General features: G+C 44.2%; 42 protein-coding genes, 5 tRNA genes, 1 pseudogene, 3 riboswitches and 1 other annotated feature. Of the genes and pseudogenes, 3 read left to right on the plus strand and 45 right to left on the minus strand.

What is annotated here, in order from left to right; genetic code table 11:
* Positions 1 to 409: 409 nt before the first annotated feature.
* The 12 genes from A3KS_RS0113725 to A3KS_RS0113785 all read right to left on the minus strand — a co-directional run bounded on the left by A3KS_RS0113725 (position 410) and on the right by A3KS_RS0113785 (position 15,993).
* Positions 410 to 979, minus strand: coding sequence for an ECF transporter S component (locus A3KS_RS0113725; RefSeq protein WP_026395389.1), 570 nt, complete (start codon positions 977 to 979; stop codon positions 410 to 412).
* Between the two features lie 82 nt (positions 980 to 1,061).
* Positions 1,062 to 1,190: riboswitch (FMN riboswitch) on the minus strand.
* 57 nt (positions 1,191 to 1,247) lie between these two features.
* The gene (locus A3KS_RS0113730; RefSeq protein ID WP_026395390.1) at positions 1,248 to 2,177 is read right to left on the minus strand and encodes a magnesium transporter CorA family protein; all 930 of its coding nucleotides are present in this window, start codon (positions 2,175 to 2,177) and stop codon (positions 1,248 to 1,250) included.
* A 237-nt stretch (positions 2,178 to 2,414) separates the two neighbouring features.
* Positions 2,415 to 2,578: riboswitch (M-box (ykoK) riboswitch) on the minus strand.
* 116 nt (positions 2,579 to 2,694) lie between these two features.
* A complete protein-coding gene (locus A3KS_RS0113740) occupies positions 2,695 to 4,089 on the minus strand; it encodes a hypothetical protein (protein ID WP_026395391.1) in 1,395 nt (464 codons plus the stop codon).
* 54 nt (positions 4,090 to 4,143) lie between these two features.
* Positions 4,144 to 5,700, minus strand: a complete 1,557-nt coding sequence (locus A3KS_RS0113745; protein ID WP_026395392.1) for a hypothetical protein — start codon at positions 5,698 to 5,700, stop codon at positions 4,144 to 4,146.
* Positions 5,701 to 5,897: 197 nt separating this feature from the next.
* A complete protein-coding gene (locus A3KS_RS0113750; RefSeq protein WP_026395393.1) occupies positions 5,898 to 7,334 on the minus strand; it encodes an MBG domain-containing protein in 1,437 nt (478 codons plus the stop codon).
* A 193-nt stretch (positions 7,335 to 7,527) separates the two neighbouring features.
* Positions 7,528 to 9,435, minus strand: coding sequence for a PTS fructose transporter subunit IIABC (locus A3KS_RS0113755; protein WP_026395394.1), 1,908 nt, complete (start codon positions 9,433 to 9,435; stop codon positions 7,528 to 7,530).
* Positions 9,436 to 9,448: 13 nt separating this feature from the next.
* On the minus strand, positions 9,449 to 10,366 hold the full coding sequence (gene pfkB, locus A3KS_RS0113760; protein ID WP_026395395.1) for a 1-phosphofructokinase: 918 nt from the start codon (positions 10,364 to 10,366) through the stop codon (positions 9,449 to 9,451).
* Between the two features lie 166 nt (positions 10,367 to 10,532).
* Positions 10,533 to 12,641 (minus strand): sensor histidine kinase, encoded by a 2,109-nt coding sequence (locus tag A3KS_RS21375; RefSeq protein ID WP_051355892.1) that lies wholly within the window; start codon positions 12,639 to 12,641, stop codon positions 10,533 to 10,535.
* Entirely contained in the window at positions 12,610 to 13,302 is a 693-nt protein-coding gene (locus tag A3KS_RS0113770) for a response regulator transcription factor (RefSeq protein WP_026395396.1), read from the minus strand. The genes A3KS_RS21375 and A3KS_RS0113770 overlap by 32 nt, the downstream gene beginning before the upstream one ends.
* A 168-nt stretch (positions 13,303 to 13,470) precedes the next feature.
* Positions 13,471 to 14,118 (minus strand): TetR/AcrR family transcriptional regulator, encoded by a 648-nt coding sequence (locus tag A3KS_RS0113775; protein ID WP_026395397.1) that lies wholly within the window; start codon positions 14,116 to 14,118, stop codon positions 13,471 to 13,473.
* A 127-nt stretch (positions 14,119 to 14,245) separates the two neighbouring features.
* On the minus strand, positions 14,246 to 14,683 hold the full coding sequence (locus tag A3KS_RS0113780) for an amino acid-binding protein (protein ID WP_026395398.1): 438 nt from the start codon (positions 14,681 to 14,683) through the stop codon (positions 14,246 to 14,248).
* A gap of 11 nt (positions 14,684 to 14,694) precedes the next feature.
* On the minus strand, positions 14,695 to 15,993 hold the full coding sequence (locus tag A3KS_RS0113785; protein ID WP_026395399.1) for a phenylacetate--CoA ligase family protein: 1,299 nt from the start codon (positions 15,991 to 15,993) through the stop codon (positions 14,695 to 14,697).
* Positions 15,994 to 16,046: 53 nt separating this feature from the next.
* Positions 16,047 to 16,321 (minus strand) — a binding site (T-box leader).
* A gap of 198 nt (positions 16,322 to 16,519) precedes the next feature.
* Here A3KS_RS0113785 and A3KS_RS21380 point away from each other — a divergent pair.
* Together A3KS_RS21380 and A3KS_RS0113795 are read left to right on the plus strand one after the other, a co-directional pair.
* Positions 16,520 to 17,356: an ATP-binding cassette domain-containing protein gene (locus A3KS_RS21380; RefSeq protein WP_051355893.1), complete on the plus strand. Its 837-nt coding sequence runs from the start codon at positions 16,520 to 16,522 to the stop codon at positions 17,354 to 17,356.
* Positions 17,353 to 18,072, plus strand: coding sequence for a hypothetical protein (locus tag A3KS_RS0113795; protein WP_026395400.1), 720 nt, complete (start codon positions 17,353 to 17,355; stop codon positions 18,070 to 18,072). The genes A3KS_RS21380 and A3KS_RS0113795 overlap by 4 nt, the downstream gene beginning before the upstream one ends.
* Positions 18,073 to 18,185: 113 nt before the next feature.
* Here the strand turns inward: A3KS_RS0113795 and cobT are convergent, their stop codons facing one another.
* The 3 genes from cobT to A3KS_RS0113810 all read right to left on the minus strand — a co-directional run bounded on the left by cobT (position 18,186) and on the right by A3KS_RS0113810 (position 21,616).
* Positions 18,186 to 19,238, minus strand: coding sequence for a nicotinate-nucleotide--dimethylbenzimidazole phosphoribosyltransferase (gene cobT / locus A3KS_RS0113800; RefSeq protein ID WP_026395401.1), 1,053 nt, complete (start codon positions 19,236 to 19,238; stop codon positions 18,186 to 18,188).
* A 69-nt stretch (positions 19,239 to 19,307) separates the two neighbouring features.
* Positions 19,308 to 20,948, minus strand: a complete 1,641-nt coding sequence (locus tag A3KS_RS0113805) for a sensor histidine kinase (RefSeq protein WP_084505012.1) — start codon at positions 20,946 to 20,948, stop codon at positions 19,308 to 19,310.
* Positions 20,945 to 21,616, minus strand: a complete 672-nt coding sequence (locus A3KS_RS0113810; protein WP_026395403.1) for a response regulator transcription factor — start codon at positions 21,614 to 21,616, stop codon at positions 20,945 to 20,947. Before A3KS_RS0113810 ends, A3KS_RS0113805 begins: the two co-directional genes overlap by 4 nt.
* 222 nt (positions 21,617 to 21,838) lie before the next feature.
* Between A3KS_RS0113810 and A3KS_RS0113815 the strand changes: the two genes are divergently transcribed.
* Positions 21,839 to 22,147 carry a hypothetical protein gene (locus A3KS_RS0113815; RefSeq protein ID WP_026395404.1) on the plus strand — a complete coding sequence of 103 codons (309 nt, stop codon included), beginning with the start codon at positions 21,839 to 21,841 and terminating at the stop codon, positions 22,145 to 22,147.
* 176 nt (positions 22,148 to 22,323) lie between these two features.
* On the opposite strand, the gene A3KS_RS0113825 is transcribed toward A3KS_RS0113815, so the two are convergent.
* From A3KS_RS0113825 to A3KS_RS23565, 30 genes and pseudogenes are all read right to left on the minus strand, one after another.
* Entirely contained in the window at positions 22,324 to 23,931 is a 1,608-nt protein-coding gene (locus tag A3KS_RS0113825; protein WP_026395405.1) for an IS1182 family transposase, read from the minus strand.
* Positions 23,932 to 24,050: 119 nt separating this feature from the next.
* The gene (locus A3KS_RS0113830) at positions 24,051 to 25,466 is read right to left on the minus strand and encodes an alanine/glycine:cation symporter family protein (RefSeq protein WP_026395406.1); all 1,416 of its coding nucleotides are present in this window, start codon (positions 25,464 to 25,466) and stop codon (positions 24,051 to 24,053) included.
* A 44-nt stretch (positions 25,467 to 25,510) separates the two neighbouring features.
* Positions 25,511 to 25,628, minus strand: a riboswitch (glycine riboswitch).
* 132 nt (positions 25,629 to 25,760) lie between these two features.
* On the minus strand, positions 25,761 to 26,573 hold the full coding sequence (locus A3KS_RS0113840; RefSeq protein ID WP_026395407.1) for a MetQ/NlpA family ABC transporter substrate-binding protein: 813 nt from the start codon (positions 26,571 to 26,573) through the stop codon (positions 25,761 to 25,763).
* A 119-nt stretch (positions 26,574 to 26,692) separates the two neighbouring features.
* Complete coding sequence (locus A3KS_RS0113845) at positions 26,693 to 27,352, minus strand: methionine ABC transporter permease (protein ID WP_026395408.1); 660 nt, start codon at positions 27,350 to 27,352, stop codon at positions 26,693 to 26,695.
* The gene (locus A3KS_RS0113850) at positions 27,342 to 28,229 is read right to left on the minus strand and encodes a methionine ABC transporter ATP-binding protein (RefSeq protein ID WP_242834772.1); all 888 of its coding nucleotides are present in this window, start codon (positions 28,227 to 28,229) and stop codon (positions 27,342 to 27,344) included. The genes A3KS_RS0113845 and A3KS_RS0113850 overlap by 11 nt, the downstream gene beginning before the upstream one ends.
* Before the next feature lie 269 nt (positions 28,230 to 28,498).
* Entirely contained in the window at positions 28,499 to 28,867 is a 369-nt protein-coding gene (locus A3KS_RS0113855) for a YccF domain-containing protein (protein WP_026395410.1), read from the minus strand.
* Positions 28,868 to 28,952: 85 nt separating this feature from the next.
* Complete coding sequence (gene msrA, locus A3KS_RS0113860; protein WP_051355894.1) at positions 28,953 to 29,495, minus strand: peptide-methionine (S)-S-oxide reductase MsrA; 543 nt, start codon at positions 29,493 to 29,495, stop codon at positions 28,953 to 28,955.
* Position 29,496: 1 nt separating this feature from the next.
* Positions 29,497 to 30,237 (minus strand): alpha/beta fold hydrolase, encoded by a 741-nt coding sequence (locus A3KS_RS0113865; RefSeq protein ID WP_026395412.1) that lies wholly within the window; start codon positions 30,235 to 30,237, stop codon positions 29,497 to 29,499.
* A gap of 143 nt (positions 30,238 to 30,380) precedes the next feature.
* Positions 30,381 to 30,456, minus strand: a tRNA-Lys gene (locus tag A3KS_RS0113870).
* 304 nt (positions 30,457 to 30,760) lie between these two features.
* Positions 30,761 to 30,837 (minus strand) — tRNA-Gln (locus A3KS_RS0113875).
* Positions 30,838 to 30,861: 24 nt separating this feature from the next.
* A tRNA-His gene (locus A3KS_RS0113880) sits at positions 30,862 to 30,938 on the minus strand.
* 26 nt (positions 30,939 to 30,964) lie between these two features.
* Positions 30,965 to 31,041 (minus strand) — tRNA-Arg (locus A3KS_RS0113885).
* A gap of 19 nt (positions 31,042 to 31,060) precedes the next feature.
* A tRNA-Gly gene (locus A3KS_RS0113890) sits at positions 31,061 to 31,134 on the minus strand.
* 126 nt (positions 31,135 to 31,260) lie between these two features.
* On the minus strand, positions 31,261 to 32,043 hold the full coding sequence (locus A3KS_RS0113895) for an ABC transporter permease (RefSeq protein ID WP_026395413.1): 783 nt from the start codon (positions 32,041 to 32,043) through the stop codon (positions 31,261 to 31,263).
* An 8-nt stretch (positions 32,044 to 32,051) separates the two neighbouring features.
* Positions 32,052 to 32,957, minus strand: coding sequence for an ABC transporter ATP-binding protein (locus A3KS_RS0113900; RefSeq protein WP_026395414.1), 906 nt, complete (start codon positions 32,955 to 32,957; stop codon positions 32,052 to 32,054).
* A gap of 27 nt (positions 32,958 to 32,984) precedes the next feature.
* Positions 32,985 to 33,470, minus strand: coding sequence for a metallophosphoesterase family protein (locus tag A3KS_RS21385; protein WP_035356357.1), 486 nt, complete (start codon positions 33,468 to 33,470; stop codon positions 32,985 to 32,987).
* Positions 33,471 to 33,529: 59 nt separating this feature from the next.
* Positions 33,530 to 34,129 carry an RdgB/HAM1 family non-canonical purine NTP pyrophosphatase gene (rdgB, locus tag A3KS_RS0113910; RefSeq protein ID WP_026395415.1) on the minus strand — a complete coding sequence of 200 codons (600 nt, stop codon included), beginning with the start codon at positions 34,127 to 34,129 and terminating at the stop codon, positions 33,530 to 33,532.
* A 13-nt stretch (positions 34,130 to 34,142) separates the two neighbouring features.
* A complete protein-coding gene (gene rph, locus A3KS_RS0113915) occupies positions 34,143 to 34,886 on the minus strand; it encodes a ribonuclease PH (protein ID WP_026395416.1) in 744 nt (247 codons plus the stop codon).
* A 112-nt stretch (positions 34,887 to 34,998) separates the two neighbouring features.
* Positions 34,999 to 36,435, minus strand: a complete 1,437-nt coding sequence (gene gatB, locus A3KS_RS0113920) for an Asp-tRNA(Asn)/Glu-tRNA(Gln) amidotransferase subunit GatB (protein ID WP_026395417.1) — start codon at positions 36,433 to 36,435, stop codon at positions 34,999 to 35,001.
* 3 nt (positions 36,436 to 36,438) lie between these two features.
* Positions 36,439 to 37,911: an Asp-tRNA(Asn)/Glu-tRNA(Gln) amidotransferase subunit GatA gene (gatA, locus tag A3KS_RS0113925; RefSeq protein ID WP_026395418.1), complete on the minus strand. Its 1,473-nt coding sequence runs from the start codon at positions 37,909 to 37,911 to the stop codon at positions 36,439 to 36,441.
* A gap of 9 nt (positions 37,912 to 37,920) precedes the next feature.
* Positions 37,921 to 38,208: an Asp-tRNA(Asn)/Glu-tRNA(Gln) amidotransferase subunit GatC gene (gene gatC, locus A3KS_RS0113930; protein WP_026395419.1), complete on the minus strand. Its 288-nt coding sequence runs from the start codon at positions 38,206 to 38,208 to the stop codon at positions 37,921 to 37,923.
* Between the two features lie 113 nt (positions 38,209 to 38,321).
* Positions 38,322 to 40,313, minus strand: a complete 1,992-nt coding sequence (gene ligA, locus A3KS_RS0113935; RefSeq protein WP_414149992.1) for an NAD-dependent DNA ligase LigA — start codon at positions 40,311 to 40,313, stop codon at positions 38,322 to 38,324.
* A 53-nt stretch (positions 40,314 to 40,366) separates the two neighbouring features.
* Positions 40,367 to 42,574 carry an ATP-dependent helicase gene (locus A3KS_RS0113940; protein WP_026395421.1) on the minus strand — a complete coding sequence of 736 codons (2,208 nt, stop codon included), beginning with the start codon at positions 42,572 to 42,574 and terminating at the stop codon, positions 40,367 to 40,369.
* 89 nt (positions 42,575 to 42,663) lie between these two features.
* Positions 42,664 to 43,803, minus strand: coding sequence for an iron-containing alcohol dehydrogenase (locus A3KS_RS0113945; protein ID WP_026395422.1), 1,140 nt, complete (start codon positions 43,801 to 43,803; stop codon positions 42,664 to 42,666).
* Positions 43,775 to 45,112 carry a sensor histidine kinase gene (locus A3KS_RS0113950; protein ID WP_026395423.1) on the minus strand — a complete coding sequence of 446 codons (1,338 nt, stop codon included), beginning with the start codon at positions 45,110 to 45,112 and terminating at the stop codon, positions 43,775 to 43,777. Before A3KS_RS0113950 ends, A3KS_RS0113945 begins: the two co-directional genes overlap by 29 nt.
* On the minus strand, positions 45,099 to 45,782 hold the full coding sequence (locus A3KS_RS0113955) for a response regulator transcription factor (protein ID WP_026395424.1): 684 nt from the start codon (positions 45,780 to 45,782) through the stop codon (positions 45,099 to 45,101). Before A3KS_RS0113955 ends, A3KS_RS0113950 begins: the two co-directional genes overlap by 14 nt.
* Positions 45,783 to 45,794: 12 nt before the next feature.
* A complete protein-coding gene (locus A3KS_RS0113960; RefSeq protein WP_026395425.1) occupies positions 45,795 to 47,858 on the minus strand; it encodes a hypothetical protein in 2,064 nt (687 codons plus the stop codon).
* 193 nt (positions 47,859 to 48,051) lie between these two features.
* Complete coding sequence (gene mnmA / locus A3KS_RS0113965) at positions 48,052 to 49,128, minus strand: tRNA 2-thiouridine(34) synthase MnmA (RefSeq protein WP_026395426.1); 1,077 nt, start codon at positions 49,126 to 49,128, stop codon at positions 48,052 to 48,054.
* A gap of 44 nt (positions 49,129 to 49,172) precedes the next feature.
* Positions 49,173 to 50,363 carry an FprA family A-type flavoprotein gene (locus A3KS_RS0113970; RefSeq protein ID WP_026395427.1) on the minus strand — a complete coding sequence of 397 codons (1,191 nt, stop codon included), beginning with the start codon at positions 50,361 to 50,363 and terminating at the stop codon, positions 49,173 to 49,175.
* A gap of 546 nt (positions 50,364 to 50,909) precedes the next feature.
* Positions 50,910 to 51,064: pseudogene (locus A3KS_RS23565) on the minus strand (IS110 family transposase); the annotation flags it as partial.

Below are 51,064 nucleotides of genomic sequence, written 5' to 3' on the forward strand. Positions count from 1 at the left end.
TCTGTTTCTATTTTAGCCGCATTCACCCTCGCGGATGTTTCGGCTGTTTTACAGGTTTTATGGTACTATTCTCTTTTCTATGACCGCCGCTTCTTACTTAAGAAGCTTTTCTATTATATCGTTGTTTCTTCATGTTGTCAAGCTGTTTTTTGAAATTCTTTTAAGTTCATTTCAATGTTTCAGCTGTGTCCGCTGCCTCACTCGAGACAACTTCATTAGTATACGCTCTTTCACCCCTCCTGTCAACGCTTTTTTGAAAGTTTTTTCAAAGTTTTTTGATTTCTTTCGCATAGCACTGAATATATGCCTCATTCACCGTTATTCGGACATTTCATCCGACAATTCGTTCTTTTAAAAAAGAACCTGGAATCAAATGATTCCAGGTTCTCTATATTAATGAAAATATTAACTATTTGCTTTCTGCAATCTTTGTTTCTTGTATTTCCAAACCCAGCACCTTGCTGACGGATTTGTAAACAACAAAGGTAATGACTGAATTTATTCCTGCTTTAATCAGATTAAAGGGAACAATAATCGGAAGGATCATCGGCAGAACCGCTTCAACCGGAATTCCTAAAAAGAATGGTGTGATTGCAATGTTCCATAACGCCATGGTGATTGTCATTGTTACTGCACCAAGTGCCAAACCAATGACCGCACCTTTTCTGGTTCTGTTTCTTTTGTAAACATTCCCGGCAACAAGCACAAAAGATCCGGTAGCGAAGAAATGCATTAAGATACCAATAATCCCACTGGCCGAGCTAACGGTTACGCCCTGTAACACACAAACAACAGCTGTCAGGATTAAGCCGCCTAATGGGCCAAACATAAACGCACCAATGAAAATGGGAATATCCGCTGGGTCATACTCTAAAAATGGAGCAGCCGGGAATATTGGAAAATGGATTAAATAAACCAATAGTATGGACATTGCTGCCAACACCGCCATTTGGGTCAGTTGTTTTGTCTTGATTTTCATAAAAATCCTCCTTCAATTGTCTGTCCAGTAAACTAAAAAGCCCTTGAAAATTTCTTTTCAAGGGCTTTGCGTGCAAAATTGTACGCCATTTCTTTCATCCGGACTATACCGTCGGTTCTGGATTCCAACCAGATCGGCCTTTCGGCTCGTGGACTTATCACTTTCGCGCATCACCACCGGTGAGGACTTACACCTCGCCCTGAAACAGACTATTCATTTATTATATACCCGGTTGAATTTCTTTGTCAATGATAATTTTTAGTCATCTCTAACTAAACATTTTTTTCTTAAATAGCACAAAGGCAGCCACGCCGGTACAGGCAACCGAAATCAATACCACACTCCAAAAATTAGGAATCGGTAACCCTTCGACGTTCATTCCGAAAAAACTGGCAATCATCGTTGGTATCGCCATTAAGATGGTTAAGGATGTCAGGATCTTCATCACAATATTTAAGTTGTTTGAGATAATCGATGCGAATGCGTCCATGGTTCCGCTGAGAATGTTGGCATAAATATTAGACATCTCAATGGCCTGTTGGACTTCAATCAGCACATCTTCCAATAATTCCTTATCCTCTTCATAGAGTTTGATAATACGGCCACGCTCCAGCTTTTCCAAAACGCCCTGGTTAGCTTTCAGGGATGTCGAGAAAAACACCAGACTCTTTTCCAGGTCAAGCAACTGGATCAGTTCCTTGTTTTTCATGGATATATGAAGTTGCCGTTCAATATCGGTACTCATCCGGTTAATATGACGCAGATAAATTAAAAATCGACTGGCCACCCGGTATAAGATTTGAAATATAAAACGGGTTTTTAAATTTGTATAGACATTTTTAACGCGTCCTTTTGCAAAATCGTCGATGAGGGTATTGCCCCTTAAACAGACGGTAATAATATTCTCTTCGGTTTGAATGATCCCAACTGGTATGGTTGTATAAAGTACCATCTTGGTATCTTTTTCAATCACTGGAACGTCGATGGTGATAAGCGCCTGGTTATTGTCTTCCAGTTCCACCCGGGAAATTTCTTCTTCATCCAGTGCGGCTCTCAGGAAATCCGGCTCCACCTCTAATTCTCTGGTGATAAACTGCAATTCTTCTTCCGTTGGATTAACCATGTTGATCCAGCTGTTTTTTTCAATGGTTTCAATTTCTTGAATCTTGCCATCAACGGTTTTATAGATTTTGATCATTGCTTTCCTCCTTTATTAAGAGCAGCCGATGATCTGTAAGATAATTTGGCCGCTCAGTTTTTGTTCATTTTGTTCAATACGCTTCTCTCCAGGGTCTGCGTCCATCCTATCTCACTCCTTTTTTTGAATTTGTACTAAAGAAAACCATTTTGCAGATTTGCCCATGGTTCTTCCCTTTAATATAGAAAATAAAAAATCTCCACTTTAACAGAGGAGATTTTCGCACAGCAAAAATAATGATTCCTCCATTCGTTGAGTTTTGGCACTATACAGCATAGGGCAATGCCCAACTGCATTAAGTAAAACCTTAATTCGATAGTACCTGTTGACCCATTGGCATCTTTCGATGTTTCCGGGCAGCAGCCATATCTGTATAGGAGCCTCACCTAACAAAAGAAACATTTAATTTCTTATCATTCTAATTAACTATATCTTTTTATCTCCCGGTTGTCAATGCTTTTTAGGTTAACCGCAGATAAATGAACCCATCAATTTTTGCCATAAAACAAGACTTTTCTTACTCTCCTGATTCCTCGTTTTTTGGTTCTTCCGTTTCCTCATTATCTAACTCTTCCCCATCGTTACTTTCCAATTCTTCAATCACTTTGCTTTCCAGCGCCGCTTTCTCCCGGCGTTTTTTTCGGTAAATGACAACACCGAGGATTCCACTGACAACAATAATTGCTCCAAAAATTGCTGCCACCCCGGCGATTACCCAGGGATTGGTTACCGGAGGCTTAACAATATTAACCCGTACTGTAGCCACTGCACTTTTATAGGTATTATTGCCTTTGTACTTAACAAGCACCTCCTGCTCGCCAACTTCCCGGTCATATTCCAACTCAATATCATCTCTGTCATATTCGATTTTGTTATTATCCTCATCGACGAGATCAAGTTCCAGATCGTCATAAATAGCATCATCCAGATTCTCATCATTGTCATCATACTCCACTTCACCAGGATAATCGTTAATAATCAGTGAGCAATCGTCTTTTTCGTAAATGGTTACTGTTTGGGTGGCCATGCTGTAATTAAATTTTTCATTCCCTTTATACTTAACAGTAACCGGTTGATCTCCCGCTACCCGATTATAGCTTAATTCGATGTCGGTTGTTGTAAAATTCACGGGATTATTCTTGCTGTCGACCACTTTAATCTCCAGCGCCGCATAAACGGCGGCATCCAACTTCCCCGGATCTGATTGATATTCTACTAAACCGGGGGATTTTGCCAGACTAACACTGGTATTTTCCTTGGTCGGGGCCGGTGGATCAACATTTCCTTTGATCTCAACAAAGGCTGTCCCCAAGCTTGGCAGAAACTGATTATTGCCCTTGTACTTTACGGTTACATCCTGCTTACCTGGGGCACGATTGTAGCTTAATTCAATATCGGCCGCGGTAAAGCCCACCGGGTTATTGCCAGCATCAACCACTACAACCCCCAGGGACTGGTATACTGACAGATCCAGTTGGGCCGAATCCCCGGTGTAGGTGACTGCCGGAGGATTGGCACTTAAGACCACCCGGGTTTCTGTTCTCGGCACCTCTGTTATGGTAATCCCTCCCGACGCTGAACTGCTTAGATACTGATCATTCCCTTTATAGGTTACATCCACTCTTTGCGTGCCAACCTGGCGGCTATAATTGAGATTAATCTCATCTTGAGAAAAATCAATCTTATTTGAGTTTCCATCAAGAACAACAATACTTAGTGCCTGAAATACGGCCTGATCCATCGCCGACTGGGATGGGTTAATGATCACCGCCGGCGGAGAACTGGCCATAGATATGGCGGTTTCCATTTTTTCCCCAACCGCAGCCCAAATAGCGCCGGGCAACATAAGCAAAGTCAGAGATATCATTAAAATGATTTTCAATAAAGATTTGTCAGACTTTCCATCCTTCATTTTCCTTCTCCTTATACCATTGCTGGATATTCCGTCAGTACCGCTTGACCGCTATTAATTACTCTGCGAATGTTTTTTACGATAAATCACCACTCCAATAATTCCCAAAACAATGACAATGGCACCAATAATTCCAGCCACTCCGGCAATCAGCCAGGGATTATTGGGATTCGGTTGGACAATGTTTACCCGCACTGTCGCCACCGCACTTTTAAAATAATTGTTGCCTTTGTATTTGACAATAACCTCCTGCTCGCCCACTGCTCTTGTATAATCAAGCTCGATATCGTCCCGATTGAATTGAATTTTATTGTTGTTTTCATCCACTACTGTAACGCATAGATCCTGATAAACCGCCTCATCAAGATTTGTCGTGTTATCATCATAGTCGACACTCGGCGGATTTTGCGAAATAATCAGCGAACTGTCACCCTTATTGGTAATGGTCACTGTTTGGGTAGCGGTGCTGCCGTTAAATTGATCAGTTCCCTTATATTTCACCGTCACCGGCTGATCGCCCGGTTCCCGGTTGTAGCTTAGTTCGATATCGGTGGTTGTAAAATTGATGGCCTTATTCTTGCTGTCAACTACCTGAATGCCCAATACCTGATAAACGGCGGCATCCAGCTTTCCTGAATCGGTGGTGTAGGCTGCTTCAATAGGTGGCTTGGCCAGATTCACGGATGTATTTTCTTTAGTTGGCGCCGGTGGATCAACTTTCCCGGTGATTTCGACATTTCCGGTGGCCGTACTTGGCGAAAACTGGTCATTTCCCTTATATTTTACGGTGACATCCTGTTTCCCCGGGGCACGATTATAGCTCAAGTCAATATCAGCTGCAGTAAAACTGATTTTGTTGTTGCCCGCATCGACGACGACAATGCTCAATGCCTGATAAACGGCCAGATCAAGTTTTGCTGAATCACTGGTATAGGCCACAGCCGGAGGTTTAGCCGCAATTGATACCTTGGTATCCTGCTTGCCGGTTATTTGAACCGTGGCATTTACCTGGCTTGGGTTATACTGGGAATTCCCCTTATAAGCGACAACAACATTTTGCGTTCCCACGGCATGATTATAGGTCAGGACCATGTCGCTTGGTGCAAAATTGACCTTATTGGAATCACCATCTACCACTTGAATAACCAGATCATCATAAACTGCTTTATCCAGTGTTGCCGTATCGGCAGAATATCCCACCGATGGGGGATTGGCTTTCAGCACCAGTCGGGTATCTTTTTTGGGAACATCATTAATGATAATCGTTCCGGTCGCGGTACTGACTTCATACTGATCATTTCCCTTAAAAGTGACCGTTATTTTTTGTGTCCCCACCTGGCGGTTATAGTCGAGGGTAATGTCGTCTGAAGTAAAGTCAATTTTATTGTAGTCGCTATCCACAACTACGATGTTCAACGCTTTATACACTGCCTTATCCAGCTCGGCGGCCGACGCATTAAAGGTTACCGACGATGGCGCGCTGGCAATCGATATTGTCGTTGCCATTTTTCCATCGACTTCCGCCCAAATGCTCATCGGCAGCATCAGCAAAATTAATGCCGCCATCAATCCTGTTTGCCACAATCGTCCACTTAATTTTTCATTCTTCATTCTCGTTTCCTTTCCAACTGGTCATAATTCGTTTGTACTGATTATTATCTTATTTACCGACTATTTTAACATATAATCACTGAAAAAGTTTCTTTTTTTATGTTAGATTCACTCCTACATCTATTTTATTTAATCCCAGGCACTAAAAAAGACCTGCCCCTAAAAACAGATCTTCTTTCTTTAAATTTTATTTTGAACTAATCCATTTTTGTTAACCGATTCTTACCAAAGAAGATCGCTCCGGCAATCAGCAACAGTAGCAGTAGCGCAATTCCCATATAGGGTACCGGTGACTCTGCTTCTTTTTCTGTTGCGCCATTTCCGCCATTGCTGTAATCATTCCCGCCATAGACAGCGACAGCATCTTCTTTCTTAACAATTTCAAATTTATCGGTTCCGTCAGCCAGGATAATACGGTAATTAGCATTATTTAAGCTCCCTAAAAAAATGTCGTAGCTGCCCACCGCTTCACCGGCTTCGCGTTCTAAGGAGCCAAACATTACATCATCAGCATACAGCCCCTTATTAAAGCCATCGCCAGAATCATCCTGCCAGACCGTGTAGGTTAATGCCGGGTCTGCTTCGCCCTGAACTTTCGAAACATAAGCCGGGATAACCGTTACCGCAGCCGGGGTAATATCATATTTTTTCTTTGAAACGATTGTTTGATTATTAATTGTATAATTGTCGGCGTTTGTCCCGTTGATTCCATATAAATAGAATCCGCCTGTTGCCCATACATAATAACTCCCCACATCTTTTTGCTGGATATTAATTTCTCCGTAATAGGGATAAAAATTCTCAGCGCCAAAAGCGCCTAATTCTTCACCCTGGATCAGATCCGTTTTAATGACCGATAGTTGGTAGTCATGAAGGTTTGGTGTTCCATCATATACCTTATCTTGACCGGCAAGAAGAACTTCCACCGGTTTGGGCAAAATATTCGCGCCCAGTGAGATGTCGATACTCACTAATGGTTTCGTCACTTTATTTTCATCAACAATGATATAGTTTTTTCCTTTTTCTCCTGAAATTGTCATTTCTTTGAGGATAATCAGGTTAGGATTGACCGGTCTTACATCTTTAAATAAAAAATTGGCAGATTTGTAGTTAAATACCACCACATTTATATCTGCATCGATAACACCGGTGTTCCCCAATCCCTTTAAGACATTTTCGGGCACACTGGTATTACCATCATATATTTTAGCAATTGGCTTTTCAGTGAAGAATTCTGTTGTTTTGAGTTCGACGGGCATAATTTTAATTTCTTTTTTATCATCAATGCTCTGATAGGCTTCATCACCCCGATATCCTGCAAACACCATATAGGTTCCTGCCGCCGAAGGCGGAATCGCCGATAATGGGTACGCTTCTCCATTTGCCTGAATCCCTTTATAGGTGATCTCGATCAGGTCAGGATTAAGATCAGGGCCATCAACAGCTGGATTTACGGTCGCCAAAACGTGAGGATTTCCATTATAAACGGGATCGGAAGAGAAGACAATAAGCGGGATTAATGTTCCCTGTTCAGCTTCGTTTTCTGCTAAAACGCCGATTGGAAAGCATGCCACATTCAAAACGATCGTCAAGACTAGGCCTAAAAACAGCCTGATACCTTTGGTCTTTTTCATTGGTTACTTCCTTGTAATATGAATTGTCACTATATTCTGTAGTTTTCTCCAATTATACCGATTTATCCCCTGGTGTACAATCAAACCAGACCATTGTTCGTTTAGAATTTACTTTGTTGTTATTTGTTTACAATCATTACATAAAAAGAACAAATAAAACCCACCTTTACGGCGGGTTTTTGGAGTCGATTATTTAGATAATTTCCAATTCATCACTTTCACTGGTTTTTGGTTTTTTCAATATGCTGAGCATCAGCATGCTGGCCACTGAACCGGCCAACAAGGCAATCACGTAACCAAAAGGACTTCCCACCAGTGGAAATACGAAAATCCCACCGTGAGGAGCCATCAGTGTACAGCCAAAGAACATTGATAATCCACCGGCTAGAGCCGAACCAACGATACAGGAAGGAATCACCCGGAGCGGATCTTCTGAGGCAAAGGGAATTGCCCCTTCAGTAATAAAGGAGAGGCCCATCACGTAATTGGCAATCCCGGCTTCCCGCTCTTTTTTGGTAAAGCGGTTCTTAAAAATAGTGGTGGCCAGGGCAATGCCCAGCGGCGGAACCATTCCCCCTACCATCACTGCCGCCATAATATCATACTGACCGGTGGCCAGTGATGCCAGACCAAAGGTATAGGACGCCTTATTGACTGGCCCGCCCATATCCACCGCCATCATGCCGCCAAGGACAATGCCTAGAATGACCTTGCTGGATGTCCCCATACTATTCAACCCGGCACTTAAGGCCGCATTGAGTGCTGCAACAGGAGGATTAATGATAAATACCATCAAGGCGCCAATCAGCAGAATCCCAAAGAAGGGATAAATCAAGATCGGCTTAATGCCTTCCAGACTGGCCGGCAATTTGGCGAAGACTTTTTTTAGTCCCAGTACCAGATAGCCGGCGGCAAAACCAGCCAACAATGCGCCGAGAAAACCGGCGCCACCAGTGTTGGCCAGCATCCCCCCGACAAAGCCAACGGCCAGCGCCGGCCGATCGCCAATACTCATGGCGATATAACCCGCCAATACCGGCAACATAAAGGCAAAGGCAGTCCCGCCGACTTTCATCAGGAACGCTGCGAATGGGGTATTGCTTCCAAAGTTGGCCGGGTCAATGCTATAGTCGTCGAACAAAAACGCCAGCGCAATCAGAATTCCGCCGCCAATAACGAAGGGCAGCATATGAGAAACACCGTTCATCAGATCTTTATAAATTTTACGGCCGACACTTTCTTTTTCCCCGCCATCGGTTTCTGCAATGGTTTGGTCTCCAGCAGAATACACCGGCACCTTTCCGGCCAGAGCTTCTTCAATGAGTTCCTGCGGTTTATGAATCCCTCGGGCCACATTGGTTTGAATAACGGGTTTCCCATTAAAACGGCCCATTTCCACATTGGTGTCGGCCGCAATAATAATGCCGTCGGCCGCTTTGATTTCAGCTGCTGTCAATCGGTTCTTAACCCCACCGGAACCATTCGTTTCCACCTTGATGGTTATGCCCATTTGTTTAGCCTTACTTTCCAGACTTTCGGCTGCCATGTAGGTATGGGCGATACCCGTGGGGCAGGCAGTAACGGCCAGGAGCTGATAATATCTGGTCGGATCCGGAGTTTCTACCGCTTTCGCGTCTCCAAATTTTTCCTGTTCCTTTTCATCGATGAGTTTCAAAAACGTTTGGGGATCGGTTGAGGCAATAAGCCTGGCCCTGAATGCTTCATCCATCAAAATAGTGGATAGCCGGCTGAGCATTTCCAGATGGAGATTGTTTGCTGCTTCAGGGGCAGCTATTAAAAAGAACAGATAGGCCGGCTCTCCGTCCAATGCTTCAAAGTCAGTACCTTCTCTAATCACCATGGCGGCCAATCCGGCATCCGTAACTACCGGCGATTTACCATGAGGAATGGCCACCCCTTCACCGATACCAGTGGTTCCTTCTTCTTCCCGGGCCATTACCGCTTTTTTGAAGACCTCTTGATCCGCGATTTTTCCACTTTCGGCCATCAACGCCACTAGTTGTTCAATAATCACTTCCTTGGCTGCCGGTTTTCCTGCAAGATCAATGCCCTTTTCGTTTAACAAATCAATAATCCGCATTTTTTCTTCCCCCTTATCTTTCGCTTTCTTCGATTTTTTCCAACAGCTTCAAAACCTCTTCCCTGGTGGCCAATGTTTCCGAAAAGGCCGATGCGCTTCCCGTTGCTACTCCCATCTTAAAAGCCTCCCGATAATTCTGATTTTTAAGATAGCCGGCAATAAATCCCGCTACCATCGAATCTCCTGCGCCGACAGAGTTTATAACCACCCCTACTGGCGGTTTCATTTCATCGATATTTCCGTTTTCATCAACAAGAATGGCACCATCCCCGGCCATCGAAACCAACACATTTCGAGCACCCATTTCCTGCAATCGTTTAGCGTAAATAATAATATCCTCCCGACCATTTAATGTAACCCCAAACATCTCCCCCAACTCATGGTTATTGGGTTTAATCAGAAAGGGTCGGTACTTAACGACTCTGAGTAAAAGTTCCCCAGTGGCATCCACGACGATTTTGACGCTGCGGTTTTCCAGAAATTTCATAATATTTTCGTAGCTGTCTTCGGGCAATGCGGTTGGGATACTACCAGCCAAAACCAGCATATCTCCAGATTCAATGGATTCCAGTTTTTTAAACAGCTGACCAAGTTCTTTCTTGCTGATATCGGGACCCTGCCCATTGATTTCACTTTCTTTAGCAGCTTTTATTTTGATATTAATTCTGGAATTTCCCGATTTAAGTTTAACAAAATCAGTGTAGCATCCAAAATCTTTGACGCGTCGTTGAATTTCCTTTCCAGTAAAACCGCCTACAAAACCCAGGGCGATATTTCTAATCTCCAGATTTTTTAGGACCATCGACACATTGATACCCTTTCCACCCGGGTAGATTTGCTCCCATTCACTACGGTTAACCGCCCCCTCCCGAAAGGAGTCCAGCCCCACAACATAATCCAACGACGGATTAAAGGTTACCGTAAAAATCATATGACATCCACCTCCCAAACCTTCGCGTATTTTGCAACCATCACTTCTTATCTTTGTATTTATGTTTATTTTATCTTTTGGTTACTTATTACCCACTTTTTCTTCATAGATACAAAAAAAGATAGGATCACCTGGATCCTATCTCATAAAACTTTTCATTTCTTGTCTATTCTGCCAAAGGAAGGATGATTGCCGCTTTGAAGAGATCCCCATCAATTTCCAGTTTCAGCTCACCTTGCTGGATCGTCATCAGATCTTTGGCAATGGCCAAGCCCAAACCGCTGCCTTCACTGTTTCTGGTTTCATCACCCCGTTTAAACCGTTCCATCAGTTCATCGGGCGAAATGTTCAGGGGCTGGGCCGAGATATTTTTAAATATCACCATTCCGCTTTTATCTTCCTCACATTTTGAAAATTCAATGTATACCCGGGATTCCTTCTGGGCATATTTCAAAATATTGAAAAGCAGATTCTCAATGACCCGCCAGATCAGACGACCGTCGGCGGTGACGACAAAAAGATCCTTGGGGTATTGGGTGATAAACTCCAGCTGCGAATTTTGCAGTTCTTCTTCCATCTCACCGAGGCCCTGGGTCATCAACATTTCCATGTCGACAGCCTGAAACTCCACTTCAATATTTCCTGATGAAGCTTTGGCAGCTTCAAATAAATCGTCGGTCAGCACTTTCAGGCGGTGAGCCTTATTTTCCAGAATATCTAAATATTTCTGTTTTTCCTCGGAATTCAAATTTCCATTTTTCAACAGATCGATGGAGGTGATAATCGACGTCAGCGGAGTTCTGATATCATGGGATACATTGGTCAGCAGCTCAGTTTTTAACCGCTGGCTTTTTACTTCTTCGGATACTGCCAGTGAAATGCCATCACCAATAGCATTAATACCTTCAGCCAGCTCGCCCAGGGCGCCATCAAAGCCAGTCAGTTTGTAATCAACCTCGCCATTTTTTATACGTTCCAATCCTTCTAAAATCCCATCATACTTCTTCGCTTTTCTGCCACCCCAATAGAGCAGATAAATAATGCAGATGAACGAGCAGATACCGAGAATCGGTACCTGTACCGACAAGGCCAGAACAACCAGCAGCATGGCCCAGAACATAAATCGTTTCACGGTCGATGATCCCTTCATGACATCATTGTAATAACTGGCAATTTTCTTGAACTGGGCTTTAATAAATCTCCATGTCATTCTGATCAGTTTGAGAAACAATAGCCGTTCTCCGAAACTGCCTTCTTTTAAAATTCGTACCACTGACAGTAAAAAGTTCAATCCCAAAGCCGCACCCACGGCAAAAAGCATCAGCATATCGACCCGGGGGAAATTCTGATCATAAAAAAATACAATCGCGGCAACGACCAGGGTTTCCACCATCAGCAACAATAAAAAGTGAGCATCAATCCAGAACGCGTCAATTGGTAAAAGCTGAACGCCTTCGCTTTCTTTTTTTCGCCCGGCCGCTATGCATGCTAGTAGCGCACAAATGGCCGCCAGAATAAAAGACACAATAAAGATACTCATCAGCCACAGAAATTGTAATCGTTCAGCCTGATACATCACTTCCCGTTGGGCGATATAGGCGTCGTCAAATCCAATAATTACCTGAAAATCCGGGTCAACGGAGTAGTCTAATGGTTCGAATTGATCAATATTGGACAGACTGGACGAAATCGCCCCCTTGTTGTAGGTGAAAGTCACCCGTCGATTAAGCAGATCATCCTGGTTGACTTCTTTGGGCTGACTGTTTTTAACACCTTTGCTATCAATAATATAAGATAATCCCTGGGTTTGCTCCAGCTCTTTTTTCAATCGTTCATACTGAAACAGCCCCTCATTGATCAGCTGTTTTTTTTGCGCCTCCAGTTCATCGGCGTATGGTTCCCAGAAACTTGCATTATTGAGCATCTCCTGTTCCGTTGAGAGTCCCATATCCTCTGGATCAACAATGTCCAAACCTACTAGTATATTCAATTTGTACCGCTTAATCGCTTCGGGATCAATAGCATTCCCCGCGCGAATATTTTCTTCACTCTGATAGAAATTATAAACCTGATCGATATTTTCGTAGACAGTCAGTACTTTATTCTCAAGCTCAATACTCTCGAGATAATTATTGGTATTTGCCCTGTAATCCCAATTGAACCAGTAGACTTCAAATAAAGCCCCAAAGCTGATGGTGATCAAGGCCACTGCCAAAAGTGAACAGGCAATTTTAAATTTTTTATCAGTCCATATAGTTTTCAATTTTGTAGCCAATGCCCCACACCACCTTTAAATATTTTGGTTCTTTTGGATTAATTTCGATTTTTTCCCGGATCCGGCGAATATGTACGGCGACTGTGTTGTCCGAATTATAGGCTGGTTCTTCCCAGGCGTTCTCATAAATCTGATCAATGGAAAATACCTTCCCTTTTTCCGACATCAAGAAATGCATGATCTTGTATTCTACCGGCGTCAGTTTCACCTCTTCACCATCCACCGTCAGTCGTTTATAGTCATCTTCCAGAACCAGTCCGCCAGTGCGGTAGGTTCCCACTTTTTCCGGACAGCCACCGAGGGTATTGTAGCGCCGTAATTGCGACTTCACCCGGGCAATGACTTCCATCGGATTAAAGGGTTTGGTAATATAATCATCACCCCCCATGGTCAAACCCATGATTTTGTCGTTATCCTCAGTTTTAGCTGATAAAAAGATAATTGGGATATTTTTTGTCTCTCTAATTTTCATGGTTGCCCGAAGTCCATCCATCTCTGGCATCATCACATCCATAATGATCAATTGAACCTCTTCTTTTTCCACCAGTGCGATGGCTTCTTTTCCAGTATAGGCTTTTAAAATCGTATAGCCTTCGTTTTTTAAATAAAGCTCCAGTGCTTCAACGATTTCTTTTTCATCATCACATATTAAAATACTCATTTCCTAAGCTTCCGCCTTTCCATTTCATCTTGGTTTAACTTTAACACAAACTTCTGTCAAAACAATGCTGAATTTCCTTACGAAATTCTTACAACCAATTATCTACCACGCCCACAATCCAAACCGCAAAAAAGGCAGCATCCACTGGATTGCTGCCCTTAAAAATTTTTAAATTAGAAATTTAATACCGTCCGGCTTGTTTTTATTTGAGAATTCAAAGCCCTGTTGAATCGTGTTTTCGATCATTTCACCATCCAGGTTCATCAGTCTGAATAAATTGCGGATAAAGAAATAAATCATTGCCCGGCTGGTAAACTTGATGTTCTTTTCATAGAAATCGATGAATAGCTCTTTTCGAGCCCCATATTCCGAACGGGCGATGACTTCCAGATCGGCCTCAATGTAGTTTTTGTTGAGAAAATCCAGACAGGAGCGGTTCAGCGTATTGGTGATGTTGGTTCGTCCGTGGGGGTTTACATTTTTAACCAGCACCTCATAATACAAGGTTTTGTTATGCTCATCATTTAATATCGCTTCATAATACAGCACCAGCGAATAACAATACTTGGTATAAAGATTAAGATTCTCAGACACCGACGAGACATAGTCATACAATGCCAAAAAGAAGACATTGTAGATATCAGTGATCATATCGTCTTTCTTTTTATAATAATAAGTAATGGTCCCCAGCTTAACATCAGCACGATCTGCAATGTCCTGAATGCCGGTTTTGTTATAACCATTCTCATAAAATAAAACCTTTGCTGTTGTTATTATATTGCTCTTTGTTTGGGTTCCTTTTCTTGACGTTGCCATGGTTTGCCTTTCCTGTATAAATCATTTTATTAGTTACATTTAATTCATACCTTTGATCTTACGAAAAGTTTTGCCGAATGTCAATAGGAATTTTATGAATATTTTTAATTTACCCTAAGAGGTTAAATTATTTCAGTAATAGTGTTTCTCTATCCAATAGATTTATCTCAACTACCTTTTCTAGGGTGTCAATGGCTTTCTGCTGAACATCATCATCAACCCGAATAATAATGATGGCATTATCGGTTTTTTTCGGCAGAAAAGAATAGGCATAGACAATATTTATTTTCGCCTGGGTCAGCGCATCTACCAAAGTGCTTAATCCACCGGGATCATCGGAAATCTCTGCCGCTAAAACCGGCGTCACCGTGGTAATGATATCATTTTCCTTAAGAACCTCAATCCCTTTTTCGGTTTCCTGCAAAATCAGACGCACGATCCCAAAATCAGTGGCATCGGCAATGTTCAGCGAGCGAATATTGATCTTATTATCGGCCAGAATTTTCAAAACATTATTCAGTCGACCTTCGTGGTTTTCGATGAAAATGGAAACTTGTCGTATCATTTTTTCTTCTCCTAAATCTTTCTTAAATCGACAACCCGTTGGCTTTTTCCTTCACTTCGGGGCAGGCTTTTGGGTTCCACCAGGGCTACCTTGGCATTGACGCCAATGGTTGATTGGATCCGATCTCTGATCCGTTTTTCCAGGTTCTCCAGATTGCTGATCCGATCCGAGAACAAGGCTTCACTGAGTTCAACCTTTATTTCCAGGGTATCCAGTGAGCCGTCTCGTCTGACTACCAATTGATAATGGGGTTCGACTTCGCCGATTTCCAGCAGTACACTTTCAATTTGGGTTGGGAAAACATTAACGCCACGAATAATCAGCATATCGTCGGTTCGTCCCTGAAGCCGGCTGATTCGTAAATGGGTTCGACCACAGGCACAAGGTTCCGCTTTGATAGTGGTAATATCCCGAGTCCGGTAACGCAGAATCGGAATCCCCTCTTTGGTAATGGTGGTAATCACCAATTCGCCCTGTTCACCATATGGCAGCACCTTCAATGTCACTGGATCAATAATTTCAGGAATAAAATGATCTTCCCAGACATGAAGACCATCCTGACATTCACACTCGATGGCAACGCCCGGTCCCATGATTTCCGATAAACCATAAATGTCATAAGCTTTGATTTTCAGTTTTTTCTCGATATCTTTGCGAATATTTTCCGACCAGGGTTCAGCTCCAAAAATACCAGCCCGAATCTTTAAGCTGGCGGGATCAATGCCGGACTCCGCCAACACCTCTGCTAAATAAATAGCATAAGAGGGGGTACATGTCAATACCGTTGAGCCGAAATCCTGCATAATCATGATCTGCTTGGCGGTATTCCCCCCCGAAATGGGGATGATCGAAGCGCCCAGTCGCTCAGCCCCGTAGTGAACTCCCAAGCCGCCGGTAAATAAACCATAACCATAGGCATTTTGGATCACTGAGTGAGGACCAGCACCGGCTGCGACCAGGCACCGGGCCATCAGTTCCGACCACATCGAGATATCATTCCGGGTATATCCCACCACCGTCGGCTTGCCGGTGGTGCCAGATGATGCGTGGATTCGAACGATCTGTTCCAGCGGCACGGTAAAAAGACCATAGGGATAATTATCCCGCAAATCAACCTTGGTGGTAAAGGGCAGATTCTGAAGGTCTTCCAGTGACTTAACATCCTCTGGCAGCAAACCTTTTTCCTGAAATTTATTGCGGTAGAAGGGAACATCGTGATAAATCCGATTGACCATTCGTTTTAATCGTTCCAATTGCAGTTCCTGCAATTTTTCTCTTGGCATGCATTCGTAGCTCTTATTCCAGTACATTTTTTCCTCCAAAATTTTCTTATTGATTCTAAATAAAAAGACCCGTCCTTATTGAAAAGGACGAGTCTGACTCGCGGTACCACCTAATTTGATTATTAACTAATCCACCTTTATAGAACGCAATCCACAAGGATTCTGTTCTTACTTTTGTTAACGGTGAGTGACACCGGACTTGCCTAGTAAACCGGTAAATAAACGAATTTATTCACGCTTGTTCAGCCAATCAGCTCCTGAGGGAACTTCACTCACGTCATCGTCATTGGCTTCCAGCCTTACCAACTCTCTGTCGACTCCAACGAAAATTACTTTCCTCATTCACAGCTTTTAATTATTTCAATTATTATATTACTAACCGCAAAATAATGTCAAGATTTTTTTAGACCAGCCTGCTCAAAGTCTTCGTTTCCACCAATAGTACACCTGCTTGATCACTTATAAATTTGCTGTTTAAAAAAAGATATGATAGGATTAATGTGATCGATTATAATTATTTTAATCTTTTCCAATGATCAATAAGGAGTAAATGATGGACCGTGTTCTTATTTCACTTAACGCCATTTCCAAATATTTTGGCCGAAAATTAATCCTGAAAGATATCAATCTTGAGATCACTCCCCAAAAAGCCATTGCTTTCCTGGGCCCCAACGGCAGCGGTAAAAGCACCCTGCTGAAAATCATCGCTGGTCTGACAACAATTTCTTCCGGCGCTGTCAACTATACGCCGCAGCTTAAAATTGCTTACATCCCCGAGAATTTCCCCAAAATTGATTTGACCCCGGCAGAATTTATTAAAGCCCTGGGTCTGATTGGCGGTTTACCCCCGGAGCAAGTCAGCACTGGCATGACACGCTTGTTTGAGACCTTTCAGATGGACGACATGTGCGATGTTCCGATCAAACATCTGTCCAAAGGTACCATTCAAAAGGTGGCGGTGATCCAGGCCTTGCTCGATACTCCTGATGTCTTGCTGCTGGACGAACCATTATCCGGCCAGGACAGCCAATCCCAACAATTGTTTATCCAGATGGTTCAGGAACTGCAGCAACAAGGGATGGCGACGGTGATGTCCTGTCACGAGCGTTTTCTCGTCAAACAACTGGCTAACACCGCTTACGAAATATCAGACCATCAGTTAAAACCCGTGGATTTATCCGGTATCAAGGCAATCGAGTATGATGTGATGATTTTTGAAGCGCCAGCTAAACCAACTCTTAATTCCGAACTGAGCAGTTTGATCGAAAAAGCAACCTGGGATCATAATCGTTTAAAACTGATCGTTTCCAGAGAACACAGCGATGAGGTTTTAATAACGCTGTTAAAAGATAAATTCAAGCTGCGGACCATGGAAGGAATGGATCAATGAAAAATCTGTTAATTTATCACTTTAAATCCTATCTTAAATCTTATAAATTATTGCTGCCTTTTTTAATCTACCTGATCTATTTATTTGCCGCTTACGGGATCATGCCTTTTTCGATTGTTTCGAGCTTTTCTGAATCGGCTGGGGTGCTTTTCTTTATCATGGCCTTTGTCGGATTCAGCTACGCTGAACTGGAAAATCCGGTTACCGAACAGCTGATTTTGCTGCGGATCAATAATGCCACTCTTTATTACCTGAGCCGCCTGACCGTACTGCTGATCATCGGTGTTGTTATGGGTGCCATTGGCATTCTCTACCCCCTGATTGACAATGTTGTCAATCATTATCACTTATTCACCCGCAGCTTACAGTTCGAAGATGTCATGATCGGGTTTTTCCTGCATTGTTTAATGGCCTTTTTAGGCGCCATGACCGGTTCGTTTTTTCATCCCCGCCTTATCAAAAACCGCAAAATGGCGGTATTGCTGCTGTTCTTTGTCGCTGTCATGGCGATATCAAAGGGCGCTTTGGCCGACCATTTCTCCTCAAGCCGCTTTGTTTCATGGATTTTCCCACCAGTTTTTGAAATCCTTGCCGCATTTACTGGGCAGGATTTTTTCAGCATCCCGGCTATGCGATTACCGGTTGCCTTTGGGATTGCCTATGGTTTGGTTATCATGATTAGCCAAATGCAACTGTTAAAACGTTCAAAATTCTAAATCCTTTTTATCTTGAATCTTGATGTTATCTGAGTCAATCCTGAAAAAAGCCCTTCAAAAGATTTCATTTTTGAAGGGCTTTAATGTTATTGGTTCAATTCTTAATTCAATTTTTAGACAACACCCAGGCCAACATCACCGTAGGTTGCCATTTCGCGATTCATGTACAGGGCTGCTTCGACAATATTAAAAGCAATGGCGGCGCCGCTGCCTTCACCCAAGCGCATGCCCATATTCAGGAATGGTTTGGCGCCAATAAATTCCGAAGCATAGGCGGCCCCCTTTTCAGCTGATGCGTGGGAACAGATCAGGTAACCTTTTACCTCTGGGTTGATTCCGATCGCAATGGCGGCGGCGGCGGTGGAAATAAAACCGTCTATTAAAACCGGAATATGATTGGCCGCTCCGGCCAGCATCGCTCCGGCCATGGCGCCGATTTCAAATCCGCCGACCTTGCCCAAAACATCGACGGCATCGTCTTTATCAGGCTGATTCAGAGCAATGGCGTCCCGGATCACCTGGGCTTTGACCACTTGCTTATCTTCTGACAGATTGGCCCCAGCACCAGTCAGTTCTGCTGCATCAACCCCGCTAAGAGCCGAAATGATGGCCGCACTGGCGGTGGTGTTGGAGATTCCTACTTCTCCAGTACCTAAAATATTGTAACCGTTATTAATCGCCCGTTGGGCCACATCGATACCGACTTCCAGCGCTTGCACCGCTTCTGCCCGGGTCATTGCCGGACCTTTCCGCATATTCGCTGTGGCTTTTCTGATTTTTTTATCTAAAATTTTTGATTTGGGTTCCAAGTCAGCATTCATACCCACGTCACAAACAAAAATATCTGCTCCGGCTTGTTTACTTAAAGCCGCAACCCCGCTTTTTCCAGTCACGACCATCTGCGCCATCAAAGCAGTAACTTCCTGGGGTGCCGCGGCAACGCCTTCTTCAAACACACCATGGTCGGCAGCAAAAACCAGCATCGCTTTTTTGCTGACATCCGGGTACATTTGGCCGGTAATGCCGGCTAACTGGACGGCGATCTCTTCCAGGGTTCCCAGACTACCCACTGGTTTGAGCAGAAAATCAACCCGCTCCCTGGCAGTTTTCATCATTTCTTCATTGAGTGGTTGGATTTTTGCTAATGTTTCATTAAATAAACTCATTCTTATCTCCTGTCAATTCGACTGTTTTTTCTCATTATAACATATCTGGGGAGTTTGAAAATTCAAATTTTAAAGTTTTTCTAGTGGTAACCGCACTTCAAACCAGACCCCATTTTCCCGGTTATCCACAGCCACCTTGCCGCCATGGCAGATTATGATGCCTTTGACGATTGCCAGCCCCAATCCCGTGCCTTTTTTATCCGACTGAGCCTTGTAGAAGTATTCCCAGATCTGATTGATCTCATTTTCCGGGATCGACTTACCCACATTATAAACAGAAACGATCCACTCTTTTTCCCGTATTTCACAGCCCACCTCAATCATTCCGTCAGTTGGACTGACATGTTTAATGGCATTATTTAAGAGATTATAAAAAACCTGTTCCATCCGCTTCCGATCCATCGTCACTTTTCTGTCCGGATCACAGCGATTATTAAAGCTGATATTTTTTTCCGGATAGGTATTCACAAACCGCTCAACCACTGAAGCGATGACCTCAACCCCGGAAACGCTTTCCGTTTTGAGCTGATAGGCGCCGGATTCAATTTGGGCCAGATCGAGCAGATCACTGGCGATGCCGCTAATTTTATCGGCTTCCTTCTGGATCGTCACAAAGTATTCCAATTCTTCCTCGCGATTTTCAAGGATCCCGTCTTCCAGGGCTTCAGCGTAGCTTTTGATTACTGCCAAGGGAGTTTGAATTTCATGGGACACCTGGGCAGTGAAACGCTGCCGCATTTTTTCAAAGGTCCGTTCCTTATCCAATTCTTCCTGCAGTTTTAGAATCGCCCCTTCCAGTTCATCAGAAATATGATTCAGGGTTTCCCCCAACTGGCCGATCTCATCCTTTCTAAAGCCCTGATATTTTTGGGTGAAATTCAAATTCCCCATTTCCCGGGAAAGACGATTTAACGAAACAATCGGCCTGGAAATACCCCGGGAAAAAAAGTAGGCAAAAAGCAGCGAACAGGCAAAAACAATGATTAAGAATACCAATAAAAAATTTTCCACAATTTCAACGACTTCGTGAACTGAATAAAGCGGAATTCGACCAATGATCTGGGCGCCATCCGCAGCAACGATCTTATGGGTCAACCACTCGACCTGATGATCATCATTACCGAGGACAATTACAAAGCTTTCATCCTGCTGATGTTCTCTGACCTGATTCTCGATACTATTCTGTTGGCCGGTACCGGAACCTGAGCCGTGTTCGGTTCCGCTACCAGTGCCACTGCCGGATCCTGACCCGTTACCGGTGCCGCTACCAGCACCAGCACCCGCTTCATTGCCCGTGCCGCTGTGTTCACCGCCTGCTGCCAGCCGTTTTTTTTCAACGATGGTCGATCCCGAACCATCGGTTTGATCCGCTTCTTCTACTCCTTTACTTGCGGCCACTGTTTCGATGCTGCCATTTTTGGTCGAAACTTTTTCTAAAGAAATCGCTGCGGTCCCGGTTTGTTGCTGAATAATCTGAATGACAATCCCTTCTTCTTCGGCGACATCGATATACGCCTGCAGTTCCGGGGTTAATCCGCTCTGATTATACATCGTCGCGGCCTGATTCGTTTTATCAATTAAAACCGCTGTTCTTTTCTCAGTATAATACACTTCAAAATAAGAACCAAGGACATAATAGGTCAGTAAACACAACACCAGAAAAAAGGCCCCCAGATAGAGCATTAAGCGCGAAAATATCGAAGATCTCATTCTTTAAACTTATATCCCAACCCTCTGACGGTTTGGATACATTCTCCTTTATCGTTCATTTTTTTACGCAGCCGCTTGATGGTGGTGTCAACCACCCGGATATCTCCTTCATAATCATAGCCCCAGATCCGGTCGAGAATCTGTTCCCGCGACAAGACCAGCTTATGATGATTGATAAAATAAATCAGCACCTCAAATTCCTTCTGAGTCAGGTTAATCGTTTCATCATCGATGGTTATTTCCCGTTCTTCGGCATTTAAATGGATCCCACATACATCGAGCTGGTTATCGGTGGTGGCGACCCCGCTTCGTTTTAATAAGGCTTTGATGCGAACCATCAACTCCCGGGGACTGAAGGGTTTGGTTACATAATCGTCCGCCCCGACTTCAAAGCCCTGAATTTTATCATCTTCTTCCCGGCGGGCCGTCAACATAATCACCGGCACATTGTCAGTTTGCCTGATTTCTGCCAGTACCTCAAAACCATCCATCTTCGGCATGGTGACATCAAGGATGATACAGTCCGGCTTTTTTTCCGCCCATAAGTCCAGGGCCGCTTCCCCATCAGCCGCACCGAAGCCTTGATAACCTTCTTTGTATAAATATTTCAAGACGATTTCCCGCAATTTATCTTCATCTTCCGCCACCAGAATACGAATACCCTTCATTGACATGCGCCTCCTTTTTCTTCTTATCTATAAGAGCTTATCACATTACTATGACAAGATTGTGTCAGTATTAACCGTTCAGCCCAGGCTAATTTCACTTTCATTTTATCACATGATTTTCATCACTGTCTTTTATTTTTAATTTTTGACACAATAATGACATATAACCGTCATATAATACAGATATCAACAAAACCCAATAAAAAAACGGAGGAATTTTCTATGAAAACAAAATTAATTTTAGTAACATCATTAGCTTTAATGCTGGCAACCGCCGGCAGCGCCATGGCTGCTTCAACCAATGGCGTCGGCAATGGCACTGGAGCCTGTAACGGCCTGACTGAACAACAACGGATCGAACGCCAGGCCAGCCACGATACCAATGGCGACGGCATCTGTGACACCCCTGGTGCTGGTGGAGCTGGTGCCGGTGCATTTGTTGATGCCGATGGCGACGGTGTCTGCGATGTTGGTGGCGGAACCAAACCTCAGGATGGCTCCGGCATGCGTCATGGCGGCAGAACCCACTAATCAGCATCCTTAAATTTGAAAGGGGGTGTCGCAAAATAACATTTTCTTAGTCAGCGATCCCCCTTTTTATCATCATCACAAAAGAAACCGAAGCGATTCTGGTCAATTTTCAGAAGAGCTTCGGTTTCTTTTGTTTTTTTGCGCACTTTAATAAACCATGGGTTCATTAATGCAATTCAGGCTGTTGTTTTCAGAGCATGCAGATGATGTCCGCATCGTTGCGTTTGAATCTTCGCATGAAATTTGTTGATATTGTAGCCAAAGCAGAGCAGGAAAAATTCAGTTTTCACCTGATTTTTACCCCGTGTTAAAAAACGGGAGAAAGCATAATCGTTTTTCAATACACCAAAGGCACCTTCCACCTGGATGGACCGATTCATACGAAGGTGTTTTCCCGTTTCGGTTATGATATTTTCAAAGGAAACCTGTCTTTTTTCGATGAAGTTTTTAGATACCTGCAGGCGACGATTTCCTTTTGCACGGGTACATTTTTCTTTGACCGGACAGGCTTCGCAACTTTCGCATTCATAAATGGTTACGACCGATCGATAACCGGTCACCGATGTCCGGTGTGTGATACCGATTGGTCGGAGTTGTTTGTTATTGTGGCAGGTATATTCGTCCGTTTCAGCATGGTAAATCATGTTTTCCCGTTTACTGATATCCTTTTTGAAGGTTTTCTTCTTCCATTTCTCATAAGTCTGAGGTTTAATGAAGGGAATATACTGGTTATCCGTGAGATAGCCGTAGTTCTCTTCGCTTTCATAACCGGAATCGGCAATTACATTGGTATAGCGGCAACCGATATTTTTCTCCAGATTTTCGAGCATGGGAATCAGCGTTGTGAGATCATTGCGATCCTGGAAAACACCCACGGCGGTGATGTATTCACTCTCCACCCCGATTTGTACGTTGTAGGCGGGTTTGAGCTGACCATTGCGCATATGATCTTCTTTCATCCGCATAAATGTCGCATCGGGATCGGTTTTAGAATAGCTGTTACGGGTTTCAAAAAGTTGATGGCTGATCTGGTAGTTCTGCTGCCTGGTTTTATAGTCGGTCAGTTTCTCAATCCATTTCTGCAGTTGGGTTTTTCGTTTGCCAATCCCATGAACAAAGGTGATTCCCTGGGCATCCTTTTGTCTGAAGAGATCAGCAAGAATCCTTTCCAGATCCGCAACCAGCGTTTCGGCGGAGACCGTATAGCCGAAAAAACAGCGCTGATTCATTTCGTCAATCAGCTGTTTCACTTTTTCCTGCATTTTGGCTTCATTTCGGGTTACGGTCTTTTTCCAGACAAAGGTATAGCGGTTGGCATTGGCCTGGATTTTTGTTCCATCGATAAAGACATTTTCCAAGGGGATTTCACCCAATCGATTCAGTTGTTTGACCATCTGATAAAACAAGTCTTCCATCGATTCGGACAGATATTTTTGTCGGAATCGGGCGATCGTGGCATGATCCGGCGCTTTCTGTCCACCCAACAGCCACATGAAGTTGATATCCCGTTTACAGGCTCTTTCGATTTTATGTGACGTATAGAGATTATTCATGTAAGCGTACGTAATGATTTTAAACATGATTTTGGGTTCAACTGCCGGTTTTCTCCCTTTTGAGGAGTATGCCTGATATAACTTTGTATAATCCAATCCCTCCAACAGGTGGCTGTGCAGTCTCACTGAATCATCTGACGGTATTAACATTTCGAATTCCAATGGTAATTTTAGTTGATAAAACCCATTTAATTCGGTATAATTCTTACAGGTTAATTTAGTTTTTTGCATAACTTAATTATACCACTGATGCGGATTCTTCGGAATTCGCATTTTTTTTTAAACCATAAAAAAGGAGCTTCTGCATCATAGCTTATTCGCTATTTTGCAAAAGCCCCTTTTTTATTTGCTTATTCTACTTCTTTATTCTTAAGCTTGGTAACGTAGGTGCGGGTTTCGGCAACAACCACACCACTTAAAGCGATTAAGGCAATCAGATTCGGCAATGCCATTAAACCATTAAAAATGTCAGCAATGGTCCAAACCGCTGAAACGGTCATAAATGGGCCGATAAAAACGGCCAGAATATATAAATAGCGATAGGTTAGAACAGCCTTTATATTCCCATTTGACAAATATTCCAGGCAGCGTTCGCCGTAATAGTTCCAGCCCAGAATGGTGGTAAAGGCAAAGAATACCAGACAGATCATCAGTAGAAACGAGCTGACGGCTGGGGCAAATGGCAAGCCCGCCTGAAAGGCGTTGGTGGTAACCGCCACCCCTTCCAGACCAATATTCCAGGACCCTGTTAAGACGATGGCCAGCCCGGTCATGGTACAGACCACGATGGTATCTAAAAAGGTTCCGGTCATTGAAACCAGACCCTGTCGGACCGGTTCATTGGTTTGTGCCGCAGCCGCAGCAATGGGGGCGCTACCAAGACCAGCCTCATTGGAGAAGATGCCTCGGGCAATCCCTTTTTGCATGGCGATCAGCACTGCTCCCAAGGCACCGCCGGCAACAGCCCGCAGACCAAAGGCACTGGCGACAATCTCAGTAATCGCCGCCGGGATCAATCCGGCATTGGTAATTAAAATGATCGCACAACAGATCACATAAATGACAATCATAAAGGGGACAATGATCTGGGAAACATTGGCGATCCGTTTCAGACCCCCAATAACAACCAGCCCCACAAAAATAGTAACGATGGTTCCGGTTATCACCACACTCCAGGAATAATCCATGCCCAAGAGATTAACCGTCCACTGATTATTGGGATCGAAGAAATTATTGGCCGCACTGGCGATTCCGTTGACCTGGGTAAAGGTTCCTATTCCCAGCAGACCAACCCCCGCACCAAAAAAAGCAAATATTTTTGCCAGCCAGCGCCATTTTATGCCCATCCCATTTTCGATATAGTAAAAAGGTCCGCCCAGGACATGTCCATCCGGTTCAATGACCCGATATTTAATGGCCAGAACCCCTTCGGCAAATTTGGTGGCCATCCCGAATAAGGCGGCAATCCACATCCAAAACAAAGCTCCCGGTCCTCCGGCGACAATCGCAGTGGCAACACCTACAATATTTCCGGTTCCAACGGTAGCTGAGAGGGCCGTACACAGGGCTCCAAAACTGGTTACCTCGCCTTTACCGCCTTCTTCATTCTTCACCATGTACTTCAGCGCTTTTGGTAAATAGCGGATCTGAAGTCCGTGCAATCGGATGGTCAGGAAAATCCCCACCACCAGGATCAGCACAATCAATGGCACACCCCATACGAGGTCGTCAAACCATACTAAAAATTCATTAAATTGTTGAAACATTTTGTTCCTCCTTCTCTAAATTGTGAAGAGGGAGAACAACGCCAATGGGTTGCTCTGTCCTTTTGCCTGAGAGATAGCCTGAAATGCTCAGTCGTTGCCGGACTGATATTTTCAGGGGTACACCTTCGGCGCTCATCTTTGAGACTCTCCAGAGTGCTGTGATTTTACAACAGCGTTAAAATAATATCACACTTCATTTGACAGATGCAAGATTATTTTAAAAATCAACCCGCTGATGATTTTTAAATAAAAAAAGAAACGCCTCGCTTTGAGACGTTCCCCGGATATTTTGACTTAGGACATTGGTACCACGGCACCCTGATAATTGCTTTCGATAAAGCTGATGACCTTTTCGCTTTGCAGTGCCTTCATCAGCGCCAGGGTTTTTTCGCTGGTTTCTTCACCAGCTCGGACTGCGACAATATTGGCATAAGTCTGAGCTGCCAGCGAATCTTTTTCTTCTTTGGCAATGGCATCAGTGCCGGCATTCAGTCCGGCTTCAATGGCGTAATTGCCATTAATGACGGCCAAATCTACATCAGGCAATGATCGCGCCAGCTGGGCTGCTTCCAGTTCTTTGAAGACGATATTTTTAGGATTTTCGATAACATCTTTTGGTGTTGCTTCCAAACCGGCATTGGGATCGACCTTGATCAAGCCAATGGTCTGTAACAGCAGTAGCGCCCGGGCTTCATTGGTGGTATCGTTGGGAATAGCAATGGTCGCGCCACTGGCAATCGCATCCAGGGTTTTTATTTTCCCCGGGTATAAACCCAATGGTTCATAGTGAACGGCACCGGCACTAACCAGTTTGGTGTTGTTTTTGACATTGAAGTCTTCCAGGTAGGGAAGATGTTGGAAAAAGTTGGCATCCAACTCTTTGTTTTCCAGGGTTAAATTTGGTTGGACATAATCGGTGAATTCTTTAACTTCAAGGGTGTAACCCGCTTCTTTTAATACTTCTCCCGCAACTGCCAAAATCTCGCCATGAGGCGTTGGGCTGGCTCCGACGACGATGGTTTTATCATCTGTGCCTTTGGCTGTGCAGCCAGTGAATAGGGCCAAACCGAGAACGCTGATCAATAATACTGAACCTAATTTCTTCATGATCTTCTCCTTTTCATTTCTTTTCTTTCATATAATCCCTAGTTGAATAATATGTAATATAACACGGACACTGGCGCTTGTCAAGCCCAATCCTCGGTCGATCGTCACGTCATGCTGCTTTATTTTCGACGGTCCTGTTTCTGGGCGATTTTCATCCCCACTTCCTGGAACAGCTGCACAATTAAAACCAGCAGTACCACGGTAATGACCATCATCCCCGTTTCATAGCGATAATAGCCAAAACGGATAGCAATATCCCCTAGACCGCCGCCGCCAACAATCCCCGCCATGGCCGAATAGCCCAAAATAGTGGTGGTGGCAATAGCCGCGCCAATAATCAGCGAGGGCTTTGCCTCAGGAATCATCACCTTGGTCACCACCTGCATCGGACTGGCCCCCATTGACAGTGAGGCTTCAATAATGCCGTAATCCACCTCTTTGATGGAAGATTCCACCAGCCGGGCAATAAATGGCGCCGCCGCAATAACCAGCGGTACGATTGTGGCTGTGGATCCGATGGTGGTTCCGGTGATCAGTCGGGTCAGCGGGATTACCGCAATCAGCAAGATCAAAAAGGGGATCGAGCGGGTAATATTGACCACAATATTGAGTACCTGGTTGAGCAATCGCATCGGGACAATCCCCTCGGAATCGCTGGTGACCAGCAAGACCCCCATCGGTAAGCCGATCAGATAAGCCAGCAGTGTTGATGCCAATGTCATATAAAGGGTTTCAAAGGTCCCTTGAACAATCAATGCTGTCATTGAACTATCCCACATGGCTGCCCACCTCCTCAACGGTTATTTGATGAGAGCGCAGGTAGTTAATGGCCCGGGCCGCACTCAGCTCATCCTCAGGCAATTGAATCACCATTTGCCCGAAAGCAAAACCATCAATATTTTTCATGTCGGCATGGAGAATATTGACCAGGCATTTTGTTTCGAGAATCATTTTTGCCATCACCGAATCACTGGATGATTTTTCATCAAAGACAATCCGATAGGTGTTTTTGCCCATCACTACCGGACCCTGATCGCCTTCAGAAAAAATCATTTTTTTGGCAATCTCGGTTTTCGGATTGCGGAAGATCTCTTCAACTTCGCCATCTTCGGCAATCTGGCTTTTATCAATGATTGCCACATGGCTGCAGATTTGTTCGACCACACTCATTTCATGGGTAATGATCACAATCGTAATGCCCAATTTGTGATTGATTTCTTTTAACAGCTTGAGAATAGAATTGGTTGTGGACGGATCCAGGGCCGAGGTGGCCTCGTCACACAAAAGAATCTTGGGATTATTGGCCAAGGCTCGGGCGATGGCAATTCGTTGTTTTTGTCCCCCGGACAATTGTGAGGGATAGGCTTTAGCCTTATCTGGTAGACCCACCAGTTCCAAAAGTTCGGCGGTTCTCTTTTTGGCCGTTTCTTTATCCACCCCGGCAATTTCGAGGGGAAAGAGAATGTTCTTCTCCGCAGTTCGCTGCATCAGCAAATTAAATTGCTGAAATATCATACCCACCGAGTAACGCACGGTTCGCAGCTCTTTTTCGGTTATTTTAGATATATCCTGTCCATCAATGAAGACACTGCCGCTGGTGGGCTTTTCAAGCAGATTGATACAGCGAACCAGGGTGCTTTTGCCAGCTCCGCTCATACCAATAATGCCGTAAATATCGCCCTGGTTGATGCTTAGATTGATACCATCTAAAGCTCTTACTTCGCCACTTTTGGGACGAAAGGTTTTTCCCAGATCCTTTATTTCAATGATGGGTTTTGGGGACGTCTTTTTCGTTTCGATGTTCCTTACCCTCCTACAATCAACAAATTTAACTAAACAATAACATATTAAAAACAGTGGGTTTTAAAGATACCCACCGTTTATTATAGTATCGATTTCATTTTCTTGTCAAGCTTAATCCCTTATTATATATCAGTAATTTGTGCGCCAAAGGGAAACAATGCCAGCTTGGCAAACTTAAACCATTGTAGTCCAAATGGTATCCCGATCAGGGTGATGCAATAGATAATTCCCAAAATTGCTGATCCCGCTGCCAGACCCCAGCCAAAGATCAATATCCATAGAATATTTAAGATCACCGAACCGGTTCCCATCTGGGAATAATCAACCGTTTTTCCAAATGGCCGAAAGACCAACTGGGCCATTTTAAAAGCCTGTAATCCCAGCGGTATGCCAATAATGGTGATGCAACAAAGAATGCCGGCGAGCAGCCAGGCAATGGCCATAATCAGGCCACCTAAAATAATCCAGATAATGTTACCGATGATACTCATGCTTTTTTCCTCTTTTCAAAGTCTCTTAATTTGCTGTTTGTGAAAGGGTCCTGGTTTTTGGGACCAGTTTTAGCCAACCCTTTCCTTATTTTAAAGACGGGTCCTGCGCTTCCGCAGCCTTTTTAAATTCATGGTGGCCAATATGACAATAGCCACCGGGATTCTTGATCAAATAGTCCTGATGATAGGCCTCGGCGGAACAGTAGTTTTCCAACGGCAGTACTTCAATGGCCAGGGGCACCCCATACTCCAGTCGCAGTTCATGAACCGCCTTTAAGATTACTTCCTCATCGGCAGGATCTGAATAATAAATACCGGTGCGGTATTGGGTCCCGACATCATTCCCCTGACGATTCACCGCCACCGGGTCGATGACTTCAAAATACATACTTAATAGAAATGGCAGACTGATCACCTGATTGTCATAACTCACCTTTACCACCTCGGCATGCCCCGTATTGCGATGACAGACATCCTCATAGCTGGGATTTTGGGTTTTTCCATTGGCATAACCGACCTCAGTTTTCAGAACCCCTCTGATGGCCTGAAAGTACATTTCCGTTCCCCAGAAACAGCCACCTGCCAGAATTATTTCTTTAATGTTCACATTTTTATTATTGTTTACCATCTCAGTTTCCTTTCCAGATTTCGATAATTTTTACCACCGTCACGGCTTGCTGTTCGGCCGACGAAATGGCTGCTGTCCCATCGCCGGCCTGTGCTCCATAATTACCAAAGCCGCTGTGATTACCACCAGCTATTTCGTGATAACTGGCATTGACCGGCATCTTATTCCGACCATCAGCAAAGCCCTGTTGATCGATAATCCGATCCTCGCTGCCATACAAACTCAGGACCGGATGGCTGCTCTGGGCCAGTGATTGATTGGGATAAGCCCCCAGCAAAGCCAAGCCATCCACCTTATCTTCATGTTCGGCCAAATAATCCGCAGCCATGGCGCCACCCAGCGAGTGACCTACCATGATCCACTGCTCTATTTCCGGCATCGTTTCCAACACCTTATCTGCACCATTGGCATTAAACACCGCCAGATTAAAGGGCATTCCCACAATCACCGCCGAATAGCCTTGTTCCGCCAGTGACCGCATCAACGGGGCATAGGCGATATCTTCGACCTTGCCGCCGGGATAAAAGATAAAACCAGTTTCATCCTGGGCTGCTGTTGGTGTGAAAATGGTCAGATTTCCCTCTTTCCTGACATTCACCTGATCATCAGAGATCAGAGCATCATGGGCGGTTTGATCAGCATGGTAATAGTCACCCAGATAGGTCAGCATTCCGATAATGAGTGCCACCAATGCAATTCCAATTATCTTAATGATCCGTTTTAAAATTTGACCTTCTTTCATCGCAGCTCCTTTTATACCAAAATGACTCTTTGTTATCGTTTTGCTCTATATTATACCCCAACCCGCTATAAAACAACAATTAACTCCTTTTAACATTATTCAAAAAATAAAAAAACCGCAATTTATGCGGTTATGATTTCAAATGGTGACCCATGGGCGACTTGAACGCCCGACACCCTGATTAAAAGTCAGATGCTCTACCAACTGAGCTAATGGGTCAGATAAAGTTATTAAATTATAGTTTGTCTTCGTAGGTTTGCATGATCCATCTGTTTGCCAGACTAAGTGATTCACACCAAATCAAAGATTTGGGTTCTCTACTTATACCAACTGAGCTAATGGGTCAGATTAAATTATTATGTTGTATTGTCTTCAAACGGTTGTTTGATACGTTAGTTTGCCTGAACTAAGCGATTCACACCAAATCAAAGATTTGGGTTCTCTGCTTATACCAACTGAGCTAATGGGTCATGTACATTGTTTTGTTTGTTTTGTTTTTTCTGTCTTCTCTGCCTGGTAAAAGTGGCAGGGGTAGCAGGACTCGAACCTACGAAATGCCAGAATCAAAATCTGGTGCCTTACCAACTTGGCTATACCCCTATAAAAATAATAATGATATAGAAATGGGGTGGATAATGGGACTCGAACCCACAACTTCCGGAATCACAATCCGACGCTCTAACCGATTGAACTATACCCACCACGATATAAATACCTTTAAATAAAATGGTGCGCCTGAGAGGATTCGAACCTCTGGCACACGGCTTAGAAGGCCGTTGCTCTATCCTACTGAGCTACAGGCGCTCAATTCTTTTCGCAAAAATGGAGCGGGTGAAGGGAATCGGACCCTCGCGACTGGCTTGGAAGGCCAGGGCTCTACCACTGAGCTACACCCGCATTGCCTCTCTTAGAGACAAGTGTTAGTATACTTGAAATAGAAAGAGTTGTCAACTCTTTTTTATTTTTTCTTTATTTTTCCATTTTAACGAACCTTCAGACCTGGTCATTAATAATAACCGCATCTTAGACCGTTTTGATTCCCACACCTTTTTTGAAGATGTACGCAGCAATTAAAAATGAGCTGATGACCAGTGCCATTGTCAATAGCACATGAATGACAATGTTGCCCTCACATACACCGATATAGGCATAACGGGACACATTAACCAGCGGATAAATGGGGTTGATATATTTGATGGCCGATAATAAACCCGGCAACTTGGAAATCTCAAAAAATACCCCGCCCAGATAGGTAAGAGGAGTGATGACAATCGCCAGCGCAAAATTCATCTTTTCAAAATTATCCAGCACCAGTCCGGCAATCAAGCCCAGGGATGCAAAAACAAAGGATGTCGCGGTCAATGCCAGCACGAAAAAGATGGGGTATTCAACTTCATAGCCGACAAAGAAGATCGTTGCTGCATAAGTCAGGACACCGACCAGAACCCCGCGAAACATCCCGCCAAAGACAAAGGCTAGAATTTTTTCCGCAAGCGAGATCGGGTAACTGTTTAAATCCTGAATAGTATTCTGAAATTTCTGTGAGATAATCGAAAAGGATGGATTTTGGAAGGCGGCAAAAATCGCCCCCATCGTCGCTAAACCCGGCACCAGAAAATTAAGATAACTGATCCCTTCAATCCCAACCTCTCTGGTTTGGAGCATCCCTCCGAAAATTGCCATATAAAGAATATTGGAAATCAGCGGTGCCAGAACCGTCTGAACCGGCACCTTCATAAACCGATGTATCTCCTTGTTCAAGAGGGTTGAAAAGCCAACTCTGTTATAAAATATTCTGTTTTTCATACGCCCTCCTAATGTTTAATGATATTTAAATAAATATCTTCTAGTTTTGGTCTTTCCACCACCAGATTGGTGAATTCCATGTTTTTCTCTGAAAGCTGTCTAAAGACTTTGGACAAGTCCTTTTTTGAAGCTTTCAACTGCAGCCTGGTTTTGTCTTCGATATGCGGATGATAGTCGTTTAAAAAATCAAAATCAGCCAGATTCAGCTCTTGATCAAAGTGAACCTCAATGATCGACTCCCGAGAAAACGCATCCATCAGCTCTTCTTTGGGTTCATCGGCGATGATCTTTCCGCCATCAATAATCACGATCCGCTTACATAGTTTTTCAGCTTCTTCAATGTAGTGAGTGGTCAGGATAATGGTGGTTCCCCCTTCATGCAGCTTAACCAGAAAATCATACAAGGTATGGCGCATTTCAATATCGACACCCGCCGTCGGCTCATCCAAAATCAGGATTTTAGGTTTATGTACCAGTGCCTTGGCAATTAAAAATCGTCTTCGCATGCCCCCGGACAGATCTCGGATTCTGGCGCTTCTTTTTTCGGTCAGGTATAATGCATCCAGAATTTCGTCGATATATTCCTTATTATCCTTAATCCCGAAGTAGCCTGATTGTTTTTTTAGTGCTTCATCAACGGTAAAGATAAAATCATAACCGGTGTCCTGTGGTACAATGCCGATGATCTTTTTTGTTTCCAGTTCCTTCTTGTCAATATCATATCCGCCGATACTGACTGCTCCCCGAGTCTTTTTTACATTACCGGCGAGAATATTGATTAAGGTGCTTTTCCCCGCCCCATTTTGCCCGAGCAGGGCGGTAAATTCGCCTTCTTCAATTTCTAAATTGATGTTTTTTAGGGCCTCTTTTTTTCCTTTTTGATAGGTCATTGATACATCTTTAATACTCAGCATCGAGTGCCTCCTTTTCCGATATTTCTGTCAGTCATTCCAAAACGGAATGATTTTTGCGTCAATTTCGCCATTTTCGATGGTAATCAGCCCGTAACTTTCGGGATCACCCATTCGGGGTGCCCCCACCGAACCGGGGTTTAACATCAGAATACGACCATCATCTTCAATATAAGCATGGTGGGTATGGCCATAGAGGATAACCTGGGCATTTTTTTCCAGCCCGGCATAATAAACACGGTGCAAATCATTCTTGACCCCATACTTATGGCCATGGCAGGCAAAAAATTTGAAGCCACCCAAGGTCGTCTCCAACGAGATACTGCCATCATCAGCAAAAGAATCCAAATTCCCCTTCAGGATGTGAACAGGGATATTCGTGATCGTTCGCAGATAGAGGGCATCTTCCACATAATCTCCCAAATGGATGATGACATCCACCCGACCCATTTCCTCAACCGCCTGTTTCACCGCTTTTAGATTACCGTGGCTGTCACTCATTACGCCAATTTTCATTTTATCCCCCATCCCTTATTCTTTCTACTAACCTAAAGTATCCCGATTGTCCCGTTTTATTAAAGCGCCTGATTCAGCAGTTCCCGAGCCTTTTCAATGGCGACGGCCCGATGACTGAGGCGGTTTTTTTCTGCCTTGCTCATATCGCCGTAACAGCGGCCCGACGCTTCGTGGATAAACAGCGGGTCATAGCCAAATCCGCCAGCGCCGCAATAATCAAAGGCAATTTTTCCCCGGACCAGACCTTCGCAGGTCAACTCCCGACCATCCGGTAAAATCATCGCAATGGCCGTAATAAAAGCCGCACCCCGATTTTCTTCCGGCACAGCGGCCATTTCCTGCAGGAGTTTTTTATTATTGTCAGTATAACTGACATTGTCACCGGCGTAACGGGCTGAATAGATTCCCGGCGCCCCATTGAGACAATCGACCGACAAGCCGGAGTCATCGCCCATAATAATCAGATCTTTTCCTATGACATAGGGTTGTAACGCCCTGACCTTTATCAGCGCATTCGCTTCGTAGGTCAGACCGTCTTCAATGATGTCAATGTCAATGCCAAAATCCTTCATCGTCTGGACTTCAAAATCCGCCCCCAGCATGGCCTTCAGTTCGGTGGCCTTATCCTGATTTGCAGTGGCTAAAAGTATCGTTCTCATTATAACTTACCCGTTAATCCTGTAATGTATCTTTTTGGAAGGCAATGATTTTTTTGATGCTTGCTTCTCCCAGTTCCAGCATCTTTTGAAGTTCTTCCTTTTTAAAGGGACGTTCTTCACCGGTTCCCTGAATTTCGATGATTTCGCCGCTTTCAGTCATCACCATATTCATATCAACCTCGGCGTTTGAATCTTCTTCATAACACAGGTCAACGATGGCTTCGCCCTGATAAATTCCGACACTGGTAGCGGCGACAAAATTGGTAATCGGCATGGATTTGATTTTTCCCGCTTCGATCAGTGCTGACAAGGCATCATGAAGGGCCAGAAATGAACCGGTAATCGCCGCGGTCCGAGTTCCACCGTCGGCCTGGATCACATCACAGTCAATCCAGATGGTCCGTTCCCCTAGCATGGTCTGATCGATGACAGACCGCAGACTTCTGCCGATTAAACGCTGGATTTCCATCGTTCGGCCATCGATTTTACCACGGTTACGATCCCGACTTTTGCGGGTATTAGTGGACCCGGGAATCATTTCATATTCGGCGGTGACCCAGCCTTTTTTCTGACCTTTTAAAAATGGCGGTACCTTTTCTTCCACCATGGCGGTACAAATGACCTTGGTATCGCCCACTTCGATGAGTACGGATCCCTGGGCATTTTTAATAAAGTGACGGGTGACCTTTATTGGTCTTAATTCATCAGCTTCCCGGCCATCAATCCGTTGATTGCTTGTATCGATCACTGTTTCCATTTCTTTTATTGCTTCACTGTTTTTCATGTTTTTCCTTTATTATTCTATTATTTTTTAAGGGATTACTGCAAAACTTGCAGTAATCCCTTAGCTAGTCACATTATTGTTGTTTTTATGCTAAATGTTTGGCTACGACAGCCCGAATAATTTCGTTGGCGACCTGGGCATTTGCTTTTCCCTTGGTGGCCTTCATCACCTGTCCGGTTAAAAAGCCGTAGGCTTTTTCATTGCCGGCACCAATATCTTCTACCGATTTCGGGTTATCCGATACGATTTTTTCAATGATGGCTTCCAGTTCCCCGGTGTCACTCATTTGTGCCAGACCCTTTTCTTTAACAATGTCGCCCGGGTTTTTACCGGTACTGAACATTTCTTTTAAAACTTCTTTACCGGTGTTGCCACTGATTTCATTGTTTTTGACCAATTTCAGCAATTCCACCAATTGCGCGGGAGTAATGGAAATATTTTCCATACTCACTTCGTTTTCTTTTAACAGCGGCGGAATTTCAACCATCATCCAGTTAGAAATCTGTTTGGGTTCGTTATACAGAGCCACGGCGTCTTCAAAAAATCGGGCCGTAACACCAGTGGTGGTCAACACCCCAGCATCGTATTCCGGTAATTTATATTCATCAATATAGCGCTGTTTTTTAGCTTCCGGCAATTCCGGCAGTTCACTTTTAATTTTTTCGATATAGGCCGGTTCCAGCACAATCGGAACCAGATCCGGTTCCGGGAAATAACGGTAATCATGGGCTTCTTCCTTGCTTCGCAGCGAAGATGAGGTGCCTTTGGTGTCATCCCATTTCCGAGTTTCCTGAATAATCGTGTGACCCTTTTTCAGTTCAATGATCTGTCGTTTACTTTCATATTGAACCGCCCGGATCAGTGCCCGGAAAGAGTTCAGGTTTTTCATTTCGGTTCGGGTTCCCAGTACTTCGGAGCCCTTTTCCCGAATCGACAGATTCACGTCAAAGCGCATCGAGCCCTGTTCCATTTTACAGTCAGAGACGCCAGTGTATTCCAGAATGTTTCTGACTTTTTCAGCAAAAGCACGGGCTTCTTCGGCACTGCGCAGATCCGGCTCGGTGACGATCTCAATCAGCGGTACACCACAGCGGTTAACATCCAGAAGGGTCCCGTCGGCTGATTCATGAAGCAGCTTGCCGGCATCTTCCTCGATATGGATGCGGGTAATGCCGATATCTTTTTTAACGCCGTCGACTTCAATACCAACTACGCCACCGGTACAGATGGGTAAATCAAACTGGGAAGTTTGATAGGCTTTAGGCAAATCCGGATAGAAATAGTTTTTTCGATCCATTTTGCTGAAATGGGCAATCTCGCAATTAAGCGCCAAGCCAGCCCGGGTCGCATATTCAACCACTTTTTCATTTAATACCGGTAAAACGCCTGGCATTCCCAAACACACCGGGCAGGTATGGGTGTTCTCATCCTGGCCAAACTCGGTCGGACACGAACAGAATATCTTTGTTTTTGTCCCTAATTCAATATGGATTTCCATTCCAATGACAATTTCATATTCCATGACTTAGACCTCCGTTCCCAATGGTGCTTTTAAATTCGTCAGGCCTGATTCATGCTCAAACGCCCAGGCGGTTTTTAACAGCGTCTCTTCACTTAAGATCGGCCCCAGCAGCTGCATCCCAATCGGCATTCCGTTGTTGTCCAGGCCACAGGGAATTGAAACGCCGGGAATCCCGGCAATGTTAACCGGCACGGTATAAATATCAGTCAGATACATCTCCAGCGGATTACTGGTTTTTTCGCCGATCCCAAAAGCCGTAGTCGGTGCCGTTGGGGTCAACAGCACATCGCAACCACCAAAAACCTGATCAAAGTCAGCTTTGATGATGGTTCGTACCTGCATTGCTTTTTTATAATAGGCGTCATAATAACCAGAACTAAGGGCATAGGTACCCAGCATAATCCGTCGCTTTACCTCATCGCCAAAGCCCTGGCTTCTGGTTTTCTTGTAAAGATCAACCAGATCACTGTATTCTTCCGCTCTGAAACCATAGCGAATACCATCGTAACGGGCCAGGTTAGAGCTGGCTTCAGCCGATGAAATCATATAGTAAGCCGATAAGGCATAGTCCAGATGCTGGAATGACACATCGACAATGGAAGCCCCCAGGGTTTTATAGATGGCAATGGCATCTTCCAGACTTTTGCGGACTTCCGGCTGCAGACCTTCGCCGAAAAACTCTTTGGCCACACCAATTTTCAACCCCTTAACCCCTTGTTTGAGGGTTTGGGTATAATCGGTTTTTTCCAGATTGAGAGAGGTGGAATCCTTGGCATCATGGCCAACAATGGCATTTAGCACCAAAGCGCAATCTTCAACATCCTTGGTGAATGGACCGATCTGATCCAGTGAGGAGGCGAAAGCGACCAGACCATAGCGGGAGACCAAACCATAGGTTGGTTTCATCCCCACCACCCCACAAAAGGAGGCGGGCTGACGAATCGATCCACCGGTGTCTGATCCCAATGTGTAAAAGGCTGTGTCGGCTGCCACGGCAACGGCTGACCCGCCGCTGGAGCCACCAGGTACCTTGTTCAAATCCCAGGGATTACGGGTCTTTTTATAAGCAGAGTTTTCGGTGGAAGAACCCATGGCAAACTCGTCCATATTGGTTTTTCCCAATAAAATGCCACCCTCTTCGCTAAGCCGGTCATAAACCTCGGCATTGTAAGGCGGATTGAAGTTATACAGCATTTTTGACGCACAGGTGGTCAAGATCCCCTTGGTGCACATGTTGTCTTTGAGTCCGTAAGGAATCCCTTCCAGTGAGGTTCTTTTGGCTCGCCCGGACAGCTCGGCATCCAGCCCCTGAGCCGCTTCCAATGCTGCTTCGGTCTGGAGACTGAGATAGGCATCGGTGGCTTTTTCAACGGCGTTAATGCGGTTAACCACCGCTTGGGTTACATCCGTAACCGTGACTTCTTTTTTATCCAGAAGGTCATTTATTTCATGTATGGTTTTTTGATATAATTCCATTATTGCCTCCTATTCCATAACCCGGGGAACCTTAAAGCACCCGGCTTCGCTTTCCGGCGCATTGGCCAACGCTTCTTCATTGGTCAGACAAGATTCGATTTCATCCGCCCGAAAGACATTCTGAACCGCCAGCACATGTTCAGTGGCTTTAATTTTTGATGTGTCCAATCCGCTGAGGGTTTCCGCATAATCCAGCACAGCCCCCAGTTGGTCGGCCAGAGCGATCACTTCATCTTCAGAAAATTCCAAACGGGCAAGATTGGCCACGTAGGTGACATCTTCTCGTGTTAAACTCATATTCGTTATCCTTTCTTTGCTGTTGACTTTCTCGGTTGTTCTTTATTCATACAGTTACTGTTTTCTATTTTAACAGCCGGAGCTATCAGTCTGATTCTAAAAATCACCCTTCATTATAAATCAAACCCACCACCCCTGACAAGGGCTAAAAAAGCCTCTTCATCAATTATTGCAATTCCTAACGACTGGGCTTTTTCATATTTGGACCCGGACTTTTCCCCGGATAGGAGAAAATCGGTTTTTTTGCTGACACTGCCAGCTACCTTACCACCATTGGCTTCAATCAGGGCTTTAGCTTCCCGTCGGTCGAGAGTGGGCAGAGTACCGGTGAGAACAAAGGTCTTACCAGCCAGAGCCTGAGACGCCAAGTGGGTTTCCTGAATCATATTCAGCCCCGCCACTTCCAGACCTCTGATGATTTCGATATTGGTGGGGGTCTGGAAAAAATCCACAATTTCGGTAGCCATTTTTTCACCAATTTCGAAGATTTCTTTGAGATCTTCCACCTGAGCCAGGATCAGGTTATCCATTTTCTGATAATGCTCGGCCAGAATTTTCGCCCCTCTGGCGCCTACCAGCGGAATACCCAAGCCAAAAATCAGCCGCGATAATTCCCGTTCTTTAGAGGCTTCGATCCCGGCTAAAAGATTGTCCACCGATTTTTCGCCCAACTTTTCAAGGGTGACCAGCTGTTCTCTTTTTTGATCCAAATGATAGATGTCCACCGGGTTAATCACCAGCTTTTCGTCCATCAACAGCCGCAGCACGCCTGGACCCAGTCCCTCTATATTCATCGCATCCCGGGACGTAAAGTGCACCAGTTTGCGGAACACCTGGGCCGGGCAGGCCATATTCAGACATTTGGTCACCGCCTCCCCGTCAATCCGAAAGGTCGGTTCATCACAAACCGGACAGCGTTTTGGCATTTGAAAAACAACCTCGTTTCCCGATCGCTTTTCAAACACCACATGATCCACTTCTGGAATCACATCGCCAGCCTTCTGAATCATTACATGGTCGCCGATGCGGATATCCTTGGCACGGATATTATCTTCATTATGAAGGGTTGCCCGAGCGATCACCGACCCGGCCAGTGGTACCGGCGACAGTTCGGCCACCGGAGTCAGGGCACCGGTTCGGCCCACCTGAACGGTAATGGCAGTAACAGTGGTAATCGCCTGATCCGGGGCAAACTTATAGGCCATCGCCCAGCGGGGGCTTTTTGAGGTATTCCCCAGCAACTCCCGACAGGATAATTCATCCACCTTAATTACCAGACCGTCAATTTCAAAGGGCAGATTGCGTCTTTCCACTTCCATCAGGCTGCAGTAGTCAATGATCGCTTCGATATCACTAAAGGCCTTAACCGCACTGGTTTTAAAACCCAGGGTTCTTAAATAATCCAGCGTCTCCGTGTGCGTTTGGGATTCAAAATCTGCTGCTGATTCCAGATTGAAGACAAAAATATCCAGTGGCCGGGAGGCCGTTATCCTGGGGTCCAATTGCCGCAAGGATCCGGCAGCCGCATTTCTGGGGTTGGCGAAAGGGCTTTCCTCATCGGCCAGACGCCGCTGATTCAGTTTTTCGAAATCGACTTTGCCCATAAACACTTCGCCCCGAACTTCCAGGGTTACCGGTTCTGAAAGACGCAGTGGGATGGTTCGGATGGTTTTAAGGTTGGTGGTAACATTCTCCCCCACTTCCCCATCGCCCCGGGTCGCGCCCTGGACAAATATACCATTTTCGTAGTTAAGCACCACCGTTAAGCCATCAAACTTATATTCCACCACATAGGTGGCCACGGGACAGGTTTGCCGCACCCGGCGGTCAAAATCCCGGAGATCACCCGCATCAAAAGCATTGCTGAGGCTCAGCTTGGGACGACTGTAAAGCACCTTGTCAAAGCCCTCTGAAGGGCTTCCGCCAACCCGCTGGGTCGGGGAATCCGGGGTGATCATCTCCGGATTTTCGGTTTCCAGTACAATCAGTTCCTGCATCAACTGATCATAATCATAGTCCGAAACCAGGGGCGCGTCATCAAGATAGTAGGCTCTGTTATATGCGGCTATTTTTTTCCTTAACGCTTCAATTCGAGTCTCGCTCATACTCATTTCCTATCCTTTATTGCTGTTTTAACTTTTTTCAACGCTATTCTTAACTACGCTTTTTCAACAAAAGTCGGATCCATTTTTTTGATCCCGACCCCCGGAAACGCGACCGAAATCATGTTGTTTTTCACTTCAACCACGGTACCGATACCAAATTTCTTATGTTTGACCTTATCAGTCAGCACAAACCCGCTTTCCGATGGATTATTTTGCAGGTTGACGGCATTGGCATTATTTCTGCGGATGGCTACTTTTGACTGGGTCACTCGCTCGGAGAAGGTTTTATTTTTTTTGGTTTCAATGTCAATTTCCGGTTTACGCTCGTAACGCTGTTTATTTTCCACACACACCTCATCCGGCATTTCTTTTAAAAATCGCGACGGGGTTTGAAGCTGGCGTCTTCCGTAGAGGGTTCTTTCGGCCGCCCAGGAAATATAAAGGCGTTTCATGGCCCGGGTAATGCCCACATAACAGATGCGCCGTTCCTCTTCAATATCCTCTGGTGAATCCATGGCGCGGCCATGGGGAAAGATCCCTTCTTCGAGACCGGGAATAAAGACAATCGGGAATTCCAGCCCTTTGGCGTTATGAAGGGTCATCAACAACACCTTACCCTGGTCACCGTCGTACTTATCCGTTTCTGAAGACAAGGCGACGGTTTCCAGATAGGCACTGAGGCTTTGATCGTCGCTGTTTTTTTCAAAATCGGTGGCTGAAGACACCAGTTCCTGGAGGTTTTCCAGACGGCTTTCTCCCTTATCCATTTTTCCGGTTTCCAGCATTTCCAGGTAGCCGGTTTTTTCAATAACCGCCGTGATCAGCTCACTTAAACTGGCCGTCGCCTGAATTGCTTCCAGTTTCTTCATCAGCTCGCTAAAGGCCCTGACCTTGTTTTTGACACTGGGGCTCAGCTCCGGAATTTCTTCGACGTGATGAAAGGCTTGCATTAAGCTGAAGCTTTTAAAATTGGCGTATTCGGCAATTTTTTCAATGGTGGCTGAACCGATCCCCCGTTTGGGTACATTGACAATTCGCATAAAGCCCATGTTGTCTTTGGGATTACTGAGGACATTTAAATAGGCAATGACGTCTTTAATCTCAACCCGGGAGTAAAACCCGGTTCCGCCGATTAACTGGAAGGGCAGACCGGCCCGCATTAATGCTTCTTCAAACAGTCGGGACTGGGCATTGGTTCGATATAGAATCGCAAAATCGCCGAAGATGCCATTGCCCTTGGTAATATTATCATTAATCTCATCAACAATAAATCGGGCTTCATCATATCCCTGGTTAAAAGAGGCAATCATTATTTTTTCATCGCCATCATTGTTGGTCCATAGCGCTTTTTCCTTACGGCCGGTGTTTCTGGCGATGACGCCGTTGGCACAATCCAGAATGGTCTGGGTCGAGCGGTAATTCTCTTCCAGTTTAACCACCTTGGCATTGGCATAATCTTTTTCAAAGTCGAGGATATTATTGATATCTGCCCCCCGCCAGCCATAAATACTCTGGTCATCGTCCCCGCAGACACAAATGTTTTTGTATTTGGCGGCGAGCATATTGACCAGTTCGTATTGGCTGTGATTGGTATCCTGGTATTCATCAACCATAATATACTTAAATCGATTCTGATATTGTTCCAGAATTTCGGGAAAACCCTTAAATAATACTAGGGTATTGTAGATCAGATCATCAAAATCCATGGCATTGTTTGCTTTCAGGCTTTCCTGGTAGCGTTTATAATAAAGTCCGACTTTTTCTTTTCTAAAATCGCCGGAATTTTCTTTCATATAGGCTTCGGGACTGACAAAATTATTTTTGGCGGTCGAAACTTCACCGCTTAAAAACTGGTTGGTAAAATACTTGTCATTGAGTCCCAGTTCTTTGATCAGACTTTTATATAAACGCTTCTGGTCGTCCATATCATAGATGACAAAATTATCGTCATAACCCAACCATTGTGCATGGGTTCGCATAATCCGGGCGCACATGGCGTGGAAGGTAGACATCCAGATCCGTTTACTATCCTGAATATTCATTTTGGCAATTCGATCACGCATTTCGCCGGCTGCCTTATTGGTAAAAGTGATGGCCAAAATCTGTGAGGGCCAAGCCTGTCCCGTTTCAATAATGTGGGCAATGCGATGAATAATGGTTCTTGTTTTTCCTGATCCGGCCCCTGCCAGTATTAATAGTGGCCCATCGATGGTTTCTGCTGCTTCTCTCTGTCGACTGTTTAACCCGTCTAATAAACTCATGTATTCTCCTAAATATTTATTTCATAGTTAATTGCAAAAATGCTGAGAACTTCAGGCTCAGTTTTACAACGCTCTAATTTGCTTCTTTATTAAAATTTCTTTTCTCCATAATAAATGCTGACTAAGACCTTATCCATTTCAGAGGCATCCATTTTTACGGGATTCCGCTGGGTGGAACCCTTCAGAGAATTCTTCAGCAACTCATCATAGTGGGCTTTGAATTGTTCTGCCGGGATCCCGGCGGCCTGAAAGGAACTGGGAATGCCAAAGGTTTTATTCAGATCTTTAATTTCGGCGATGATGTTTTTACCGATTAACCGGGATAGCTGTTCCAGGTCCTCGGCCACCTGGGGATCCTGCCCATTGTATTCCAGCACATAGGGCAGGGCAATCGCGTTGAGGAGGCCATGACTGGTACCAAAGCGGCCCCCAAAAGCGTGAGCAATGCCATGATCCATTCCCAGGCCGGCATTCTGAAAGGCAAACCCGGCCAGACAGGAAAAATTGTGGACATGCTGGCGACTTTCGATATCGCCGCTTTCAAAGGACTGGCGCAAATGCTTTAACAGACCTTCCACCGCTCCCTTAGCCATGGTTTTGGTGAAATCATCGGCATTTTTATTAATATATGCTTCCAGACCATGGGTCAGGGCATCCATTCCCGATTCTACCATGACGTTGGGCGGCATCGACAAAGCCAGCTCCCCATCCAGAATGGCCAGATCGGGAATAAAGGCCTTTGTTTTCAGGCCGATTTTAATGTTCTCTGCTGGGAAGGTAATCACCGCTGCCCGGGTGACTTCGGATGCGGTCCCGGAGGTCGTGGGGATGGCTACCAGTTTAATCCGCTCCCGTTTTTTCGGCGCCTGACCGGTTTTGATTGCTTCAATCGTTAACCCATCGTACTCGCACATCAGGGTCATAACCTTGGCCGCATCGAGAACCGCCCCCCCACCAATGGCAATGACTACGTCCGGATTGAAGTCTTTCATCTTAATCAGGCCCGCTTCCACATCTAAAACGCTGGGGTTAGCGCCAATCCCACTGAGGATATCGTAATCCCTGGCACCTTCTTTTAAAAGGGCTTCGGCTCGTTTGATGGTCCCATTTCTAAATAAAGCGGTCTTTCCGGTTACAATAAAAAAGCGTTGTCCCGCGATCATTTTTATGGCATCCAGGGTGCCGGGCCCGGTGATAATCTCATCTCCGTAAAATTTTAGACTGCTCACTTTTTTCTACCCCCTTATCAAAATTCAATGTAATTTTTGTCCCCTTTTTTTCTTCGCTTTCGATGATCATGCCGGCATGGTGCTCGTCCACAATCCAATTGGCAATCGAAAGCCCCAGACCGGTTCCACCCTCAGTTCGGGAACGGGCCTTGTCGACCCGATAGAACCGTTGGGTGACCTTGTTAATCTCATCCTTGGGAATCCCGATACCCTGATCGATGACTTCCACCGACACCCCCTGAAGGGTGTTCTTTCCAATGACACGAATAATCGTATTTTCACTACTGTATTTAATGGCGTTATCCAAAAGAATCACCAGTAACTGGGTAATTTGCTTTTCATCACCAGTGATAATCAGACCGTCCTCCAGCTTATTGATAAAAGCAATACCCTTTTTTCCGGCTAACGGTGCCATTTTTTCGCAAACCACCTTGATTAAATAGGTTAGATCCACCGGTTCTTGCTGTACCATCATATCCCCAGAATCGGCCCGGGCTAAAAACATCAGGTCTTCCACAATATGCTGCATCCATTGGATTTCGTCATAGGCGTTATTGATCCAGGTCAGCTGGCTTTCCACACTTTCATCGGTGCTGGCCTTGACCACTTCCAGATTTGTCTGGATCACAGCAATCGGTGTCCGCAACTCGTGGGATGCATCAGCCAGAAATTCCTGCTGTCGTTCCATGTTTTTTTTAATCGGAATCAGGGACCTGCCGGACAAAAAATATCCACCCAGAAAGGATAATGAGGCCCCGATCAGGATGGTGAATCCCACCATTTCCTGAGCATTTCCCAACAACGATCGTTCCGATGCCATATTTTTCATCGCCTGAACAATTTTTAATTCGCCATTTTTATTGACCACCGTATAGGTGCAAATTTTATAATCCTTATCGCCCTGCTTATAATTACTGATCAGGTATTTTTCGTTATTACCTTCAAAATAATGCTTTGATATTTCCACCAGCTTTGCTTCATCAAGCGGAAGGGAATAGGACTGATCTAGAACTCTGAATTGTTGATCAAAAATCACATAGGAGATATTATTCTGGACAAGACTGCGCGTATATTCAAAATAACCCTGTTTTTCTTCTTCGGTAATCTCTTGTCCCGCTTCCTGACGCTCCAGATATTCAATTTCGTTAGCCAGCTGCGAGCAATATATTTTAAGGTTATTATTCACATTTGTCTCCACATCCATACTCAAAACCACATACAGAAAAATGGAAATAAATAATAGGAGTCCAATCAGGACTCCCGTATTCATCAGGGTGAGATTGATCCGAAGCTTGTTAAGACTTAACATTCTCCTTCTCCTTTAAAACATAACCCAAGCCGCGGATGGTTTTAATATAGGCCTGCGAGGTGTCCAGCTTTTTTCGCAAATAGTGGACATAGATCTCGACACTATTTTCCATGGCCATACTCTCAATTCCCCAGATCCGGTCCAGAATCTGCTCCTTTGAAATAGTCATACCAGGATTCCGGATAAACATTTCCAGCAATTGGGCTTCCTTGGCGGTAAGTCTGTTTAGCACCTCATCGACATACAATTCTCCGGAATTGATATTCAGGGAAATGTTTGAAAAGTGAATCACATTATCCTGATAAACCTCCCAGGGTCGTCGGCCCAGCGCCCTTACCCGGGCAATTAACTCCTCGGTCACAAACGGTTTGACCAGATAATCATCGGCACCCATATTCAGTCCGTTGACCTTATCCTTGGTGTCGTCTTTGGCCGTTAACAACAGAATCGGAACATTTTTCCCCGCTTCCCGGATTGATCGCAAAATTTCCAAACCGGTCATTCCCGGAAGCATAATATCCAGGATAATCACATCATACACATCATTTTCGCTGAGCAGCTTGCCTTCAATACCATCGTTGACAACATCAATCAATATTTTGTTTTTTTCAAATATCTTCCCCAAAGCTGCAGCCAGGGGCTTTTCATCCTCAACTAAAAGAACACGCATGGTTTTTCTCCTCTATAGGTTGCTCTCTTCTTTCTTTTTCATCGGAAATACTTCTTCCAGCAGTTCGTCCATTGGTAGAATAGTTCCTTCAAACTTAGGTTCTTCAATAACTCGGCGGCATTCAAGGAAAATTCGTACAGCCCCCTCATAATTTTCCAGGAAATTATCCGATTGCAGGATTTCCCGGTCCATCAGGTGGTAAATGAATAAACCCATAAAATAAACCTTATCCGGTTCAATATTTTTGAGATTAACATACTTGAAAAATGCTGACAGAGCATTATCATCTTTATCCAGAATTTCCCCAGCAATCCGTACCCATTCCTGAGACAGAGTCTCGGTAACCGCCTCTTTGAAAGCCACCCAAAGGATTGCCCGAGCCACCGAATCTTCGACAATATTTAGTGAGTTTTGAACGGCTTCGGCCCCCCGATTGAAAGCTTCGATGATTTTTGGGGCGTAGGTGATCTGACCCAGGGTATAGTTTTTTCTCAGGCCAGCATCGGTATCGATGAGTTTATTCAACAGGATATCATCCTTTTTCAGTTCGGTTTGGATGACATACCACTCGTCATAGATACAGTAGGGCAGAAATCCGAAATCATTGAAAATATGGTTGATAATCCGCTGGACCTGAAGATATTTCTCCCGTTTTCGCTGAACTTCTTTCTGTTTTTTGAGAAAGGTCTCCATCTGATAATAGAGGTTGTGCCGTTCAAAAAAACGTTCCATCTGCGTAATGGTTTCTGGTTCATCGCTGTAAAAGATCAATTCATCCAGTTCCCGCTGCTCTTCTCCAAGACTTCGGCCATTATTCATAATCAGTTGTAAATACTGTTTGTCCTCATAGGTGACCCGGTTACAGGGATGATAGAGGGGATTGGGGAAGGTTTCGGTATAGATGAAAAAGACCTGCCGACTGCGTCGGAAATAAATAATATAACCCTTAGTCGTGAAGAAGCCCCAGCCCTTGTCACTCGGTTTATTGCCATGTTTGATATTAAAACCTTCGGTATAAAGACAATTTTTCAAGAGATAGGTGACGATCTTCTCATTATTGTCAATGCCCATATTTCGCAGATTTTGTCGATAATAAGCCCAGAGCAGTTCAATGGCGGTGCCTTTGGGATCAAACAAAGCTTCCATCGAAAACATCTTTTGACTTTTTAAGTTTTTAACTATACACAAAAGCAAACAATCCAAATGGATTGCCTCGATAAATTCGCCCGGTTTTATTTTTTCCAGATCTTCAACAACCTGATCATTAAAATATTCCAGACTGTCTTTTTTCAGCTTATCCTGAAGCTTGCTGGTCTTCTGATTGAAGCGGTCAATGGCATTGGCCACAGAAAACAAAACACTTTCGGAAACAAGGGTCAGAACGACCTTTTTTTTCTTATCCCAGGGATAAAAAACATTTTTTAGGATCACTTCATTAATAATTTCCGAGGATTCCACCTGATAGTCTACCAGCACGTCGCTGGGGATCGAAATATAGATCAGTTTGGGATTATCAAGGGTATCGATGATCAAACCCCGACGGCTCAAAAACACATTGGCTTTAATCAGTTCATCCTCAACCCCGCAATTAACTTCCACTTCTTCCAGAAATTGTTCGTTCTGGATCATATAAGCAATAAAATTTCGCGTGGTATCCAAGCCCTGGTCTTTTAAATTAGCTTCAAACCCGTAAAGCAGCAAAATATGCACAATCCGCACAATATCCCGTTGCCGATCAACACCCCGACTTTCTTTGGCCCGAATAAAGGTCTGATTGAGGGGGGAATTTAAATCATAATAGTCCGGTGCAACCGAAAAAAGAGCCTCAACTGCCAGCAGAATCAGCAGATCTGCCTCAACTGAAACCATTCCATTTTTTTGAACATCCTTATTTTTTTTAAGGTTATTCATCATCCATTGGTACATATCATCTAATTTCTCAATGCCCTTTTTTAAAACATTATTACAGTCTCCACAAAGGCCATCATATTTTATGTTTAATTTTTCGTTATCTATTTTATAATTCCTGTCAAAAAAACCGATTGTTTTTCCACATTTATTACACGGCGTTTTCATTATTTACAATCCTTCCCTATGATCCTGCTTACTTTTCTCTATATTGACAAATTATCACTTGTTTTTTTACAGGCTTCACCCATTGTATTGATGTCACTGTGTATAGTTTACCATAAAACTGCGCTTTTTACTCAAAAAAAATAAAAGAGCAAGCTAAATTAAGGTTGCTCTTTTATCGATAAAATCAGACGAATTAAATCATTTCGATGGAATCAATGGTTCCGCCCCCAAGGCAGATATTATCCTGATATAAAACCACAACCTGTCCCGGGGTTACCGCCTTTTGGGGCTGATCAAATTCAACATAAACCCGGTCCGGGGTCACCCGCACCGAGACATTTTGATCAGCTTGACGATAGCGGAATTTAGCTGTGCATTTAAACTCTTTTGCCGGCGGATAACCGCCCACCCAATTCATTTCGGTGGCTTCCAGTGATTTTGAGTACAGGGCCGTATGACTTTCGCCCTGCACCACCACCAATTCATTCTTGGCAAGGTCTTTGCTGACCACAAACCATGGCTCACCGGTTCCTTCACCACCGATTCCCAGGCCTTTTCTTTGCCCCAGAGTATAATACATCAAACCCTGATGGGTACCCTTTACATTACCGGCCAGATCGACTATCTGGCCCGGTTGAGCCGGTAAGTACTGACTGAGAAACTGGGTAAAATTACGTTCGCCGATAAAACAGATTCCTGTCGAATCCTTTTTCTTGGCTGTCGCCAGGTTGTTTTTGACGGCAATGTGTCGAACCTCGTCTTTGGAAAGGTGTCCAATCGGAAACATCACATCGGCCAGCTCTTTTTGTCCCAATTGACAGAGAAAATAGGTTTGATCTTTGTTGTGATCAAAAGCCCGTTTTAACCGGTACTGTTCGTTGACAAAATCGATTTGAGAATAGTGGCCGGTAGCCAGATAATCACCGCCAACCACCTTAAGTGCGTAATCCAAAAACCGTTTGAATTTTATTTCTCGGTTACAGAGAACATCCGGATTGGGCGTTCTCCCTTTTTTATATTCTTCCAGAAAATAAGAAAAAACAGAGTCGTAATATTCTTTGGCAAAATTCACTGTATAGTAGGGAATATCAATGGTGTCGCACACCCGCCGCACATCATCATAATCTTCTGTAGCGGTACATACTCCCGATTCATCCTGCTCTTCCCAATTTTTCATGAAGACCCCGATGACCTCGTAACCACGCTCCTTTAACAATAATGCTGCAACCGATGAATCAACCCCTCCTGACATGCCCACAACGATTTTCATTTATGTTTTCCCCCTCTGTTTTTCTACCAAATCCACTTTATTTTTTACTGGACCATTTCATTCGCCATTTTTTTGGCTAATTCATTTAAATCAATGACATCCTGTTCATCTGGCGTTCCCTTGATCATCAATATTTCATCAATGGTATCCACTTTTGCTTCGTCAATAAAATAATTAAAGTTCTTGTCGGCTCCACCACTCCAGCTGTAATCTGCAAAGAATCCGACCTTGTGATTGTCAACTTTTATTTCGCCCAATTTATAAAGCAGATTGGCCATTTTTGGAAAAATCTGTCCGTAATAGGATGGTGCACCCAAAAACAGGCCCTTGTATTTCCAGATATCCGAAATAATAAAGGAAATATCGGTCTTAGCCACATCGTAAAGCTTCACGTCTTTGACGCCTTCGTTCTTTAAGGCGATCGCTAGAATTTCCGCCGCCTTTTGGGTACAGCCATACATGGAACCATAGGCAATGACAACCCCAGGATCGGTTTCTTTAGCGCTCATTTTTACGTACATATCCAAAATATATTCAGGATTATCCCGCCAGATTAAACCATGTGACGGACAAATCGTTCCGATTTCAATGCCACCCAGCTTATTTAAGGCTTTCAACGCCTGCCCAGCTACCTTGCCAACAATACAGGCATAATAACGGCGGGTTGGTTCTTCAAAAGCGGCCAGGTCATTTTCGTCGTCAAAAATACTGCCCACTGGTGCTTTAAAACTGCCAAAGACATCCATGGAAAAGAGCACCTTATCGGTGGTATCATAGGTAACCATCGATTCTGGCCAATGGACCATCGGTGTCATAAAGAATTGGAGGGTATGTTTTCCCAGACAAAGGGTATCGCCTTCACCAACCTCGTGAAGGTTTTCGGTAATTTTATAAAAATTATTCATAATCGGGAAGGTTTTTTTATTTCCGACAATGACCATATCCGGATACTCGGCCAGCAGATCGGTAATCCCACTGGAATGATCCGGCTCCATATGATTGACAATCAGGTAATCCACCTTTTTGTCCCCGATCAGGGATTTGATTTTTTTTATATATTCATCAGCCTTGATGGTTTTTACCGTATCAATAATGGCTACTTTTTCGTCGTTGATCACGTAAGCATTATAGGAAACACCTTCCTGATCAATTGGCCATAGCCCTTCAAAAAGTGTCGTTTGATAATCATTCACGCCGACCCAAAAAATATCATCTTTAATTTTTACTGCATTCATATTATTCCCCACTTTCCTTATGTTTCTCGAACTTAAATATAACCTTAAATAGAAAATATTTCAAGAGAAAAAAACAGATAGTCCGGAATGGCTCTAGAGAATAAGCCAAAATTGAGTCCTTTTATGGATTGATGGATAACCATCAAAAAAATAAAAAAGAGATGCGTACACACCTCTTTTTTAAGAAAATTAAGAAAGGAAATTAAAACGTTTTCACACCATGGGTTTATTATAACCGATTACATTTTAAAAATCCAGTACTTTTTTCTGTTTTTTATGCATTATTTTAATTTTTTTTTCATTTACTGCCTTTGTTACTTAACAAAAGCTTAGTATAAATTTTACCCTCCATTCCATTTACAGTTTTTTTGAAGCTATGCTATAATGACGTTGATCAAACATTTATCTGAAGTGAAAGACTTGTGGTAATAAGTCAATATAATGTTTAAGAAAAATTTAGAGCTGTTTTTTAAAAAAGGCATCACTAAACAGACCTAATACTATTAGGCTTTTAAAAGGATATGCGCATCGATTTATTAATCGATACTACACACTCCTTTCCGGTGCATAGAGTTGGTGGTTGCGTAGTAGCACATCCACCATGCGCACTAGTTTTCTTGCGGTAAGAACGAGGGCTCGTTTGTGCTGATGTTTGGGAACTTCATGATATTTTTTGAGATAGTATTCCCGATAAACCGGTT

Origin of the sequence: Acetobacterium malicum subsp. dehalogenans DSM 11527 (assembly GCF_000472665.1) — a bacterium.
GTDB lineage: Bacteria > Bacillota > Clostridia > Eubacteriales > Eubacteriaceae > Acetobacterium > Acetobacterium malicum.

What these genes read in the sequence shown, in the direction of transcription:
- A3KS_RS0113845 (WP_026395408.1), bottom strand. Translation starts at nt 27,352, where the DNA reads ATGTGGGATAGTTCAATGACAGCATTGATTGTTCAAGGGACCTTTGAA.
- A3KS_RS0113830 (WP_026395406.1), bottom strand. Translation starts at nt 25,466, where the DNA reads ATGTTTCAACAATTTAATGAATTTTTAGTATGGTTTGACGACCTCGTA.
- A3KS_RS0113810 (WP_026395403.1), bottom strand. Translation starts at nt 21,616, where the DNA reads ATGAAGGGTATTCGTATTCTGGTGGCGGAAGATGAAGATAAATTGCGG.
- A3KS_RS0113805 (WP_084505012.1), bottom strand. Translation starts at nt 20,948, where the DNA reads ATGAGATCTTCGATATTTTCGCGCTTAATGCTCTATCTGGGGGCCTTT.
- A3KS_RS0113775 (WP_026395397.1), bottom strand. Translation starts at nt 14,118, where the DNA reads ATGGCAACGTCAAGAAAAGGAACCCAAACAAAGAGCAATATAATAACA.
- A3KS_RS21385 (WP_035356357.1), bottom strand. Translation starts at nt 33,470, where the DNA reads ATGAAAATTGGCGTAATGAGTGACAGCCACGGTAATCTAAAAGCGGTG.
- gatC (WP_026395419.1), bottom strand. Translation starts at nt 38,208, where the DNA reads ATGAGTTTAACACGAGAAGATGTCACCTACGTGGCCAATCTTGCCCGT.
- A3KS_RS0113825 (WP_026395405.1), bottom strand. Translation starts at nt 23,931, where the DNA reads ATGCAAAAAACTAAATTAACCTGTAAGAATTATACCGAATTAAATGGG.
- msrA (WP_051355894.1), bottom strand. Translation starts at nt 29,495, where the DNA reads ATGGTAAACAATAATAAAAATGTGAACATTAAAGAAATAATTCTGGCA.
- A3KS_RS0113730 (WP_026395390.1), bottom strand. Translation starts at nt 2,177, where the DNA reads ATGATCAAAATCTATAAAACCGTTGATGGCAAGATTCAAGAAATTGAA.
- gatA (WP_026395418.1), bottom strand. Translation starts at nt 37,911, where the DNA reads ATGGAATTATATCAAAAAACCATACATGAAATAAATGACCTTCTGGAT.
- rdgB (WP_026395415.1), bottom strand. Translation starts at nt 34,129, where the DNA reads ATGAGAACGATACTTTTAGCCACTGCAAATCAGGATAAGGCCACCGAA.
- A3KS_RS0113785 (WP_026395399.1), bottom strand. Translation starts at nt 15,993, where the DNA reads ATGTACTGGAATAAGAGCTACGAATGCATGCCAAGAGAAAAATTGCAG.
- A3KS_RS0113750 (WP_026395393.1), bottom strand. Translation starts at nt 7,334, where the DNA reads ATGAAAAAGACCAAAGGTATCAGGCTGTTTTTAGGCCTAGTCTTGACG.
- A3KS_RS0113755 (WP_026395394.1), bottom strand. Translation starts at nt 9,435, where the DNA reads ATGCGGATTATTGATTTGTTAAACGAAAAGGGCATTGATCTTGCAGGA.
- A3KS_RS0113955 (WP_026395424.1), bottom strand. Translation starts at nt 45,782, where the DNA reads ATGCGTGTTCTTTTAGTTGAGGATGAAAAGCCCCTGGCTGCAGCTTTG.
- A3KS_RS0113745 (WP_026395392.1), bottom strand. Translation starts at nt 5,700, where the DNA reads ATGAAGAATGAAAAATTAAGTGGACGATTGTGGCAAACAGGATTGATG.
- A3KS_RS0113815 (WP_026395404.1), top strand. Translation starts at nt 21,839, where the DNA reads ATGAAAACAAAATTAATTTTAGTAACATCATTAGCTTTAATGCTGGCA.
- A3KS_RS0113960 (WP_026395425.1), bottom strand. Translation starts at nt 47,858, where the DNA reads ATGAAAACGCCGTGTAATAAATGTGGAAAAACAATCGGTTTTTTTGAC.
- mnmA (WP_026395426.1), bottom strand. Translation starts at nt 49,128, where the DNA reads ATGAAAATCGTTGTGGGCATGTCAGGAGGGGTTGATTCATCGGTTGCA.
- A3KS_RS0113865 (WP_026395412.1), bottom strand. Translation starts at nt 30,237, where the DNA reads ATGAAAGAAGGTCAAATTTTAAAACGGATCATTAAGATAATTGGAATT.
- gatB (WP_026395417.1), bottom strand. Translation starts at nt 36,435, where the DNA reads ATGGAATATGAAATTGTCATTGGAATGGAAATCCATATTGAATTAGGG.
- A3KS_RS0113850 (WP_242834772.1), bottom strand. Translation starts at nt 28,229, where the DNA reads ATGAGCGGAGCTGGCAAAAGCACCCTGGTTCGCTGTATCAATCTGCTT.
- A3KS_RS0113895 (WP_026395413.1), bottom strand. Translation starts at nt 32,043, where the DNA reads ATGAAAAACAGAATATTTTATAACAGAGTTGGCTTTTCAACCCTCTTG.
- A3KS_RS21380 (WP_051355893.1), top strand. Translation starts at nt 16,520, where the DNA reads ATGGACCGTGTTCTTATTTCACTTAACGCCATTTCCAAATATTTTGGC.
- rph (WP_026395416.1), bottom strand. Translation starts at nt 34,886, where the DNA reads ATGGAAACAGTGATCGATACAAGCAATCAACGGATTGATGGCCGGGAA.
- A3KS_RS0113780 (WP_026395398.1), bottom strand. Translation starts at nt 14,683, where the DNA reads ATGATACGACAAGTTTCCATTTTCATCGAAAACCACGAAGGTCGACTG.
- A3KS_RS0113795 (WP_026395400.1), top strand. Translation starts at nt 17,353, where the DNA reads ATGAAAAATCTGTTAATTTATCACTTTAAATCCTATCTTAAATCTTAT.
- ligA (WP_414149992.1), bottom strand. Translation starts at nt 40,313, where the DNA reads ATGAGCGAGACTCGAATTGAAGCGTTAAGGAAAAAAATAGCCGCATAT.
- A3KS_RS0113900 (WP_026395414.1), bottom strand. Translation starts at nt 32,957, where the DNA reads ATGCTGAGTATTAAAGATGTATCAATGACCTATCAAAAAGGAAAAAAA.
- cobT (WP_026395401.1), bottom strand. Translation starts at nt 19,238, where the DNA reads ATGAGTTTATTTAATGAAACATTAGCAAAAATCCAACCACTCAATGAA.
- A3KS_RS0113840 (WP_026395407.1), bottom strand. Translation starts at nt 26,573, where the DNA reads ATGAAGAAATTAGGTTCAGTATTATTGATCAGCGTTCTCGGTTTGGCC.
- A3KS_RS0113770 (WP_026395396.1), bottom strand. Translation starts at nt 13,302, where the DNA reads ATGAGTATTTTAATATGTGATGATGAAAAAGAAATCGTTGAAGCACTG.
- A3KS_RS0113940 (WP_026395421.1), bottom strand. Translation starts at nt 42,574, where the DNA reads ATGAGTTTATTAGACGGGTTAAACAGTCGACAGAGAGAAGCAGCAGAA.
- pfkB (WP_026395395.1), bottom strand. Translation starts at nt 10,366, where the DNA reads ATGATTTTTACGGTAACCTTTAATCCGTCGTTGGATTATGTTGTGGGG.
- A3KS_RS0113725 (WP_026395389.1), bottom strand. Translation starts at nt 979, where the DNA reads ATGAAAATCAAGACAAAACAACTGACCCAAATGGCGGTGTTGGCAGCA.
- A3KS_RS0113740 (WP_026395391.1), bottom strand. Translation starts at nt 4,089, where the DNA reads ATGAAGGATGGAAAGTCTGACAAATCTTTATTGAAAATCATTTTAATG.
- A3KS_RS0113970 (WP_026395427.1), bottom strand. Translation starts at nt 50,363, where the DNA reads ATGAATGCAGTAAAAATTAAAGATGATATTTTTTGGGTCGGCGTGAAT.
- A3KS_RS0113950 (WP_026395423.1), bottom strand. Translation starts at nt 45,112, where the DNA reads ATGTTAAGTCTTAACAAGCTTCGGATCAATCTCACCCTGATGAATACG.
- A3KS_RS0113855 (WP_026395410.1), bottom strand. Translation starts at nt 28,867, where the DNA reads ATGAGTATCATCGGTAACATTATCTGGATTATTTTAGGTGGCCTGATT.